The organism is Pseudomonas sp. MF08831 (assembly GCF_059862645.1).
Map to the genome: position 1 here is coordinate 115,343 of NZ_JCBCUX010000018.1, position 43,261 is coordinate 158,603.

The 43,261-nt window shown below is 59.7% G+C and carries 56 protein-coding genes and 1 tRNA gene (1 of these 57 only partly in view); 36 read left to right on the top strand and 21 right to left on the bottom strand.

What is annotated here, in order from left to right; translation table 11 throughout:
• Positions 1 to 378, bottom strand: the beginning of a protein-coding gene (locus tag AC19YS_RS28555) for a DMT family transporter (RefSeq protein WP_500603190.1). 546 nt of this gene lie to the left of the window's left edge; 378 of the gene's 924 nt are visible here — the first part of the coding sequence; its start codon is at positions 376 to 378; its stop codon lies beyond the left edge, outside the window.
• Between the two features lie 76 nt (positions 379 to 454).
• On the opposite strand from AC19YS_RS28555, the gene AC19YS_RS28560 reads away from it, so the two are divergent.
• From AC19YS_RS28560 to AC19YS_RS28570, 3 genes are all read left to right on the top strand, one after another.
• On the top strand, positions 455 to 1,333 hold the full coding sequence (locus tag AC19YS_RS28560; RefSeq protein ID WP_500603191.1) for a LysR family transcriptional regulator: 879 nt from the start codon (positions 455 to 457) through the stop codon (positions 1,331 to 1,333).
• Positions 1,334 to 1,443: 110 nt separating this feature from the next.
• Positions 1,444 to 2,985: an EAL domain-containing protein gene (locus tag AC19YS_RS28565; RefSeq protein ID WP_124417520.1), complete on the top strand. Its 1,542-nt coding sequence runs from the start codon at positions 1,444 to 1,446 to the stop codon at positions 2,983 to 2,985.
• Positions 2,986 to 3,185: 200 nt separating this feature from the next.
• The gene (locus AC19YS_RS28570) at positions 3,186 to 3,551 is read left to right on the top strand and encodes a histone-like nucleoid-structuring protein, MvaT/MvaU family (RefSeq protein ID WP_106579162.1); all 366 of its coding nucleotides are present in this window, start codon (positions 3,186 to 3,188) and stop codon (positions 3,549 to 3,551) included.
• Positions 3,552 to 3,663: 112 nt separating this feature from the next.
• Here the strand turns inward: AC19YS_RS28570 and AC19YS_RS28575 are convergent, their stop codons facing one another.
• Entirely contained in the window at positions 3,664 to 4,200 is a 537-nt protein-coding gene (locus tag AC19YS_RS28575; protein ID WP_500603214.1) for a DUF4946 domain-containing protein, read from the bottom strand.
• Between the two features lie 199 nt (positions 4,201 to 4,399).
• On the opposite strand from AC19YS_RS28575, the gene gloA reads away from it, so the two are divergent.
• The gene (gene gloA, locus AC19YS_RS28580) at positions 4,400 to 4,921 is read left to right on the top strand and encodes a lactoylglutathione lyase (protein ID WP_106579161.1); all 522 of its coding nucleotides are present in this window, start codon (positions 4,400 to 4,402) and stop codon (positions 4,919 to 4,921) included.
• A gap of 63 nt (positions 4,922 to 4,984) precedes the next feature.
• On the opposite strand, the gene ahpF is transcribed toward gloA, so the two are convergent.
• From ahpF to AC19YS_RS28595, 3 genes are all read right to left on the bottom strand, one after another.
• Positions 4,985 to 6,550, bottom strand: a complete 1,566-nt coding sequence (ahpF, locus tag AC19YS_RS28585; RefSeq protein ID WP_200625251.1) for an alkyl hydroperoxide reductase subunit F — start codon at positions 6,548 to 6,550, stop codon at positions 4,985 to 4,987.
• Positions 6,551 to 6,677: 127 nt separating this feature from the next.
• Entirely contained in the window at positions 6,678 to 7,241 is a 564-nt protein-coding gene (gene ahpC, locus AC19YS_RS28590) for an alkyl hydroperoxide reductase subunit C (RefSeq protein ID WP_053255965.1), read from the bottom strand.
• Positions 7,242 to 7,374: 133 nt separating this feature from the next.
• Positions 7,375 to 8,307, bottom strand: a complete 933-nt coding sequence (locus AC19YS_RS28595; protein ID WP_200625252.1) for a site-specific integrase — start codon at positions 8,305 to 8,307, stop codon at positions 7,375 to 7,377.
• Positions 8,308 to 8,477: 170 nt separating this feature from the next.
• Here AC19YS_RS28595 and AC19YS_RS28600 point away from each other — a divergent pair, with 170 nt between their 5' ends.
• Entirely contained in the window at positions 8,478 to 9,485 is a 1,008-nt protein-coding gene (locus tag AC19YS_RS28600) for a DNA-binding protein (RefSeq protein ID WP_500603192.1), read from the top strand.
• Here AC19YS_RS28600 and gorA read toward each other — a convergent pair whose 3' ends face one another.
• Together gorA and galU are read right to left on the bottom strand one after the other, a co-directional pair.
• Positions 9,486 to 10,844 (bottom strand): glutathione-disulfide reductase, encoded by a 1,359-nt coding sequence (gorA, locus tag AC19YS_RS28605; RefSeq protein WP_500603193.1) that lies wholly within the window; start codon positions 10,842 to 10,844, stop codon positions 9,486 to 9,488.
• 104 nt (positions 10,845 to 10,948) lie between these two features.
• Positions 10,949 to 11,788, bottom strand: coding sequence for a UTP--glucose-1-phosphate uridylyltransferase GalU (galU, locus tag AC19YS_RS28610; protein ID WP_003230743.1), 840 nt, complete (start codon positions 11,786 to 11,788; stop codon positions 10,949 to 10,951).
• 310 nt (positions 11,789 to 12,098) lie between these two features.
• Between galU and AC19YS_RS28615 the strand changes: the two genes are divergently transcribed.
• Complete coding sequence (locus tag AC19YS_RS28615) at positions 12,099 to 12,284, top strand: hypothetical protein (RefSeq protein ID WP_028616218.1); 186 nt, start codon at positions 12,099 to 12,101, stop codon at positions 12,282 to 12,284.
• A 145-nt stretch (positions 12,285 to 12,429) separates the two neighbouring features.
• Positions 12,430 to 12,714 (top strand): hypothetical protein, encoded by a 285-nt coding sequence (locus AC19YS_RS28620; RefSeq protein WP_106579156.1) that lies wholly within the window; start codon positions 12,430 to 12,432, stop codon positions 12,712 to 12,714.
• 7 nt (positions 12,715 to 12,721) lie between these two features.
• Here AC19YS_RS28620 and AC19YS_RS28625 read toward each other — a convergent pair whose 3' ends face one another.
• Together AC19YS_RS28625 and AC19YS_RS28630 are read right to left on the bottom strand one after the other, a co-directional pair.
• Positions 12,722 to 12,952, bottom strand: coding sequence for a hypothetical protein (locus AC19YS_RS28625; RefSeq protein WP_106579155.1), 231 nt, complete (start codon positions 12,950 to 12,952; stop codon positions 12,722 to 12,724).
• Between the two features lie 279 nt (positions 12,953 to 13,231).
• Positions 13,232 to 13,582: a hypothetical protein gene (locus tag AC19YS_RS28630; protein ID WP_106579154.1), complete on the bottom strand. Its 351-nt coding sequence runs from the start codon at positions 13,580 to 13,582 to the stop codon at positions 13,232 to 13,234.
• Positions 13,583 to 13,794: 212 nt separating this feature from the next.
• Between AC19YS_RS28630 and AC19YS_RS28635 the strand changes: the two genes are divergently transcribed.
• The 4 genes from AC19YS_RS28635 (at position 13,795) to ada (ending at position 16,078) form a co-directional block, all read left to right on the top strand.
• The gene (locus AC19YS_RS28635) at positions 13,795 to 14,097 is read left to right on the top strand and encodes a DUF1883 domain-containing protein (protein WP_003173824.1); all 303 of its coding nucleotides are present in this window, start codon (positions 13,795 to 13,797) and stop codon (positions 14,095 to 14,097) included.
• Between the two features lie 25 nt (positions 14,098 to 14,122).
• Positions 14,123 to 14,290 carry a hypothetical protein gene (locus AC19YS_RS28640; RefSeq protein ID WP_164487941.1) on the top strand — a complete coding sequence of 56 codons (168 nt, stop codon included), beginning with the start codon at positions 14,123 to 14,125 and terminating at the stop codon, positions 14,288 to 14,290.
• 3 nt (positions 14,291 to 14,293) lie between these two features.
• Positions 14,294 to 14,959 carry a DNA oxidative demethylase AlkB gene (gene alkB, locus AC19YS_RS28645; RefSeq protein ID WP_106579153.1) on the top strand — a complete coding sequence of 222 codons (666 nt, stop codon included), beginning with the start codon at positions 14,294 to 14,296 and terminating at the stop codon, positions 14,957 to 14,959.
• 75 nt (positions 14,960 to 15,034) lie between these two features.
• The gene (gene ada, locus AC19YS_RS28650; protein WP_500603194.1) at positions 15,035 to 16,078 is read left to right on the top strand and encodes a bifunctional DNA-binding transcriptional regulator/O6-methylguanine-DNA methyltransferase Ada; all 1,044 of its coding nucleotides are present in this window, start codon (positions 15,035 to 15,037) and stop codon (positions 16,076 to 16,078) included.
• A 145-nt stretch (positions 16,079 to 16,223) separates the two neighbouring features.
• On the opposite strand, the gene AC19YS_RS28655 is transcribed toward ada, so the two are convergent.
• The gene (locus AC19YS_RS28655) at positions 16,224 to 16,814 is read right to left on the bottom strand and encodes a CGNR zinc finger domain-containing protein (protein WP_124417526.1); all 591 of its coding nucleotides are present in this window, start codon (positions 16,812 to 16,814) and stop codon (positions 16,224 to 16,226) included.
• Positions 16,815 to 16,986: 172 nt separating this feature from the next.
• On the opposite strand from AC19YS_RS28655, the gene AC19YS_RS28660 reads away from it, so the two are divergent.
• From AC19YS_RS28660 to AC19YS_RS28695, 8 genes are all read left to right on the top strand, one after another.
• On the top strand, positions 16,987 to 17,865 hold the full coding sequence (locus AC19YS_RS28660) for an alpha/beta fold hydrolase (RefSeq protein ID WP_179677409.1): 879 nt from the start codon (positions 16,987 to 16,989) through the stop codon (positions 17,863 to 17,865).
• Between the two features lie 109 nt (positions 17,866 to 17,974).
• The gene (locus AC19YS_RS28665) at positions 17,975 to 19,039 is read left to right on the top strand and encodes an NAD(P)H-dependent flavin oxidoreductase (protein ID WP_500603195.1); all 1,065 of its coding nucleotides are present in this window, start codon (positions 17,975 to 17,977) and stop codon (positions 19,037 to 19,039) included.
• A 113-nt stretch (positions 19,040 to 19,152) separates the two neighbouring features.
• A complete protein-coding gene (gene modA, locus AC19YS_RS28670) occupies positions 19,153 to 19,926 on the top strand; it encodes a molybdate ABC transporter substrate-binding protein (protein WP_500603197.1) in 774 nt (257 codons plus the stop codon).
• On the top strand, positions 19,927 to 20,607 hold the full coding sequence (gene modB / locus AC19YS_RS28675; RefSeq protein ID WP_106579147.1) for a molybdate ABC transporter permease subunit: 681 nt from the start codon (positions 19,927 to 19,929) through the stop codon (positions 20,605 to 20,607). It abuts the gene before it with no gap.
• A gap of 5 nt (positions 20,608 to 20,612) precedes the next feature.
• Complete coding sequence (gene modC, locus AC19YS_RS28680; RefSeq protein ID WP_500603198.1) at positions 20,613 to 21,692, top strand: molybdenum ABC transporter ATP-binding protein; 1,080 nt, start codon at positions 20,613 to 20,615, stop codon at positions 21,690 to 21,692.
• A gap of 73 nt (positions 21,693 to 21,765) precedes the next feature.
• On the top strand, positions 21,766 to 22,815 hold the full coding sequence (locus tag AC19YS_RS28685) for a DNA topoisomerase IB (protein ID WP_124417531.1): 1,050 nt from the start codon (positions 21,766 to 21,768) through the stop codon (positions 22,813 to 22,815).
• Between the two features lie 124 nt (positions 22,816 to 22,939).
• Positions 22,940 to 24,574, top strand: a complete 1,635-nt coding sequence (locus AC19YS_RS28690; protein WP_500603199.1) for an ABC-F family ATP-binding cassette domain-containing protein — start codon at positions 22,940 to 22,942, stop codon at positions 24,572 to 24,574.
• 69 nt (positions 24,575 to 24,643) lie between these two features.
• On the top strand, positions 24,644 to 25,348 hold the full coding sequence (locus AC19YS_RS28695) for a YoaK family protein (RefSeq protein ID WP_500603200.1): 705 nt from the start codon (positions 24,644 to 24,646) through the stop codon (positions 25,346 to 25,348).
• Positions 25,349 to 25,490: 142 nt separating this feature from the next.
• Here the strand turns inward: AC19YS_RS28695 and AC19YS_RS28700 are convergent, their stop codons facing one another.
• Positions 25,491 to 25,844: a lipoprotein gene (locus tag AC19YS_RS28700; protein WP_106579142.1), complete on the bottom strand. Its 354-nt coding sequence runs from the start codon at positions 25,842 to 25,844 to the stop codon at positions 25,491 to 25,493.
• Between the two features lie 109 nt (positions 25,845 to 25,953).
• Between AC19YS_RS28700 and AC19YS_RS28705 the strand changes: the two genes are divergently transcribed.
• Positions 25,954 to 26,211 carry a hypothetical protein gene (locus AC19YS_RS28705; protein ID WP_500603201.1) on the top strand — a complete coding sequence of 86 codons (258 nt, stop codon included), beginning with the start codon at positions 25,954 to 25,956 and terminating at the stop codon, positions 26,209 to 26,211.
• A 140-nt stretch (positions 26,212 to 26,351) separates the two neighbouring features.
• On the opposite strand, the gene AC19YS_RS28710 is transcribed toward AC19YS_RS28705, so the two are convergent.
• The 3 genes from AC19YS_RS28710 to AC19YS_RS28720 form a co-directional block, all read right to left on the bottom strand.
• Positions 26,352 to 26,663 (bottom strand): AzlD domain-containing protein, encoded by a 312-nt coding sequence (locus AC19YS_RS28710; protein ID WP_106579140.1) that lies wholly within the window; start codon positions 26,661 to 26,663, stop codon positions 26,352 to 26,354.
• Positions 26,660 to 27,355: an AzlC family ABC transporter permease gene (locus tag AC19YS_RS28715; RefSeq protein ID WP_106579139.1), complete on the bottom strand. Its 696-nt coding sequence runs from the start codon at positions 27,353 to 27,355 to the stop codon at positions 26,660 to 26,662. Before AC19YS_RS28715 ends, AC19YS_RS28710 begins: the two co-directional genes overlap by 4 nt.
• A 71-nt stretch (positions 27,356 to 27,426) precedes the next feature.
• Entirely contained in the window at positions 27,427 to 27,642 is a 216-nt protein-coding gene (locus AC19YS_RS28720; RefSeq protein ID WP_017138831.1) for a hypothetical protein, read from the bottom strand.
• 178 nt (positions 27,643 to 27,820) lie between these two features.
• Here AC19YS_RS28720 and AC19YS_RS28725 point away from each other — a divergent pair, with 178 nt between their 5' ends.
• From AC19YS_RS28725 to AC19YS_RS28765, 9 genes are all read left to right on the top strand, one after another.
• Positions 27,821 to 28,177, top strand: coding sequence for a metalloregulator ArsR/SmtB family transcription factor (locus AC19YS_RS28725; protein WP_106579137.1), 357 nt, complete (start codon positions 27,821 to 27,823; stop codon positions 28,175 to 28,177).
• A gap of 19 nt (positions 28,178 to 28,196) precedes the next feature.
• The gene (locus AC19YS_RS28730) at positions 28,197 to 29,480 is read left to right on the top strand and encodes an arsenic transporter (RefSeq protein ID WP_106579136.1); all 1,284 of its coding nucleotides are present in this window, start codon (positions 28,197 to 28,199) and stop codon (positions 29,478 to 29,480) included.
• 126 nt (positions 29,481 to 29,606) lie between these two features.
• Positions 29,607 to 30,146 (top strand): hypothetical protein, encoded by a 540-nt coding sequence (locus AC19YS_RS28735; protein ID WP_124417534.1) that lies wholly within the window; start codon positions 29,607 to 29,609, stop codon positions 30,144 to 30,146.
• Positions 30,147 to 30,319: 173 nt separating this feature from the next.
• The gene (locus AC19YS_RS28740) at positions 30,320 to 31,111 is read left to right on the top strand and encodes a helix-turn-helix transcriptional regulator (RefSeq protein WP_500603202.1); all 792 of its coding nucleotides are present in this window, start codon (positions 30,320 to 30,322) and stop codon (positions 31,109 to 31,111) included.
• A gap of 72 nt (positions 31,112 to 31,183) precedes the next feature.
• On the top strand, positions 31,184 to 31,795 hold the full coding sequence (locus AC19YS_RS28745; protein ID WP_124417536.1) for a LysE family transporter: 612 nt from the start codon (positions 31,184 to 31,186) through the stop codon (positions 31,793 to 31,795).
• A 317-nt stretch (positions 31,796 to 32,112) separates the two neighbouring features.
• On the top strand, positions 32,113 to 32,421 hold the full coding sequence (locus AC19YS_RS28750; protein ID WP_124417537.1) for a hypothetical protein: 309 nt from the start codon (positions 32,113 to 32,115) through the stop codon (positions 32,419 to 32,421).
• Positions 32,422 to 32,656: 235 nt separating this feature from the next.
• A complete protein-coding gene (gene mgtA, locus AC19YS_RS28755) occupies positions 32,657 to 35,371 on the top strand; it encodes a magnesium-translocating P-type ATPase (RefSeq protein ID WP_124417538.1) in 2,715 nt (904 codons plus the stop codon).
• 64 nt (positions 35,372 to 35,435) lie between these two features.
• Positions 35,436 to 35,783 carry a DUF2493 domain-containing protein gene (locus tag AC19YS_RS28760; protein ID WP_106579131.1) on the top strand — a complete coding sequence of 116 codons (348 nt, stop codon included), beginning with the start codon at positions 35,436 to 35,438 and terminating at the stop codon, positions 35,781 to 35,783.
• Between the two features lie 18 nt (positions 35,784 to 35,801).
• Complete coding sequence (locus tag AC19YS_RS28765) at positions 35,802 to 36,623, top strand: PA4824 family protein (protein WP_500603203.1); 822 nt, start codon at positions 35,802 to 35,804, stop codon at positions 36,621 to 36,623.
• Here the strand turns inward: AC19YS_RS28765 and AC19YS_RS28770 are convergent.
• Complete coding sequence (locus tag AC19YS_RS28770; RefSeq protein ID WP_106579129.1) at positions 36,620 to 37,309, bottom strand: tellurite resistance TerB family protein; 690 nt, start codon at positions 37,307 to 37,309, stop codon at positions 36,620 to 36,622. The genes AC19YS_RS28765 and AC19YS_RS28770 overlap by 4 nt on opposite strands.
• Before the next feature lie 125 nt (positions 37,310 to 37,434).
• On the opposite strand from AC19YS_RS28770, the gene AC19YS_RS28775 reads away from it, so the two are divergent.
• Positions 37,435 to 37,962 (top strand): DinB family protein, encoded by a 528-nt coding sequence (locus AC19YS_RS28775; protein WP_500603204.1) that lies wholly within the window; start codon positions 37,435 to 37,437, stop codon positions 37,960 to 37,962.
• A gap of 2 nt (positions 37,963 to 37,964) precedes the next feature.
• Here the strand turns inward: AC19YS_RS28775 and AC19YS_RS28780 are convergent, their stop codons facing one another.
• Entirely contained in the window at positions 37,965 to 38,423 is a 459-nt protein-coding gene (locus AC19YS_RS28780; protein ID WP_106579127.1) for a GFA family protein, read from the bottom strand.
• A gap of 182 nt (positions 38,424 to 38,605) precedes the next feature.
• Here AC19YS_RS28780 and AC19YS_RS28785 point away from each other — a divergent pair, with 182 nt between their 5' ends.
• The 5 genes from AC19YS_RS28785 to AC19YS_RS28805 all read left to right on the top strand — a co-directional run bounded on the left by AC19YS_RS28785 (position 38,606) and on the right by AC19YS_RS28805 (position 40,406).
• Positions 38,606 to 38,887 carry a hypothetical protein gene (locus tag AC19YS_RS28785; protein ID WP_106579126.1) on the top strand — a complete coding sequence of 94 codons (282 nt, stop codon included), beginning with the start codon at positions 38,606 to 38,608 and terminating at the stop codon, positions 38,885 to 38,887.
• Positions 38,888 to 38,986: 99 nt separating this feature from the next.
• On the top strand, positions 38,987 to 39,226 hold the full coding sequence (locus AC19YS_RS28790; protein WP_500603205.1) for a hypothetical protein: 240 nt from the start codon (positions 38,987 to 38,989) through the stop codon (positions 39,224 to 39,226).
• A gap of 255 nt (positions 39,227 to 39,481) precedes the next feature.
• Positions 39,482 to 39,568: transfer RNA gene (locus tag AC19YS_RS28795), tRNA-Leu, on the top strand.
• Between the two features lie 168 nt (positions 39,569 to 39,736).
• Positions 39,737 to 39,946 carry a hypothetical protein gene (locus AC19YS_RS28800; RefSeq protein WP_500603206.1) on the top strand — a complete coding sequence of 70 codons (210 nt, stop codon included), beginning with the start codon at positions 39,737 to 39,739 and terminating at the stop codon, positions 39,944 to 39,946.
• Between the two features lie 79 nt (positions 39,947 to 40,025).
• Complete coding sequence (locus tag AC19YS_RS28805; protein WP_179608777.1) at positions 40,026 to 40,406, top strand: hypothetical protein; 381 nt, start codon at positions 40,026 to 40,028, stop codon at positions 40,404 to 40,406.
• Here the strand turns inward: AC19YS_RS28805 and AC19YS_RS28810 are convergent.
• Positions 40,387 to 40,614, bottom strand: coding sequence for a hypothetical protein (locus AC19YS_RS28810; protein WP_169366766.1), 228 nt, complete (start codon positions 40,612 to 40,614; stop codon positions 40,387 to 40,389). The genes AC19YS_RS28805 and AC19YS_RS28810 overlap by 20 nt on opposite strands.
• Before the next feature lie 36 nt (positions 40,615 to 40,650).
• Entirely contained in the window at positions 40,651 to 40,860 is a 210-nt protein-coding gene (locus AC19YS_RS28815; protein WP_179608780.1) for a hypothetical protein, read from the bottom strand.
• A gap of 83 nt (positions 40,861 to 40,943) precedes the next feature.
• Between AC19YS_RS28815 and AC19YS_RS28820 the strand changes: the two genes are divergently transcribed.
• Positions 40,944 to 41,624, top strand: coding sequence for an SOS response-associated peptidase (locus tag AC19YS_RS28820; RefSeq protein WP_500603207.1), 681 nt, complete (start codon positions 40,944 to 40,946; stop codon positions 41,622 to 41,624).
• Positions 41,625 to 41,950: 326 nt separating this feature from the next.
• Here the strand turns inward: AC19YS_RS28820 and AC19YS_RS28825 are convergent, their stop codons facing one another.
• Genes AC19YS_RS28825 through AC19YS_RS28835 form a run of 3 tightly spaced genes read right to left on the bottom strand, consistent with a single transcriptional unit; the run spans position 41,951 to position 43,188 of the window.
• Positions 41,951 to 42,454, bottom strand: coding sequence for a lysis system i-spanin subunit Rz (locus tag AC19YS_RS28825; RefSeq protein WP_500603208.1), 504 nt, complete (start codon positions 42,452 to 42,454; stop codon positions 41,951 to 41,953).
• Positions 42,451 to 42,876: a structural protein gene (locus AC19YS_RS28830; RefSeq protein ID WP_500603209.1), complete on the bottom strand. Its 426-nt coding sequence runs from the start codon at positions 42,874 to 42,876 to the stop codon at positions 42,451 to 42,453. Before AC19YS_RS28830 ends, AC19YS_RS28825 begins: the two co-directional genes overlap by 4 nt.
• 57 nt (positions 42,877 to 42,933) lie before the next feature.
• The gene (locus AC19YS_RS28835; protein WP_500603211.1) at positions 42,934 to 43,188 is read right to left on the bottom strand and encodes a hypothetical protein; all 255 of its coding nucleotides are present in this window, start codon (positions 43,186 to 43,188) and stop codon (positions 42,934 to 42,936) included.
• Between the last annotated feature and the right edge of the window lie 73 nt (positions 43,189 to 43,261).

Sequence of the window (43,261 nt, forward strand, 5' to 3'; positions counted from 1 at the left end):
GGCCGTGCCTAGCCGCTCCTTGAACAGCCACCACGAACCCAGGCCGATCACCGCCGGGTTCAAGGCCACGATCAGCGACGCCCGCGACGCATTGATGTAATGCAGACCGTAGAAGAAACACAGGTTGTAGAAAAAGATTCCGCAGAACCCCAGCATTGCCAACTGCGCGAGTTGCCTGGCGCTGGGCCGCGCCAGGCGCACGCGTGCCAGGGCCATGAAGCCCAGCAGCGCTGCGCTGGCCAACACAAAACGCAGCGTGGCTGCCAGCAGTGGCTCCACGTCGGCTGCCAGGTAGCGGCCGGCCACAAAGGTCGCGCCCCAGATCATGGTGACAGCAGCAAGTTTGAGGTAAGTCAGGCGATCGGGAGAGGACGTCATCGGTGAGGCTCAGTGGATGTCAGGATTGGGATATCCTGCGGCTAATGACTGATCATCGTAAAATGAGTAATTGCTCATGACCCTTACGCAGCTGCAAATTTTCTCGCGCGTGGCCGAGTTGCAAAGCTTCACCCACACCGCCCACCGCCTGGGCATCAGCCAGTCAGCCGTGTCGCATGCCATCAAGGCCCTTGAGCAGGAACTGGGCGTCGAGCTGTTCCGGCGCCATCAGTCCCAGGTCGAACTCAGTGATATCGGCCAGCAATTGCTGATGCGTGCGCGCACCTTGCTGGGCGTGGCCGACACCCTGCAACAGGAAGCCTCGGATGCGCGGGGCATGAAGCGCGGCACGCTGCGCATCGGCTCCTTTGGCCCGACTTCGTCCAATCGTCTGCTGCCGCGCATTCTTGAGCCATTCAGGCGTCAGCACCCGGGCATTGAGGTGCACGTGGACGAAGGCCCGGACCGCCAAGTGATCCAGTGGCTGGACGAGCGGCGTATCGACGTGGGATTTGTGGTGCTGGAGCAGGAGCGCTTCGATACGTTTGCGCTGTTCAACGACCAGATGGTCGCCCTGCTGCCCGCTGCGCACCCGCTGGCTGCGCAGCCTTGTGTGACCTTGAAGACGCTGTGTGACGACCCGTTCATCCTCACCGACGCCGGCTCGCAGGAGCTGGTCTCGCGGTTGTTCAGCAGCGCGCGACTAACCCCGAATGTGCGTTACCGCTGCTCGCAACTGCTCAGTACGCTTGCGGCAGTAAGCCGCGGCGACGGCGTGAGTGTGGTGGCGCAGGCGTCCTTGCCGCAGACGCCAGACGCACGTTACCAGGTGCGCCCGCTGTCGCCACGGGTGGGCCGCGACATTGGCCTGGCGGTGCTGGACCAACGTCAGTCGACACCTGCGACCCTGGCGTTTATCCAATTGGCGCAGACGCTGAACTTCCAGCGGGGCTGACTCAACTGACCGCCAGGTACAGCGAGCTTATTTCGCACGCGCCATCTATCATTTGATGTATCTGATTAGCCCTTCGGGGCTTTTCCCATCCTGCGACAGGCCGTCTCTCCATGCCCCTGACCGTAAACGGCCCGCGAAAACGCGCCACCCGCTATTTGCTTACCACCCTCAGTGGCCTGCTGCCAATCGCGCTGGGGATGGTCATTCTGCACTGGCAAGCCGAACGCACCCTGCAACAAAGTACTGCGCAAACCGCCCGTGAAGCCGTGCGCCAGTTTGACCTGATGCTCGATAACACCACCCTCGCCGCCCAGGCCTTGCTGCCACTGGCGGGTCAGCCGTGCGACAACGGCGCGCAGCTGGCGCTGCGTGAACAAGTCACGCGCCGGCCCTTTGTGCGCGCAACAACGTTGTCCTGGCAGAAAAACATCTATTGCAGCTCGCTGTTCGGCGATCACTACCAGTCGGCGGTCAACCCGGATGATTACGTGGACGGGAGTCTGTGGTTGATGAATGGCAATCCGGTCACACCCGATACCGCGCTGCTGGTTAACCGGCTGGTCGAAGGCGACAAGGCGGCGTTCGCCTCGATTGATGGTTATCACCTGACCAACGCCTTGCGCTTGATCAGCCGTTACGCACACCTGGTGTTGCAAGTGGGCCCCAACTGGCTGGATGCCGACGGCAAGGTGCACAACACGCCCGTGCCGGTGTTCGAGGTGGCCCATCACCACCTGGCCTCGCAGCGCTATCACTACAGTGTCGACGCCGGCATGCCGGCCGGTGAAGTGTGGCGGTACATGGAAGCGCGCTATCCGGCACTGTTCAGCCTGCTGGTGTTTTTTGGCGTACTGTCGGGCGTGCTTGCGCACTGGCTGCAAAAGCGCTCGTCTGCGCCCACCCATGAACTGCAACGCGCCTTGGGTGCCAATGAGTTCATTCCGTACTTTCAACCGGTGGTCCGCGGCGACACGCGTGAATGGGCCGGCTGTGAAGTGCTGATGCGTTGGCAGCACCCGAAAGAAGGCCTGGTGCGTCCCGACCTGTTTATCCCGTTGGCGGAGCATTCCGGCCTGATCGTGCCGATGACCCGCGCCTTGCTGCACCAGACGGCGGCGCAGCTGGCCCCGCATGCCGCGCGCTGGCGTCCGGGCTTTCATATTGGCGTGAATATCACGGCACGCCACTGTGAGGATCTGGACCTGGTGGAAGATTGTCGAACGTTTCTCGCCGCGTTCGCCCCAGGCCAAGTGACGCTGGTGCTGGAGTTGACCGAGCGTGAACTGATCAAACCTACGGATATCACGCGTCAGCTGTTCGACGCCCTGCATCAACTGGGCGTGATGATTGCCATTGATGACTTCGGTACCGGGCACTCCAGCCTCGGTTACTTGCGCAACTTCAATGTCGATTACTTGAAAATCGATCAAAGCTTTGTCGCCATGATTGGCGCTGATGCACTTTCACGGCATATCCTCGACAGCATCATCGAACTCTCCGGCAAGCTGGACCTTGGCATCGTGGCCGAGGGCGTGGAAACAGCAGAGCAATGTGAATATCTGGCGGCGCACGGTGTGGATTTTCTGCAGGGTTACCTGTTTGGCCGACCACTCCCCGGTGACGAATTCATTAAGTCGCTGGCCAGCCATTGAATAGCCACTCATTACGCTTGATGAAATAATCTTATTTAGGTAAACGACGTGATTTACTCGTGGGGCATTAACTACTACAATTTTTCCTGCCTGTGCTGAACTCGCAGAAAGGCCTCTTTCTTTGAGTCACCTTATAAGCGCTTGGCTTAGAGCTTTGTCTGCAGTTGATATCAGCAAACTACATTATTGGAGTACAGATTTTGTCCAGACTCGCCGAATTTCGCGCAGCAGAAAAAGCCCTTCAAGAGCAGCTGGCCCAGCTGGAATCCCTGAAGAACGACGCCGGCCTGAAGAAAGAAATCGAATTCGAAGAAAAGCTGCAAGGCTTGATGAAGCACTACGGCAAAGGCCTGCGCGACATCATCGCGATCCTTGACCCTCACCCTGCCAAGGCCGGTGCTGCAACGGCCGCCGCCCCTAAACAGCGCCGCGCACGCGTGGTCAAGGTGTACCATAACCCGCACACCGGCGAGCTGATCGAGACCAAGGGCGGCAACCACCGCGGCCTCAAAGCCTGGAAAGAACAGTATGGCGCCGCCACTGTAGATTCCTGGCTTCGCGGCTGATCGCACTGCACTAACAAAAAGCCCCGCTGATGCGGGGCTTTTTTTGTTTAAGGATTCGAAAACGAACTTAACTAACATTTCACTTTGTTCAAATCCGATCAACCTGGCACATTCAAAGTTTCAGGCTGTCGCGTACCGATCCGACTTCGCCCTGGCTGGCCTCATAGGCTTCGGCTTGGCCGGCGTATGAAAAAACATAGGCTTTGTCAGTATCTACCGCACCGACTAATGTTTGCGACAACACGTGCCGCCCATTCTCGGTAATCACGCAAGTTGTTTCCAATGCATCAAGACGGCTCAATGTGGTTGGGTGCATCTTGGTGCACACGCTTTGATAACCGCTGCCGGCAAAGTCTTTCTGGATGGATTTACGCATTTCCAGCAACACGCCTTGAAGATTAACTTTATGACCCGCCTCGATCGGCGTGCCGGTCAACTCCATGACCATCAAGGTATTGCCATTTTCGTCATTTTTGATCGCGCGCTGGCGAGACACGGCCTGGGGTTTTACCGGGGCTTCGCCGTCCGGCTCCACTTCCTCGACCTGCCAGCCACTGGGCCAGTGAATTTCCGGGGCGGCCGCCAGTACGAACGGGCTGCCCAGCAGTAGACACAACGAGCTCAACAGCGATTTACGAAATTCGATCATTGCAAAAAACGCCCAAGGTTCAAGCGTCAAAGTTTGAGCCCCGGCACCCGCTGGTCGCAAGCGCTGCGTGACCTTTTTCATTTGGCGCAGTGGGCGGCCCTTGCGTATCATGGCTCGGCTGCATGGACGCTTGCCGCAAGCCAACGGACCGCGCCGATCATTTCAAGTCGCGTTTGCCCCATTTTTTTCTGGAGGGCCCATGAGCCTGCACGAACTGAACACTTTCCCGGGCGTCACCGCCCAGCCTGACACCGCCACCACGAACTTCGTGTTCAACCACACCATGCTGCGGGTCAAGGACATCACCAAGTCGCTGGATTTCTACACCCGCGTCCTGGGTTTTTCCCTGGTTGAAAAGCGCGACTTCCCGGAAGCCGAATTCAGCCTGTACTTCCTGGCCCTGGTGGACAAGGCTCAGATCCCGGCCGACGCCGCTGAACGCACCCAGTGGATGAAGTCGATCCCGGGCATCCTGGAACTGACCCACAACCACGGCACCGAAAACGATGCCGACTTCGCGTACCACAACGGCAACACCGACCCGCGTGGCTTTGGCCACATCTGCATTTCGGTGCCGGACATTGTCGCTGCGTGCGAACGCTTCGAAGCCCTGGGCTGTGACTTCCAGAAGCGCCTGACCGACGGCCGCATGAAAAGCCTGGCCTTCATCAAGGACCCGGATGCGTACTGGGTCGAGATTATTCAGCCAGCGCCGATGTAAAAGCCTCGCGCAATAAAAAAACCCCATGATCACTCATGGGGTTTTTCATTTCCGGGTCCGACTTTACGCAGGTGCGGAAGTGCGGATCAGGTGATCAAACGCGCTCAGGGAAGCCTTGGCGCCCTCGCCTACCGCAATCACGATTTGCTTGTACGGTACGGTGGTGACGTCACCGGCGGCGAATACACCTGGCAGCGAAGTTTCACCACGCGCATCGACAATGATCTCGCCACGTGGGGTCAGCTCCACTGTGCCTTTGAGCCAGTCAGTGTTGGGCAACAAGCCGATCTGGACAAAGATGCCTTCCAGGTCGAGGGTCTTGAACTCGCCACTGTCGCGGTCTTTGTACGCCAGGCCAGTGACTTTCTGACCATCACCTTTTACTTCACTGGTCAGCGCACTGGTGATTACGTCGACGTTCGGCAGGCTGTAGAGCTTGCGCTGCAACACGGCATCGGCGCGCAGCTTGCTGTCGAATTCAAGCAAGGTCACGTGGCTGACGATACCCGCCAGGTCGATAGCCGCTTCCACGCCAGAGTTACCACCGCCGATCACGGCCACGCGCTTGCCTTTGAACAGCGGACCATCGCAGTGCGGGCAGAAGCACACGCCTTTGGCTTTGTATTCCTGCTCGCCCGGCACACCCATTTCCCGCCAGCGGGCGCCAGTGGCCAGGATCACGGTCTTGGACTTGAGGGTCGCACCACTTTCGAAGCGAATCTCGTGCAAGTCACCGGCGTTTTTTGCAGGGATCAAGCTGCTGGCACGCTGCAGGTTCATGATGTCCACGTCGTACTGACGCACGTGGGCTTCCAGGGCGCTGGCCAGCTTAGGCCCTTCGGTCTCCTGCACCGAGATGAAGTTCTCGATGGACATGGTGTCCAGCACTTGCCCGCCGAAGCGTTCAGCCGCCACACCCGTGCGGATGCCCTTACGTGCGGCGTAGATAGCGGCCGCCGAACCGGCTGGCCCACCGCCGACTACCAGAACATCAAAGGCGTCTTTGGCGCTGATTTTTTCTGCTGCTTTTTCGATGCCGCTGGTGTCGAGCTTGGCGAGGATTTCTTCCAGGCCCATGCGGCCCTGACCAAAGTTAACGCCATTGAGGTACACGCTCGGTACCGCCATGATCTGGCGCTCATCGACTTCAGCCTGGAACAGCGCACCGTCGATGGCGACGTGGCGGATGTTCGGGTTGAGCACGGCCATCAGGTTCAGTGCCTGGACCACGTCGGGGCAGTTCTGGCAGGACAGCGAGAAGTACGTCTCGAAGCTGAACTCGCCTTTGAGGGCGCGAATCTGTTCAATCACTTCGACACTCGCCTTCGACGGGTGGCCACCGACTTGCAGCAGGGCCAGCACCAGCGAAGTGAATTCATGGCCCATGGGGATGCCGGCGAAACGCAGGCTGATATCGGCACCCGGGCGATTGATGGAGAACGACGGCTTGCGCGCATCATCGCCATCGGTTTTCAGAGTAATCAGCATGGTGAGGCTGGTTACGTCTTGCAAAAGGGCAAGCATTTCCTGGGATTTCGCACCGTCGTCGAGGGAGGCGACGATCTCGATCGGCTGGGTGACCCGTTCCAGGTATGACTTCAACTGAGCTTTAAGATTGGCGTCCAACATACGGGCGATTTCCTATTAATTCGGTTTATTGCAGACAAAAAAACGCCCGAGCGAATCTCGCCCGGGCGTTTTGAGGGCGGTTGCGGCTTACTTAAGTGCGGAGTTCCGCCCTTGGTGCTTCACAGACTTAGATCTTGCCGACCAGGTCCAGGGACGGAGCCAACGTCGCTTCGCCTTCTTTCCACTTGGCTGGGCATACTTCGCCTGGGTGGGCAGCTACGTATTGAGCAGCTTTGATTTTGCGCAGCAGCTCGGAAGCGTCACGGCCAACACCACCGTCGTTCAATTCAACGATCTTGATCTTGCCTTCTGGGTCGATCACGAAGGTGCCGCGGTCTGCCAGGCCAGCTTCTTCGATCAGTACGTCGAAGTTGCGGGAGATGGTCAGGGTTGGGTCGCCGATCATGGTGTACTGGATTTTGCCGATGGCTGGCGAAGTGTTGTGCCAGGCAGCGTGGGCAAAGTGGGTGTCGGTGGAAACGCTGTAGATTTCGACGCCCAGTTTCTGGAATTCGGCGTAGTTGTCAGCCAGATCTTCCAGCTCGGTTGGGCAAACGAAGGTGAAGTCGGCTGGGTAGAAGAACACTACGGACCATTTGCCTTTCAGGTCAGCGTCCGACACGTCTACGAAGTTGCCGTTTTTGTAAGCAGTTGCTTTGAACGGTTTTACTTGGCTGTTGATGATAGGCATCGTTGACTCTCCGTCAGGGGTTAAGAAGTTGATGGGGTGAATCCTACCCACTCTCCTGGCCGTTGGCTCATTGGCAAACCTGATGCCGACGATTGGTTTTGCCTATCAGGTAACCGTATTAATAGAAGAAATCTCAAATCAACGGTTGAGTCGCCAAGGTCATGCCAAGAAAGGGCGTCGCTTCAACATAGCGCATGGCGGATTTCATGTCGTTCCAACCGACATAACTCATCAGCGACTTCAAGTCCCAGCCACTGCGATGAGCCCAGGTGGCGAAGCCTCGGCGCAGGGAGTGGCTGGTGTATTGATCAGCCGGGATACCCGCGCGCTCCAGCGCCTGGCGCAGCAGCGGGATCACGCTGTTGGGGTGCAAGCCCTCCTCGCCCAGGTTGCCCCAGCGATCAATCCCACGAAACACCGGGCCACGCACCAACCCCGAAGCACTGAGCCAGTCGCTGTAGGCCTGTACCGGGCACAGACGCAGTAGTGCCGGGGTCTGGTAGGTTTTGCCGAGGTTGTCTCGATCACTTTTGCTGCGTGGCAGGTACAGGCTGATGCCAGCACCGGGCACGGCCTGCACGTGTTCGATGTGCAGGCGGCACAACTCGTCGCTGCGAAACCCTCTCCAGAAGCCCAGCAGGATCAGCGCAGTGTCGCGCTTGGCGCGCAGCAAGCGAGGCATGTCCTCGTCGCTGCTCGCCTGCCGCGCTTCTGCCTCCAGCGATGCAACCACCTGCTCAAGATGCTTGAGTTGCAGGGGCTCGGCCTGTTTCTCCTGCGCCGGGTGCACCGCGCGAATGCCTTTGAGCACCTTGCGCACCACCGGCGCCTTGGTCGGGTCGGGAAACCCCTGGCTGCTATGCCATTGCGCCAGTGCCGAAAGCCGCAACTTCAAGGTGTTCACCGCCAGCACGCCGGCATGCGCCACCAGGTAGCGCGCGACGCTGTCGCTGGTCGCCGGCAGGAAACCGCCCCAACTCACCTCGAAGTGCTCAATGGCCGCCCGGTAACTACGGCGCGTGTTATCGCGCGTGGCGGCGTTGAGGTATCGATCCAGTTCGCTCATGAAAGGCCTATTCGTACTGCTGCAAGGTGGATCCGCGTTTAAAACCGTTATGACACGGGATAATACGCCAATATCCCATCTGTTAAATCATGAATTTAAACGTGTTTTTATTTATGCTACAGTATGTATATACATACTCTGTACCACAGTACGAAATCGACGGAGACTCCATGGCTCGCGGCGGCATAAACAAAGCAGTAGTTCAAACGGCACGCTTGGCGATCCTTGCCCGCGGCGAAAACCCCAGCATCGACGCGGTGCGCATCGAGATGGGAAACACCGGCTCGAAAACCACAATTCATCGCTACTTGAAGGAATTGGACGATAGCGAAAGCCGGCTGACGATCACTGAGGCGCCAATCGACGACGAGCTTGGCGAACTGGTTGCACGGCTGGCTTTGCGTTTGAAAGAGAAGGCTCAGGAACCTATCGACCTGGCCTTGGCGCAGTTCGAACAGCACAAAGCCGCCCTGCTCGCCCAGGTAGAGACGCTGGAGGCGGCTCACGCCGAGCTCAAGCAACAATTTGATATCCAGGCCGCCGCATTGGCAGACGAAAGCGCCGCCCTGCAGACCGCCAATACCAGTCTGCAGACCGAGCAAACCCGCAACGCCGGGCTCAGCCAGGCGTGCAGCGATTACGAGCTGAGGATTACCGACAAGGACGAACAGATTCGATCACTGGAAGAAAAGCACCTGCACGCGCGCGAGGCGTTGGAGCATTACCGCAATGCAATCAAGGAGCAGCGCGAGCAGGAACAGCGACGCCATGAAGGCCAACTGCAACAAGTGCAGGCGGAACTGCGTCAGGCCCAGCAAAGCGCCATGGTGCGCCAGGATGAAATCACGCAGTTGCATCGCGACAATGAGCGGTTATTGATTGAACACCGTGTAACCCTGAAGGAACTGACCGCGCTGCAGGCGCAAACCCGCAAAGACCAGACCCTGCAGCAAAAACTTGGCGAACAGTTAAACCTGATTGAAAGCGAACGCACCCTGCTTCAGGAACGCCTGCGGGTGGCGGTACTGGAGAGCCAATCGCGCCAGGAAGCGCTGACCGAACACCAGCTTGCCAACAAAAATCTGGAACTGGACCTTATCAAGGCCCAGGCCAGTATCGAGGCATTGCGCCTGGCGGCCGTCGTTGCAACGGCGCCAGAGGCAACACCGCAAGCCTGATCAGTCAGCCACAGGCGTGCGCATGGTGACGAACTCTTCCGCCGCCGTAGGGTGCACGCCGATGGTCTCATCGAAATGCTGCTTGGTCGCGCCCGCCTTGAGCGCGATCGCCAGGCCTTGCACGATCTCGCCGGCATCCGGGCCGACCATGTGGCAACCCAATACCTTGTCGGTGTCGGCGTCGACCACCAGCTTCATCAAGGTTTTTTCCTGGCAATCGGTCAACGTCAGCTTCATGGGTCGGAAGCGGCTTTCGAAAATCTGCACCTTGTGGCCGTTCTTCTTCGCTTCTTCTTCAGTCAGGCCGACAGTGCCAATGTTTGGGAGGCTGAACACCGCTGTCGGGATCATCGCGTAATCCACCGGGCGGTATTGCTCGGGCTTGAACAGACGACGTGCCACCGCCATGCCTTCAGCCAGAGCCACCGGCGTCAATTGCACGCGACCGATCACATCGCCGATCGCCAGGATCGACGACTCAGCGGTCTGGTACAGGTCATCCACCTCAACGAAGCCGCGCTCGTCCAGCTTGACGCCGGTATTTTCAAGGCCCAGGTTGTCCAGCATCGGGCGGCGGCCAGTGGCGTAGAACACGCAATCGGCCTCCAGCACGCGGCCGTCTTTGAGGGTGGCCTTGAGGCTGCCATCGGCTTGCTTGTCGATACGCTCGATGTCAGCGTTGAACTGCAGGTCGAGGCCGCGCTTGGCCAGCTCTTCCTTCAGATGGGTACGCACTGAACCGTCGAAACCGCGCAGGAACAGATCGCCGCGATACAGCAGCGTAGTCTGCGCGCCCAAACCATGGAAAATGCCCGCGAACTCAACGGCAATATAACCACCGCCGACCACCAGTACACGCTTGGGGAGCGCCTTAAGGAAGAATGCTTCATTGGAACCAATGGCGTGTTCGCGCCCTGGAATCTCTGGAATCTGTGGCCACCCACCTGTCGCGATCAGGATGTGCTTGGCGGTGAAACGTTCGCCGTTGATCTCTACCTGGTGCGGGTCCACCAGACGCGCATGCCCTTCATGCAGGGTCACACCGCTGTTGACCAGCAGGTTGCGATAGATGCCATTGAGGCGGTTGATTTCGCGATCCTTGTTGGCGATCAGGGTCGCCCAATCAAAGTCAGCCTCCCCCAGCGACCAGCCGAAACCGCTCGCTTGCTCGAAGTCTTCGGCGAAATGCGCACCGTACACCAACAGTTTTTTGGGCACGCAACCGACGTTAACGCACGTGCCGCCCAGGTAGCGGCTTTCCGCCACGGCCACCTTGGCGCCAAAGCCAGCGGCAAAACGCGCCGCGCGAACACCGCCAGAACCGGCGCCAATTACATACAGGTCAAAATCGTAGGCCATTTCACTCTCCTCGGCAGGTCATCAGCATACCGATTTAGATGGGGCTGAAAAACGAAAAAGCCACCCGAGGGTGGCTTTCTCTTAAAACACTCAGCAAGCGTGAATCAGTAAGCCTTGCCAGTCTTGTAGAAGTGCTCGTAGCAGAAGTTGGTCGCCTCGATGTAGCCTTCAGCGCCACCGCAGTCAAAACGCTGACCTTTGAACTTGTAGGCAATCACGCAGCCGTCTTTGGCTTGCTTCAACAGGGCGTCGGTGATCTGGATCTCGCCACCCTTGCCCGGCTCGGTTTCTTCGATCAGCTTGAAGATGTCCGGCGTCAGGATGTAACGGCCGATGATCGCGAGGTTCGACGGCGCGTCTTCCGGCGCTGGCTTCTCGACCATGTCGCGTACGCGGATCAGGCCATCACCAATGTCGTCACCGGCGATCACGCCGTACTTGTTGGTTTCGGCCGGATTGACTTCCATCACCGCAACGATGGTGCAGCGGTATTTCTGGTACAGCTTGACCATTTGGGTCAGTACGCCGTCGCCTTCCAGGTTGACGCACAGGTCGTCCGCCAGTACCACGGCGAACGGTTCGTCACCGATCAGCGGGCGGCCGGTGAGGATCGCATGGCCGAGGCCTTTCATCTGGGTTTGGCGGGTGTAGGAGAACGAGCACTCGTCGAGCAATTTGCGGATACCGACCAGGTATTTTTCCTTGTCGGTGCCCTTGATCTGGTTTTCCAGCTCGTAGCTGATGTCGAAGTGGTCTTCGAGTGCGCGCTTACCACGGCCGGTAACGATGGAGATTTCGTTCAAACCGGCATCCAATGCCTCTTCGACGCCGTACTGAATCAGTGGCTTGTTCACCACCGGCAGCATCTCTTTGGGCATGGCTTTGGTCGCTGGCAAGAAGCGAGTGCCGTAACCGGCTGCTGGGAACAAGCATTTCTTGATCATATGAGTCCTTACAAAGGGCTGTGCGTACGGAATTCGGCGCAGTCTAATGAGGCCGCAGTCACCTTACAATGGGGTCCTGCTGGCGTTGCGATGTCATCATAGAGAAAAAATGTCGGCGTAAGTTCCGCTGATCCTGCCAAGAGCGTGCCCAGCGGTTCGGCAAAACATGCCATCCCCCAATGATTAAAAGGGGTGCAACTGTTTTAGCACGCTTTGCCACGCGTCACACTGACCTGCAACAACTTGCGCTTTCCCCCGGCATTTGGCGCTATCATGAGCCGCTTGAACCAGACCACGAGATTGTTAATAGATGTCAGAACCAAAAGGCGTAAACGGCTACCTGATCACACAGCGAGCAGACGGCTGGCACTTGATCAACTTTCACGGTGACAGCGTTGCCGGGGTATTCCCGACTGAAAGTCAGGCTATTGCGGTAGCCGAAGTGTTTGTGGACGAAGCCGGCCACGCATCGAGCAAAAGACCCAAAGGCAAGTAAGCCAGAGCGACTTGCGCAAAAAGCCCCGTTTGACGGGGCTTTTTTGTGTTTGTCTGTACCTAGGTGGCAGTTCGCTATAATCTGCTGCGAACGCCCCACGACAGTGTCAGCGCTCCCTCCAACACCCTCGACGACGACTCAACTCATGAACAAGATTCTGGCACTGACTGCGGCCCTGGCGCTGATGACCGGCTGCACCACCACCTCCGACACCTTTCTGAAAAATGGCGAGCAAGGCCTGACCATCGACTGCTCGGGCGAAGCCAACTCGTGGGCCAGCTGCTACGAGAAAGCCGACGCCTCCTGCGCGGGCACCGGCTACCGTATCGTCGGCACCGAAGGCACACCCTCGCTCAAGGAAGACGACAAGACCCTGGGCAAAGACGTAGGCAACTTCAAGAGCCGAAGCGTAGTGGTCGTGTGCAAATAGCCAACGGCTACAGGTGAATTTCGGCGAACTTGATGCCCAGCCCGCGCAGAAGCTCGATGAGGTCATCCAGGCGCGCGAATGACTCGACTTCGTCCTGCTCGTCCACCAGAAAAAAACTGCGTCCGCCGCTTTTCTTGAAAAACACGATCCACTCGCCAAGATCGGCAGGGTTCTGAATGACATGGGTGGCCGAAATCTGACCCTCGGCCTGGCGGGCTTTGACGTGTTCACGCTTCATGACGGTTTTCCAGAAAAAGACAAATGCCACGCATCCATGAGGTTGCGCGGCATTTTTTGCATTGAATGCCCAACAGTTTAACGGATGCCTTGCCCGATCAACACGCTCATCACGGCTCCATTTTTAGAGGTATAGGTTTAGATCACGAGCGCATAAGCTTAAAAACGGTCGAGGACTGGACCTTTTGCGAAAACACCCAAAGTGACTGCAAAAAAAACCTGACGCTGCAGTGCAGCGTCAGGCTTTTTATCGGATTCAAGCGTCCAATGAGGCTGGGGCTCAGCCGGAGATGCAATCCTCTGCGGCTTTTTTCACATCACCAGGTCGAATGGGCACGTTCGACATGCTTTCGTAAAGTTTGATACTGCTGCCGCTGGAGCGCTCTTCAATCTCGAAGATCGCCGACGGGTCAGCCGAGAATTTCTGCGGCACAATCACCTGTACACCGTCCTTGTGAGGCTCGATCTGCGGCGGTCTGCGGGTGGCGGCGAGCTTGCGCACGACACACGCGGCGTATTCCGGCGGTTTTTTACCTGAAATGACCACCAATGTTGGCGGGGTCTGCTTGATATCTGCAACCGAAGCACACCCACCTAAGGCCAAGGCCAGAACCAACACACTCCACTTCATACTTAAACCTCCGATAAAGATCCTACGACAGCGTAGAGAGTAAATTTCTCCCGCCAATGTAGGATTTATCTCTAAAAACTCGGGAAATAACTGTTTTAAATTGTCGAAGTCGTCGACGACGACCCGATAATAAACGCGCTGGGGCTGATAAACTCTATCTTAACCTACGTATCATTCTGATTTTTCAGAAAAAGCCCTTCTGGAGACACCCCATGAAATTCATCCACCAGCGCGAGCACCTCAACGAGGGCGACATCGTTGTCATTGAATGCTCACAGACGTGCAACATTCGCCTGATGAGCGACGCCAATTTTCGCAGCTTCAAGAACGGCGGCCGCCACACCTATCACGGCGGCGCGTTCGACAAGTTCCCGGCAAAAATCACCGCCCCCAGCACCGGTTTCTGGAACATCACCTTGGATGTAGTGACACGCCGCGCCATCAGCGTTACGCGCAAGCCCGCGTTGTCGCACAAAATTCGCATCGTTCGCCGCACCAGTACCAAACTGAGCTGACCCGAACACTCGACAGGAAAACACTGTGACTACCACAACCAAATACGTCATCAAGTACAAACTCAACGGCGAACGTCGCTTTGAGTTCGCGCAATTGCACACCAACAGTGTCGAAGAAGCCCAGCAGGCGCTGGCGAAAATCCACGATGCCAGTGACGAAATCACCGACATCACTGTGAGCAAGGCGCTGTAAGCCATGTCCGGCCCCACGGCGGATCTGTTCGCCGACGATGCGCTGCAACAACCGGCCGGGCGCGAGCAGATCGGCGAAGAGTCTTACGTGCTGAGGGGCTACGCCCTGCCCTGGATTGATCGCCTGCTACCTGAGCTGCGGCGCGTATTGGCTCAATCCCCGTTTCGGCAGATGGTCACACCCGGCGGATTTACCATGTCAGCGGCCCTGAGCAGTTGCGGCGCACTGGGCTGGACCACCGACAGCTCTGGCTATCGATACAGCCCGGTTGATCCGCGCAGCCGGCAACCCTGGCCGGCAATGCCGGACGCTTTGCGCGAGCTTGCCAAGCTGGCGGCCGCAGAGGCCGGCTTCAATGACTTTTCCCCGGATGCCTGCCTGATCAACCGTTATGTGCCCGGGGCCAAAATGTCGCTGCACCAGGACAAAAACGAACGTTGCTATAGCGCCCCGGTGGTGTCCGTGTCTCTCGGGCTGCCGGCTGTTTTCCTGTTCGGTGGGCATGAGCGTGGCAACCGCACGCAGAAAATCTCGCTGTTTCACGGCGATGTCGTGGTCTGGGGTGGCGTCGATCGCTTGCGTTTTCATGGGGTGATGCCGATCAAGGAAGGTGTGCATCCGGTGATGGGACCACAACGTATCAACCTGACTTTCCGCACGGCCGGTTGATTTGACCGCAAGCTTCGGAGTGTCGAGCGCAACCCGCGCGGTTAATCTGCCCGTGACCCATCAAGAGTGCAGGCCATGAACAACCAACAAGACCCTCGCTGGGCCGCCATCGTTGCCCGCGACGCCAAGGCCGACGCGCTGTTTGTCTACGGCGTAAAGACCACCGGCGTTTATTGCCGCCCCAGCAGCGCCTCGCGCTTGCCACGGCCGGAGAACGTCGAATTTTTTGACTCCCCCGCCCAGGCCGAAGCGGCGGGTTATAGGCCGAGTAAACGCGCCGCGGGCGACCAGACCCAATTGGCCGCGCACCACGCGCAAATAGTCGCCGATGCTTGCAGGCATATAGAGCAGGCCGAAACACCGCCCAGCCTGGACGTACTTGCGCGCCTGGCCGGCTTGAGTTCGTTCCATTTCCATCGTGTCTTCAAAGCCATCACCGGCCTGACGCCCAAGGGCTACGCCAGCGCCCTTCGCTCACGCAAAGTACGCGTTGGCCTCAAGGGCGAGCATTCCGTGACGGACGCGGTGTACGGCGCAGGCTTTAATTCAAACAGCCGCTTTTATGAATCCGCCGATCAGTTACTCGGCATGAAACCCAGCGATTACAAGGCCGGCGGCACTAACAGCGAGATCCATTTTGCCGTGGGCCAGTGCTCGCTGGGGGCCATTCTGGTGGCGCAGAGCCAACGGGGCGTGTGTGCGATTTTGCTGGGAGACGATCCGGACACGCTGGTGCGCGACCTGCAGGATCAATTTCCCAAGGCCGATTTGGTCGGCGCGGATCGGCATTTCGAGCAATTGATCGCCCAGGTCGTGGGCTTTGTCGAAGCACCGGCGCTGGGCCTGAATTTGCCCCTGGACTTGCGCGGCACCGCCTTTCAGGAGCGTGTGTGGCAGGCACTGCGCGACATTCCGGTGGGCAGCACGGCCAGCTACGCGCAGATCGCCCAGCGTATCGGCGCGCCTACGTCCTTTCGCGCGGTGGCCCAGGCTTGTGGCGCCAATCACCTGGCAGTGGCGATCCCCTGCCATCGCGTCGTACGCAGCAATGGCGAGCTCTCCGGGTACCGTTGGGGGGTTGAGCGCAAACGGCAGCTGCTGGAGCGGGAGAGTCAGTAAAGACTCAGCGCACAAAACAGCAGCACACCGGTCCGACGTTGTGCGCCGGAGGCCGGACCTTCATCCGCATTACGTGCGCGCAGGTTGAGACCGGTCACCCGAAAATGCCTGCACCGCCCTCTCCTTTTATAGCGCCAGTGTGCGTTTACAAGGCCTTGCGTTTACGAAACTGCGCGACCTTATGCCGGTTGCCACACAACGCCATGCTGCACCAACGGCGCTTGTGCGCTTTGGTCCGGTCATAAAACCACAGGACGCATTCGGGATGCTCGCAGCGGCGAATCAAGCTGAAATCGCCGGCCACCAATAACTGAGCCGCTGCTTCGGCAATCGGCGACAAAAACTGCTCCGCCGTCTGTTGCTTGCGCTGGCGCTCCAGTTGAGGCTGCCCGCACGCAGGCCAGACCAACTGCGGATAGCTGACCGCTTTGCGTAAAAAACCGTTGAGCACCGCAGGGTCGCCCGTCTCACCGTTCTTGCGCGCAGCCACCAGTTCACGGACTACCTCGCGCAGTTGGCGTGCAGCCCCCAGCAAAGCACCTTCTTCGAATGTGGGAATGCTCGCTTGCGCTACCCACTCCAGGCGCACCAGCCAATGCGCAACGTCGGCGTCGGTATGCCAGAAATCCACCGGCTGGCCGTCGATATTCGCCAGGGTATTGAGCATGTCCAGCACCGGCTCATCGGCCAGTACATAGGGTTGTGATGGTGGCGCATGGGGCGTAAGGGTGGCCATGATTTGTCCTCTCGAGCACCGCGCAATCGTAACCGCTATTTTTACCCCTGGATAGTTACAGCATGAAAAAAGATAACCGTAATAATTGGTTTGACAGGTTACATATTTGGGCGCAACTTTTAAATCAGTAACCTGTATTACCAACCAATCCAGTTACATAGGTGTCCTCATCATGTCTATCGCAACCCCCGTCGTTCGCTACCAGCACGTTGATGTCGATGGTGTGCGCATGTTCTACCGTGAAGCCGGCGATCCTTCGGCGCCGGTCATGTTGCTGTTGCACGGGTTCCCCAGCTCGTCGCACATGTACCGCGACCTCATTCCGCTGCTCGCTACGCGCTTTCGGGTCATCGCCCCCGATTTGCCCGGTTTCGGCTTCACCGAGGTGCCCGTCGAGCGCGATTACCAGTACAGCTTCGATAACCTGGCGATCAGCGTCGGGCATTTCGTCGATGCGCTGAAACTGAGCCGCTACGCCCTGTACGTATTCGATTACGGTGCACCCGTGGGCCTGCGACTGGCGGTGGCGCATCCGGAACGGGTCAGCGCGCTGGTCTCGCAAAACGGCAACGCGTATCTGGAAGGGCTGGGCGATGCCTGGGCGCCGATTCGCGCCTACTGGGCGGACGCGAGCGCAGCCAATCGCGAGGTGATCCGCAACGCGGTCATCAGCCTGGAAGGCACGCGCTACCAGTACTTGCATGGGGTAAGTCAGCCGGAGTTGGTCGCACCGGAGTCCTACATGCTGGACGTGCTGTTGATGCAACGCCCGGGTAACGACGAAATCCAGCTGGACCTGTTTCTCGACTACCGCAATAACCTCACGCTGTACCCGGCGTTCCAGGCATTTTTCAAAGCCAGCCAAGTGCCGACGCTGGTGATCTGGGGCCAGAACGATCCGTTTTTCATCCCGCCTGGCGCCCATGCCTACAAGGGCGACAACGCCAACGCGGTGGTTGAACTACTGGACACCGGCCACTTTGCCCTGGAAACCCATGCGGCCCATATTGCCGAGCGCATTCACGCGGTGCTGGGGCATGCCATCGACTGATGGCGCTGCACGAAACCCTGCCCTCGTCCAGTGAATAATACGGACTGGCCGGGTGCCAATGGCCCTGTTAAAACAGCGCAAAGTCCTACTCACGCTGGAGACGCATCCCATGAGCACCTGGCCAGACTCGCGCATCATCGACCTGCTGGGCATTCAATTGCCCATCATCCAGGCCCCCATGGCCGGCGCTACGACCGCCGCCATGGTGATTGCCGCCAATGAAGCGGGTGCGCTGGGCTCGATGCCCGCCGCAGCGCTGACCATCGAGCAACTGCGCGAAGCCTTGAGCACGATCCGCCAGGCTGGTACGCGCCCCATCAACGTGAATTTCTTCTGCCATCGACCGCCCGACGCCGACGAGGCCGGCGACCGTCGCTGGAAGGACTTGTTGCAACCCTTCTACCGCGAACTGGGCGCCGATTTCGATGCGCCAACACCCGTTTCCAACCGCGCGCCCTTTAACGAGGCCGCCTGCCAGGTGGTCGAGGCGTTTCGCCCCGAGGTGGTGAGCTTTCACTTTGGCCTGCCGGAAAAAACCTTGCTCGACCGGGTAAAAGCCACCGGCGCCAAGGTGCTGTCATCCGCCACCACCGTGGAAGAAGCGGTCTGGCTGGAACAGCATGGGTGCGATGCAATCATCGCGATGGGGATTGAGGCCGGCGGGCATCGCGGCTTGTTTCTCAGCGACGATCTCAATACCCAGATCGGCTTGATGGCGCTGGTACCGCAGATCGTCGACGCCGTCAGCGTGCCCGTGATTGCGGCCGGCGGTATTGCTGATGCGCGCGGCATTGTCGCGGCCCTTGCTCTGGGCGCATCAGCCGTACAAATCGGCACCGCCTACCTGTTTACACCCGAAGCCAACGTCAGCGCCTCCCACTACTCTGCGTTGCGTCAAGCCCAGGCCAGCGAAACCGCACTGACCAACCTGTTCACCGGCCGCCCGGCGCGCGGCATCGTCAACCGCGTGATGCGTGAACTGGGTGCGATCAATCCGGCGGCGTCTGCCTTCCCCACGTCCGGTGGTGCCCTGATGCCGCTCAAGGCCAAGGACGAGGCGGGTTTCAGCAACCTGTGGTCGGGCCAGGCACTGCGCTTGTGCAAAGATGCATCTACTTACGACCTGACTCGCGAGCTGGCCGCGCAGGCGCTGGCAAAGCTCAAGCACAACTGATGCCGCGGGCAACTTTGCGCTGTACCGGCGATGGCTAACCGCTATATATTCCTCTACATAGCGATAAAGCCTTCTATCTATAACAAGCCGTACATCCTCAAAGGAGCTGCTTCATGATGATCCGCACCTCACGTCTGGCCCCCACAGCCCTCGCCACCCTGATCGCGGCCTTTGCCCTGGGCTCGGCGCAGGCCGACGAAGTGCAGGTGGCCGTGGCCGCCAACTTCACCGCGCCGATCCAGGCGATCGCCGCCGACTTCGAGAAAGACACTGGCCACAAACTGGTTGCGGCCTATGGCGCCACCGGCCAGTTCTATACGCAGATCAAGAACGGCGCGCCGTTCGAAGTGTTCCTCAGCGCAGATGACACCACGCCTAAAAAGCTCGATGACGAAGGCGCGACCGTCAAAGGTTCGCGCTTCACCTACGCGGTCGGCACCCTGGCGCTGTGGTCGGCCAAGGAAGGCTACGTCGATGCCAAAGGCGAGGTGCTGAAGAAAAACCAGTACCAGCACTTGTCCATCGCCGACCCCAAAACTGCACCCTACGGCCTCGCCGCCACTCAAGTGCTGGCCAAGGAAGGTCTGAGCGAGCAGGTCGCAGACAAGCTGGTCACCGGGCAGAACATCACCCAAGCCTTCCAGTTCGTTTCCACCGGCAACGCTGAACTGGGCTTCGTCGCCCTGTCGCAGATCTACAAGGACGGCAAGGTCACCAGCGGTTCGGCGTGGATCGTGCCCGCCTCGCTGCACGATCCGATCAAGCAAGACGCGGTGATCCTCGCCAAAGGCAAGGACAGTGCCGCGGCCAAGGCCCTGGTCGACTACCTCAAAGGCCCGAAAGCCGCTGCGGTGATCAAGTCCTACGGTTATGAGCTGGCCCAGTAAATGCCGCTGTCGAGTGCCGATTTTTCCGCGATCTGGTTGACGGTCAAACTGGCGTCACTGACCACTGTGATCCTGCTGGTCATCGGCACTCCGATTGCCCTGTGGCTGTCGCGCACCCGTTCCTGGTGGCGCGGCCCCATCGGCGCAATCGTCGCCCTGCCGTTGGTATTACCGCCAACGGTCATCGGGTTTTACCTGCTGTTGACCATGGGGCCCAATGGGTATTTCGGCCAATTCACCCAATGGCTGGGCCTGGGCACCCTGACCTTCAGCTTCACAGGGCTGGTACTGGGCTCGGTGATCTACTCCATGCCGTTTGTGGTGCAGCCGTTGCAAAACGCCTTCGGCGCCATCGGCACCCGCCCACTGGAAGTGGCCGCGACCTTGCGCGCCAATCCGTGGGACACCTTTTTCACGGTGATCCTGCCCTTGGCCCGCCCGGGGTTTATCACCGCGTCGATTCTCGGCTTTGCGCACACCGTCGGTGAATTCGGCGTGGTGCTGATGATCGGCGGCAATATCCCCAACAAAACCCGCGTGGTCTCGGTGCAGATCTACGACCACGTCGAAGCCATGGAATACGCCCAGGCGCACTGGCTGGCCGGCTCCATGGTGGTGTTCGCCTTCCTCGTGTTGCTGGCGCTTTACTCCAGCCGTAAAACCAAGATGGGCTGGAGCTGATCGCGATGATTGAGGTACGCCTGAAACTGAACTACCCAGGCTTTGCGCTGGAAGTGGATTTGAAATTGCCAGGCCGCGGCGTCACCGCGTTGTACGGGCATTCCGGCTCGGGCAAGACCACCTGCCTGCGCTGTATCGCCGGGCTGGAGCGTGCCGAAGACGGCTTTGTGCAGATCAACGATCAAGTCTGGCAAGACAGCCGCAACGGGCTGTTTGTGGCACCGCACAAACGTGCCTTGGGTTATGTGTTCCAGGAGGCGAGCCTGTTTCCACATCTGTCGGTGCGGGCCAACCTGGAATTCGGCTTCAAGCGTATCGCTCGTCAGCAGCGACGCGTGGACCTGGCTCACGCCACCGAACTGCTGGGCATTGCCCATTTGCTCGACCGCCACCCGCAGCATTTGTCCGGGGGTGAACGCCAACGCATCGGCATCGCCCGCGCGCTGCTCACCAGTCCCCAATTGCTGTTGATGGATGAACCCTTGGCGGCGCTGGACAGCAAACGCAAAAGTGAAATTTTGCCGTACCTCGAACGCCTGCACGATGAGCTCGATATCCCCGTGCTGTACGTCAGCCATGCCCAGGACGAAGTGGCGCGGCTGGCTGATCACATCGTGTTACTCAGTGACGGCCAGGTGCTGGCCAGCGGCCCCATCGGTGAAACCCTGGCGCGGCTCGATTTGCCCATGGCCCTGGGTGACGATGCCGGGGTAGTGATCAATGGCAGCGTCAGTGCCTACGACGCACACTATCAACTGCTGACGCTGCAATTGCCCGACAGTGCGTTATCGATGCGCGTTGCCCATGCGCCGTTGGCACTGGGCAAACAGTTGCGCATCAAGGTACAGGCACGGGATGTCAGCCTCAGCCTGCAGGCGCAGGAACCCAGCAGTATCCTCAATCGCTTGCCGGTGACGGTGACCGGGGAGATCTCTGCCGACAACAACGCCCATGTGCTGGTGCGCCTCGACGCCGGCGGCACGCCGTTGCTGGCGCGCATCACGCGGTTTTCCCGCGACCAGTTGCAGCTGCATCCCGGCCAGGCGCTGTGGGCGCAAATCAAGGCGGTGGCGGTGCTGGCTTAAGAATTTGGCACGAGCGCAAAACCCTGCGGTCAATCAGACATACCGGCCTGATTACTGCCAAGGAATTTGCACCATGCCCGACTCCGCGTTGCTTGCCGACCTGCCCCGCGACCTGCATTACGTTGACGACACCCAACCGGGTATCCGCCGCAAGAAGCTGCGCGGCAAGTTTCAGTATTTCGACGCCAACGGTGAGCGCATCACCGATGCCGACGAAATCAAACGCTTGAACTCATTGGCTGTGCCACCCGCCTACACCGACGTGTGGATCTGCGCCGACCCGCGCGGCCACTTACAAGCCACCGGCCGCGATGCCCGTGGCCGCAAGCAATACCGCTACCACCCGCGCTGGCGTGAGGTGCGTGACACCGACAAATATTCGCGCCTGCAACAGTTCGGCAATGCATTGCCGAAACTGCGCGCGCAACTGGAAGCACAAATTGCCGCGCCCGGTTTCACCCGCGAAAAAGTCCTGGCCACCGTGGTGATGCTGCTCGATGCCACGCTGATTCGCGTGGGCAACACTCAATACGCGCGGGACAATAAATCCTACGGACTGACCACGCTGCGCACCCGCCATGTCGACATCAAGGGCAGCGAGATACTGTTCCAGTTTCGCGGCAAGAGCGGCGTCGAGCATCAGGTCAGCGTCAAGGACCGGCGCCTGGCCACGGTGGTCAAGCGTTGCCTGGAATTGCCAGGGCAAAATCTGTTTCAGTACCTGGATGAAGACGGTGAGCGGCATACCGTCAGCTCCCATGACGTCAACGCCTACCTGCACAGCCTCACCGGTGCCGACTTCACAGCCAAGGATTACCGCACCTGGGCAGGCACCGCCCTGGCCCTGGCGGTATTGCGCGAACTGGAGTGGCAACCGGAGTCGGATGCCAAGCGGCATGTGGTCGCCATGGTCAAGGACGTCGCCAAACAACTGGGCAATACCCCGGCGGTGTGCCGCAAGTGCTATATCCACCCTGCTGTGCTGGAGCATTTCAGCCTGGGCGAATTGTCCAAGCTGCCCAAGCCCCGGGTGCGCAAAGGCTTGAAAGCCGAAGAAGTTGCGCTGGCAATGTTCCTCGAGCAATTGGCCGCGGACTTGCCGAAAAACGCCAAGGTGGGTTAGCCTTTGCGCCTCTTCTGAATCACGGGATGCACGCCGACGTGAACAACTAAGCCTTCCAAAATGTATCTGCAACGAGCCGCCTGGCGCGCTTGTTGGCCTGTCCGACATTTTTTTGGAGGTGCTGATGACTGACGTCAAACGGCCGCCCGTACTCGTTTCATTGCAACACGTGTCCTTGCAGTTCGCCGATGGCGAAACCCTGCTGAACGACCTCAACCTGTCGATCGATCACACACCCACCGGGATTGTCGGGCGTAATGGCCGGGGCAAAAGCCTGCTCGCCAAGCTGCTCGCCGGTTTGCTGACGCCCACTGCCGGCACGTTGAAAAGCTCGGCCAGCGTGGCATATGTGCCGCAGGCGCTGGCGGTTCAACCGGGCGAAACCGTCGCCGATGTCACCGGCACCGCGAAGGTGTTGGCCGCCCTTGAGCGACTGGCCCACGGTGAGGCCCGCGCGGATGATCTGGCGCTGGTCGATGATCGGTGGGACCTTGCCGAACGCCTGCGCACCGCGCTGGGTGCAGCCGGGTTGCATCGACTCGACGCTGCCACGCCAGCCGATCAACTCAGTGGCGGCCAACTGGCCAGGGTTGCGGTGATCGGTGCGCTGCTGGCCGCGCCGCAGTTGCTGATTCTCGATGAGCCAACCAACCACCTCGACAGCGCCGGCCGTGACTGGCTGCTGCGCACGCTGGCAGCCTGGCCCGGCGGCCTGGTGGTGGTCAACCATGACCGGCAACTGCTCAATGCAATGGCGCGCATCATCGAGCTGTCGCCGCTTGGCGCGCAGGTGTATGGCGGCAACTACGATGCCTATCGCTTGCAACGCGACAGCGAACAGCACGCGGCCGTGGCCGCCCTGGAACACGCCCGCCTGGCGCGCAGCCGCGAACGCAAACGTCTGCAGAAAGATCATGACAACCTGCAGCGCAACGCCGCCCGCGCACGTAAGCACGCAGAAACCGCGAATGTCACTGGGTTCACCAAAGCCCGCTGGAAGGGCGCTGCCAAGGAGATCGTCAGCAGCGTGCGCAGCGCGCATCACGCGTATAAACACGCGCTCGATGCGCAGGTACGCCAAGCCCATGAACGTGTGGAGGATCAATCGCCCACACTGCTGGCCCTGCCCGGTTCAGTGTTGCCCAATGGCCGCCAGGTTCTGAGCGCGGAAAACGCTCAACTGCCATGGCTTGATCCGCACCATGCCTGCAGCTACGTCACGCTCAACCTGGCGGGCCCGGTGCGCATGGCCGTGCGCGGGCCGAACGGGTGCGGCAAATCCACATTGCTCAAGGTGCTTGCGGGCCAATGGCCGGTGGTCAGTGGCGAATGCACCGTGCATGTGGCCAGTGTCTATATCGATCAGCACCTGGCACTGCTGGATGGCAACCGTAGCATCGTCGAACAGCTCAACCTGCTCGACACCCCTCTGGCCGAAGCCGAGCTGCGCACGCGTTTGGCGTTGCTGCAACTGGATGCCTTGCGGGTGACTCAACCCACCCGCCAATTGAGCGGCGGCGAACGCTTAAAGGCGGCGATGGCGATTGCCTTGTGGCGCGAGGTGCCGGCGCAACTGCTGTTGCTGGACGAGCCGACCAACCATCTGGACCTTGAATCCGTGCTGGCCTTTGAGCAGGCGTTGCAAGGTTTTACTGGGGCCATGGTGGTGGTGTCCCATGACGAGACGTTCGTGCAAGCCGTCAGACCGACGCACCTTTTGACCTGGCAGCGTCAGGGCTGGCGACTGGAGTGTGTCTGAGGTCATTGCGCGCGCAACCAAAGCGTCCTACGGTGGTGGCCGAATAATCTCACCGAGGAACATGGGGCCATGCTGCCTTCATCGCGCAAACCCTACGCCAACGCCGCACTCGCCCACCGCCAACGCTGGCGTGGGCGGGTCGGCTTGATGCTGGTGGCCAGCCTATCCGTGCTGGCCGGCATGACCGATGCGATAGGCTTTATGGCCAGCGGTGATTTTGTTTCGTTCATGAGCGGTAACACCACGCGCCTGGCCGTGGCGATCAGCGCAGGCGACCAGGGCCTCACCGGACGGTTGTTGCTGCTGGTCGCAACATTTGTCGTCGGCAACGCCCTGGGTGTGGTGATCAGCCGCCTCAGCCGTCGGCACGCGCTGCCCTTGCTGCTGTGCATTGCGGCTTTGCTGTGCGGCGGCGCGATGTGGCCCTTCGACGACACCTTGCCTGCACTGCTGGCAGCGATTGTGGCGATGGGTATGCTCAATGCCGCTGTGGAAGAGGTAAACGGTTTGCCGGTGGGCCTGACTTATGTGACGGGCGCCCTCTCGCGCTTCGGCCGCGGGCTGGGCCGCTGGATGCTGGGAGAACGGCGCAATGGCTGGAGGGTGCAACTGATTCCGTGGGTCGGCATGTTCGTGGGCGCGGTGATCGGCGCGGTGCTGGAGCACCAGCTCGGCCTGAAGGCGCTGCTGGTCAGTGGCGCGCTCGCCGCGTTGCTGGGCGTCGTGTCGCTGAAGATTCCGCGGCGCTGGCACTTGGGCTACATGCCACGCTAGGAGAAACGAGGCCCGCCCGACGTTGCGGCCTCGACGTCCGTGTACTGGTAAAGAGCCATCACGTCGAGCGAGCGGGGGAATGATAAGCCAATGTCCGTCGGCTGTCCCGCCAGGCTTTTCCGAATATCACTTAGGCAAAGGATTACAGGCAGGTCGCGAGCGCGGCCAGTCGGCGCTTGGCAGGCATCGTGTCGGCAACGGCAAAGTAATTGACGCTGGAACCGGCGCCGGCACTGCGCACGTCGACAAAATAATCGCCGCCGGTGGTGTACACGGTAAAACCGCCTGCTTCGATCGGCTCCTTGAAGCCTCCGGCGTCAACGCCAAATACCGCCTCGTCCTGCCAGCCGAACTGAATGCATTGGGCGACCACCAATGGCGTCTTGTCTGAAGCCAGCGTTTTGTACGGCACGCCGGTGCGCGCGTCGTTCATTTTCGAGCCCGCGCAACCGGACAGTACTGCCAGTGCCAATGCGCCAATTACCAGCTTTCGCATGCCATCGCCTCCTTGGAAAAAACGCGACTCTACCATTAGCAGGCGACACTCAAGGATTATTACGTCACGCTGTCGCCTACTTATGCCCCCGCTTGCCCCTGGAACCCCGATGACGCCCAACGCCGAACGCTATAACCCGTCCACCGACTACGCCGATAAGCTGATCAGTCGCATCGGCCAGACGCCGACGTGGATCGCCAAGCGCATCGGCGTCACCGACAAGCGCATCCGCTACATCCTTGATGGCGAACGCACGGTAAAAGGTGAAAGCACGCCGATCCACATGACCTATACCGAGCAGTTCGCCCTGGAATGCCTGGCGGCGGAGGCCAAGACCAAGAAGCCGCCAAAACCTGCGGCCGAATGAATTTAGTTTCACTGTGAAGGGCGCTCGCGCTGCCTATAGTTGGCAGGCTCATTTTTAAGAAGTCTCCCTTCTGCCCGCCCTCCCGCGGGCTTTTTTTTGCCTGGCTGTCGGTGGATGACCTCCAGCAACTCACCTGCGCATCAGAGCCACCAACGAAACACATAAAACAGCCCCATGCTCAACAGCACCGTGATCAACACGCTACGCGTCCAGAACATCAACGCCACCGCACAGATCCCCGCCAGCAAGTAAGGATTGGCCGGACTCAGGTTGAGCTTATGCTCGGCGAGAAAAATGATCGGCCCGCAAATCGCCGTCAGCATTCCCGGCACCGCAAACCCGAGAAACTCGCGCGCGCCGCGATTGAGGCGCACCGGCAGACGCGGCTCGATAAACAAGTAGCGGTTGAGAAATACCACCAGGCCCATGGCCACAATCATGATGTAGATCATCGCTGCCCTACTCCCAGCCGCTTGCAGGCAAACCCTGCGCCCATCCCCAGCACGCCCGACACCACCACCGCCGACTCCCAGTGCAAGTAACTCAGCCATACCGAACACAGCAGCGAGACCGCCACGCAGACCACCGTGGGCACATCGCGCACCACCGGCGTGATCAAGGCGATAAAAGTCGCAGCGATGGAAAACTCCAGCCCCAGCTGATCAAGCCCCGGAATGCTTTTGCCAAGCACGATGCCCGCCAGGGTGAAGAGGTTCCAGATGATGTAGAACGTCAGGCCGACGCCCAGCGCATACCAGCGATTGAAGGTCTGACGGTCATAGTGGTTGACCAGCGCGAAAAACTCGTCAGTCAGCAAAAAGCCCAGGCTCATGCGCCACCGTACATTGAGCGACGAGAGCGTCGGGCGCATGTGCATGCCGTAAAGCAAATGCTGGGATGTGAGCAGCAAGGTGGTCAGCACAATCGAGATCAGGCTGGCACCGCTCTTGACCATGCCGATCGCCACCAACTGCGCGGCACCGGCGAACACAATGGCGGACAAACCCTGAGCTTGCAGCGGAGTAAATTGCGCATCAATCGCCATGGAACCGGCCAACAATCCCCAGGGGGCACAGGCCAGAGACAGTGGAATAACGGCAAGGGCGCCGCGACCGAAGGCGTAATGAGGTAAGGCTGTAGGCATGGAGACGGCTCATCGACAGACAGTCGACAAGCATGCCAGCGTGATACGGGGCTTGTCTTGAACGATCGTGCTCAGGCGAGCTTGACCGAGACCTGCTCCACCGAGTCACGCGCTTCGCGCAACTCATGGGCATCCTGGTTGAGCCGGTGGATGGTATTGAGCAGGCGTTGGCGCAGCACTTCATCGCCGAGTTTTTCGACGGCGCGCATCAGGTCAAACGCCGCAGTTTCATTATTGTCCGCGACAGAATCGAGGGTTTTGCGCAGGTTGCGAGTGGCACGGGTCACGCGAGTTCTTCCTTCATCAGCAATGGGCAGGCACTTTAGGACATTCGTGTTTCATTTTAATTTCAGTCACTTGTGGCGGATTGTCGGGCATTTGATCCACGTCAATGGAATTCAGGATTTGACCTACATATATGGCTATCCATATATTCACCCGGCCATCCATACGAAGACCTCGATCATGTCCGCTCCCCTCTCTGCGCCCGAGCTGTTCAAATGCCTGGCCGATGCCACCCGCGTACGGTTGACGTTATTGATCCTGCGCGAGGGCGAACTTTGCGTGTGCGAACTGATCCATGCTCTTGGCGACAGTCAACCGAAAGTCTCCCGCCATCTGGCGCAACTGCGCAGTGGCGGGCTGTTGCTGGACCGTCGCCAGGGTCAATGGATCTACTACCGCATCAATCCGGCACTGCCCGAGTGGGTGACCCAAGTGCTGGACATTACCTTGCAAGCTAACCAGCCATGGTTGCAAAACGACGCGCAGCGTCTTGATGCAATGGGCGACAGACCACAACGGGCCAGCACCTGCTGCTGAGCCATCGGAGCGTTTATTCATGCTTGTCGCAATTGCGATTTTTATCTTCACCATCGTTCTGGTCATCTGGCAGCCCAAGGGCCTTGGGGTCGGCTGGAGCGCAACCATGGGCGCGATTCTGGCCCTGGCGTGCGGGGTCATCAGCCTGGCTGACATCCCGGTGGTGTGGCACATCATCTGGAACGCCACCGGCACTTTTGTCGCGCTGATTATCATCAGCCTGCTGCTCGATGAAGCCGGGTTCTTTGCCTGGACCGCGCTGCATGTTGCGCGCTGGGGCCGTGGGCGTGGTCGGCGCCTGTTCGCCTATATGGTGCTGCTCGGCGCCCTGGTGTCGGCATTGTTTGCCAATGACGGCGCGGCGTTGATCCTCACACCCATCGTGATGTCGATGCTGCTGGCGTTGCGCTTTTCCCCGGCGGCCACCCTGGCCTTCGTGATGGGCGCCGGGTTTATCGCAGACACGGCGAGCTTGCCGTTGGTGGTGTCGAACCTGGTGAACATTGTTTCTGCAGATTATTTCAAGATCGGCTTCAACGAATACGCAGCAGTCATGGTGCCGGTCAACTTCGTCAGCGTTGCAGCGACACTGGCGGTGCTGCTGTGGTTTTTTCGCCGCGATATTCCGCAGGCCTACGACCCCGCCGACCTTGACGACCCGGCCAGCGCCGTCCACGACCGTGCGACCTTTCGTGCCGGGTGGTGGGTACTCGGTATTTTGTTGGTCGGCTGTTTTGCCCTGGAGCCGCTGGGTATTCCGATCAGTGCGATCTCCGCCGTGTGCGCCGTGTTACTGCTGGTGATCGCCGCCAAAGGCCACAAAATTTCTACGCGCAAAGTGCTGAAAGAAGCCCCGTGGCAGATCGTGGTGTTTTCCCTGGGCATGTACCTGGTGGTCTACGGCTTGCGCAACGCGGGTTTGACCACCTACCTGGCAACCTGGCTCGACACCTTCGCCACGTATGGCGTATGGGGCGCGGCGATGGGCACCGGGGTGCTGACGGCACTGCTCTCGTCGGCGATGAACAACCTGCCGACGGTGTTGATCGGCGCGCTGTCCATCGAATCCAGCCATGCCGTGGGCGTGGTCAAGGACGCGATGGTTTACGCCAACGTGATCGGCAGCGACCTGGGCCCGAAAATCACTCCGATCGGCAGCCTGGCCACGTTGTTGTGGCTGCATATTCTTGCGCGCAAAGGCATCACCATCACGTGGGGCTATTATTTCAAGGTCGGAATTGTGCTGACCTTGCCGGTGCTGTTGATCACTCTGGCGGCGCTCGCCTTGCGCCTGAGTCTCTGAAGACCTGCGCCGTGAACCGTCACTGGATGAGTAAACACCTGTCAACTCTCACAGTAGACGCTTAAAGGACAGGTGCCTAAATTCAATTGCCAGAGGGACTTCGCACTGAACAAAAGGGACACCGACATGAAACACAAACAGCTCTACGAATTCAGAGACACCGACGGCGCAGGCAATCCTGAAGTGGTGATGTCTCGCTTTGACGAAGGCAACAGTGATTTAAGCAACCCCAATAGCCGCATCACCCTGTATTCAACGAATGACAATTGGACGTACGACGCCTCGTCACCCACCAATGACGCAGATGGGGATGGCGACCATGACGAGGAGGATGCCTCCTACTACCTGGCTGCCGCGAACCTCATCACTGCCATGGCCACCTTGAGCCCTAGGGATGAGAGCAAGAGGCTCTATGACCGTATTTTGATGGGCTTCAGCGACAGCCCGGCAACCGATGTCAGCATCCTGCATTACCGAAAAGGCAATCGCGACCTTAACCGTCCCGACGTCATTGTCGTCGCCAGCAACCCTGACTACCTGGGCAGTTACCGCACCATCAAGGGTGCACTGGATGCCGACGGGGATGGCGATATCGATAGTGATGACGAGCGTATTTATAAAAAGCTCGCTTCCACGTTTGCGTCAATGAAGTATTTAAAACCCTGAACCTGTTTTTGGAAGGTGCAGAGCTTACTGAACCGTCATCCTGGCCAGTGAGCTCAGCCCCCGAATAGCGACCGGCTCACAGTGCGCATCTTAGGCGCGCGTCGCAGCCAATGGTCGATCTGAACACCTTTGTCAGCGTATGCTCACGGCTGATTTTCTATCGAGCCGACCCGATGAGCGCCATGCAACACGCCTGGCTGGGCAACTACGAAGTCACCCATACACGCTGCACCGGCCTGACCTTTGCCCGCCATAGCCATGATGAATGCGTGATCGGCGTGAACCTGGCCGGCGAGGAAAGCGTTTGGCTCGACCGCCGCGAGTTCCAGGCCGGGCCCGGCAGCATTACGTTGTACAACCCTGGGCAGATTCAAGGTGGCGGCGCAGCTGATGGTGCGCCCTGGCATTTTGTCAGCCTGTACGTCGCGGCCGACGCGCTGGCAGCTGACCTGGGGCTGGCCCAGTTGGAGTTTGATCGCTCGCTGTGCTTCCAGCCAGACTTGGCACAGCGCCTGGCTGCGGCGGTCAAGGGTGCCTTGAACGACGACCCATTGCTCCGCGAGATTAACGAAGACGCCTTGGTTCTGCTGCTGGGTGAAGTGGTCGGTGCCAGCGGTGTGCGCCTGCCCGGCACTGCGACGGGCGGCAAAGGCATGATCCGCCGGGCCCAGGAGCTGCTCGCCGAGCAACTGAGCCAAGCGCTGCCGCTGGACCAGTTGGGCGATGAGCTGGGCCTGTCCAAATTCCACCTGTTGCGCACCTTCCAGAAAGAAACCGGGCTGAGCCCCAGGCAGTGGGCGATGCAATTGCGTACCTGTCGTGCCAAGGGACTCTTGCGCCGCGGCGCCTCGGCCAGCGACGTCGCGCATGAGCTGGGGTTTGCTGATCAAAGCCATCTCAACCGGCATTTTCGCGCCGCCTATGGCATCACCCCAGGCCGCTACCAAAGCCTGTTGAAACGCTGAAAGCGCAATCTGGTTCAAGACGCCTGCGCCACACAGCCGCACACTGCGCGCCTCTGTTGAAGGAAAGCGGGCATGGTGACGATCTTTTTTTACGCGCTGGTATTCGGTTTTGTGTTTTGCCTCTCGCCCGGCGCGGTGCTGGCAGAAACCCTGCGCCGTGGCTTGCTCCATGGGTTCACCTCTGCCTTGCTGGTGCAAATCGGTTCACTGGTGGGCGACGCCGCCTGGGCGGTGATCGGCCTCACCGGCATCGCCCTGCTGATTGAACACGAAGCCGTGCGCGTTCCGCTGACGATAGTGTGCGCGGTTTACCTGGCGTGGCTCGGCGTGCGCAGTCTGATCGACGCCTGGCACCTGCCCGCAGCAGACAGCGGGCCGGCCCACTCCGGTCGGAACGCACTGGCGGTTGGCGCGGCCATGTCCCTGGCTAACCCGAAGAACATTGTGTACTGGGGCGCGTTGGGCAGCGCCTTGTCCGGGATCGTCGGCGCTACGCCCAGCGCTGGGCAAACCCTGATGTTTTTTGCAGGTTTCATGCTGGCGTCAGTGCTGTCGTGTTTTCTGATTGCGGCGCTGGTCCATCTGTTACGCAAAAATGCCTCGCCGCTGTGGCAGCGCGTCAGTTACGGCGCGTGTGGTTTAGTGTTGATCTATCTGGCGGTTCTGGCTGCACGGGGTGTATGAAGTTATATAGCCCACAACTAACCGTGCCCCTTGTCTGAATAAACTCTGAACACGGGCGCATTTAATTAATCATGCGTTGACATTTTGTAACCGTCTGAGTAGATTGCCCGTGCCCGCAACTGGGGCCTTTTTTAAACCTCACAAAAGAAGCCAATGGACACAGTATCTAGTCGCTGTCCGAGCACCGCTTTAGCGGGCATCGGGCGCCAAACCCAGAATATGACAGGACTCGCCTTCCAGGTCCGGTAAGCTGCGCTAGAGCTTGATGCTCCACCGTAACTGCCTCACCGGTCGCCCGTCCGGTCCCGAGGTGTGTTATGACCTTCCAACTCATTGCTTTGCCCGATGTACGTACGCTGGCCGCCGCTCTGCGCGCCAAGCTGTGCCGCGAGCCCGTAGGCTTTTCGCCTACCCGGGCCACGTTTGCTGCACCCTCCCCTCAAGCCAGCAAAGACCAAGCGCGTCCGGCCCCTGTGTTGGCGCACTGGCATCTGTGCCCTGCCAGCGGCCAACTGCTGCAGCATTGGGACCATGCCGACCCTCAAGACCCGCAGAGACCCCAGGTTTCCATGCTGGCTCAAGCGCGCCTGATGTTCGGACTTTACCTGAGCACTCGCAGCGCTTAACCCGGCTGGAAACAGCAACTTTCTAATTGATGTTCTGGAGTTCTTTATGAACACGTCCAGTAGTAGCCCGCTGCGCGTTAGTTAACTAACGCGCGTCTGGCGGGCGCTGTAGAAGTTATGTGAACACCTTATTTAAACCGATCGCGAAGTTTGCGGCTCGGCATGCTTTCGCTCGCCTGTCTTCAGGTAAGTACCGGGTATGTTTTGTCGAGAATTGGCGACAGGAGTACAGACAATGAGCGCCGTAAAAAACACGCCTCTGCACAAGAAAAATGGCACCGACACCGACACCAAACTGTCGATGCGCGCCGCCCGCGAAGCCCAGAACGGCCTGCAGGCCACCCTCGCCAACGTGCGAGCCACCCAGGATGGCCTGACCGAACTGGACGCCTCGGCGCGTCTGCAACGCGAAGGCTACAACGAAGTGGCCCACGACAAGCCGCCTCACGCCATCGTCCAGTTCCTGCAGGCGCTGAACAATCCCTTCATCTACGTGTTGCTGACCCTGGCGGGCATCAGCTTTGTCACCGACTATTGGCTGCCGTTACAGGCGGGTGAAGAAGTCGACCTGACCAAAGTCATCATCATCATGACCATGGTGCTGCTCAGCAGCCTGCTGCGCTTCTGGCAGGAACACCGCTCGGCCAAATCCGCCGAAGCACTCAAGGCCATGGTGCGCACCACTGCCACTGTGCTGCGGCGTGAACAAGTCGGCGCCCAGCCGACGCTGCGCGAAGTGCCGATGCGCGACCTGGTCGCCGGCGATATCGTGCAACTGTCGGCCGGCGACATGATCCCTGCCGATGTGCGCCTGATCGAATCCCGCGATCTGTTTATCAGCCAGGCCGTGCTGACCGGTGAAGCCTTGCCGGTCGAAAAGTACGACACGCTCGGTGACGTCACGCAAAAATCCGCCTCTTCGCTGGCGGCCGACCAGGGCAACCTGCTGGACCTGCCCAACATCTGCTTCATGGGCACCAACGTGGTCAGCGGACGCGCCAAGGCCGTGGTGGTTGCTACCGGGCCGCGCACTTATTTTGGCTCGCTGGCCAAGGCGATTGTCGGCTCGCGGGTGCAAACCGCGTTCGACCGTGGGGTCAACAGCGTCAGCTGGCTGTTGATTCGCTTCATGCTGGTGATGGTGCCGATCGTGTTCCTGCTTAATGGCTTCTCCAAAGGCGACTGGGGCGACGCGTTCCTGTTTGCTCTGGCGGTAGCCGTGGGCCTGACCCCGGAAATGCTGCCGATGATCGTCAGCGCCAACCTGGCCAAGGGCGCGACCGCCATGGCCAAGCGCAAAGTGGTGGTCAAGCGCCTGAATGCGATCCAGAACTTCGGCTCGATGGATGTGCTGTGCACCGACAAGACCGGCACCCTGACCCAGGACAAGATCATCCTCGAACACCACGTCAACGCCTTTGGCCAACGTGATGATGCGGTGCTGTCCCTGGCCTGGCTGAACAGCTACCACCAAAGCGGCATGAAAAACCTGATGGACCAGGCCGTGGTGCAGTTCTCGGAACACAATCCCAAGTTCCAGCGGCCATTTGCCTACAGCAAGGTCGATGAGTTGCCGTTCGACTTCGTGCGCCGTCGCCTGTCGATCGTGGTCAAGGACGCTGCCGGCGACCAGTTGCTGGTGTGCAAAGGCGCGGTGGAAGAGATGCTGAGCATTTCCACCCACGTTATGGAAGATGGCGCTGCAGTACCGCTGGATGATCGTCGCCGTGACGAGCTGCTGGCACTGGCCAATGACTACAACGAGGATGGCTTTCGCGTACTGGTGGTCGCCACCCGCAACATCCCTAAATCGCTGGCTCGCCAGCAGTACACCACGATTGATGAGCGCAACCTGGTGATCCAGGGCTTCCTGACTTTCCTGGACCCACCGAAGGAAACTGCGGGCCCGGCGATTGCAGCGCTGCAGCAAATTGGCGTGGCGGTAAAGGTGCTGACCGGCGACAACGCGGTGGTCACCAGCAAGATCTGCCGCCAGGTCGGCCTGGAACCTGGTCAACCACTGTTGGGCGTGGAAATTGAAGCGATGGACGACGCGACGCTGCTGCGCCGCGTGGAAGAACGCACCGTGTTTGCCAAGCTGACGCCGCTGCAGAAATCGCGGGTGCTCAAAGCGCTGCAAGCCAACGGCCACACTGTGGGCTTCCTCGGCGACGGCATCAACGATGCACCAGCGCTGCGCGATGCCGACGTGGGCATCTCGGTGGACAGCGGCACCGACATCGCCAAGGAATCGGCCGACATCATCCTGCTGGAAAAGAGCCTGATGGTGCTGGAAGAAGGCGTGCTCAAGGGCCGCGAAACCTTCGGCAACATCATGAAGTACCTGAACATGACCGCCAGTTCCAACTTCGGCAACGTGTTCTCGGTGCTGGTGGCCAGTGCGTTCATTCCGTTCATGCCGATGCTGGCGATCCACCTGCTGCTGCAAAACCTGATGTACGACATCTCCCAGCTGGCCCTGCCGTGGGACAAGATGGACAAGGAATACCTGGCCAAACCGCGCAAGTGGGATGCGAAAAACATCGGCCGCTTCATGATCTGGATCGGGCCAACCTCGTCGATCTTCGACATCACCACCTTTGCGCTGATGTGGTACGTGTTCAGCGCCAACAGCGTGGAAATGCAGACCCTGTTCCAGTCCGGCTGGTTTATCGAGGGGCTGCTCTCGCAAACCCTGGTCGTGCACATGTTGCGGACTCGCAAGATCCCGTTCTTCCAGAGCACGGCCGCCTGGCCGGTGTTGATGATGACCGCCATCGTCATCGGCCTGGGGATCTACGTGCCGTTCTCGCCGCTGGGCACACTGGTCGGCCTGCAGCCGCTGCCGCTGGCGTACTTCCCATGGCTGGTCGGCACGCTGTTGGCCTACTGCTGCGTGGCTCAACTGATGAAAACGATCTACATCCGCCGCTTCAAGCAGTGGTACTGATCCCCCGCCTCTGAAAACGGTGGCCGTCGCCCGGCGGCCACCGTGCAACACAAGGATTCTCACCATGCGCGTCTTGATCTGTGCAGGTCGTCATTACGCCGACACCAAAAAGTCCCGCCAAGTGCTGGACGCTTACCACCGCCTGCGCCCGGTGCAGGTATTGATTCACGGCGGCAACCAATTTCTGGGCAGTGACGTTGAGGAATGGGCGCGGGAAATCGGCATCGACGTGGTGCGATACCCGCCCAATTGGCAACGCCATGGCAAGCAGGCGGAACGCCAACGCAACCATTTCATGCTGACCGACAGCCGCCCCGACGTGGTCATCGCCCTGCCGGGTGGTGACGACACCTCGGAGCTGGTCTGCCAGGCCAAAGCCAGCGGCATTTCGGTGCTGACCGTAGAAAGCTGAATTCAAGCGAGGTGCATCATGCACAAAAAACACACCCCTCATCGCCAAGACGGGTTTGCCAAATATCGCGCACGTCACTATCGCGGCGCTCGCCATACCCTGTTGCTGCTGCCGCCGGCCAAGCGGCGTGCACTGCAACGTAACCTGACGTTTATCGGCGTGACCCTGGGCCTTGTCCTGCTCATCGCGCTGCTTTCCAAAGCTCACGCGGCCGGTGGTGCCTATGTGGTTGATGACGGCGCGGTCAACGCCCCGGGCGAATGCAATGTGGACGCCTGGTACACCGCCAATCGGCACCAAGGCAACAGCCACAGCGAAACCTTGAACCCGGCCTGTACCTTCAACGCACTGCCCTCGGTGCAATGGAGCGCCGCACTGTCGCGCGCCAGCGAGGCCGGTGATGCCCAAACGCAGGTCAGCCCGCAAGTGAAGGCGCAGGTGTGGTCACGCGAGAACCTTGGGCTACAGCTGGCAGTTTCGGCAACGTCGCATTTTGCCTTGGACCGCCAGCACGCGTTCGACGGCGCGGACCTGAATGTGCCATTGACCTGGCAACCTGTCGAAGCGCTGCGCCTGAACCTCAATGGCGGCTGGACACATGCCTACAACGGCGGCGAACAAACCCACCGCCTGACCTGGGGCACGGGGTTCGAATATGAGCTTGCGCATGCTTTGACACTGATCGGTGAGCGCTACGGCCAGGAAGGCGGCGACCAGGCGTGGCAGGCCGGGCCCCGCTTCCATCTCGGCGCGTTGGTGGATGTGGATGTCGTCGTCGGGCAGAGCCTGAGCGGCGCGCGCGATCAGTGGTTGACGACCGGTGCCACCCTACGTTTCTAAGCCTTGGCCTGCTGTTCCAGGTGCAGTTGCAGATCAGGATCGATCTGCAACTGCCCTGCCAGTTCATCCAGGTAGCTACGCTCTTCCTGCTGCTGATCATTGACCAGCATCACGCTGGCCAGGTAGATCTCCGAAGCCACCGCCGGGTCACGCGCATACTCGGCAAAATCCGCAGCATTCAGCGGCTTGGCCACTTCGGCGTCGAGCCATTGCTGCAGTTGCGGGTCGTCGGTGTGGCGGCCAATCTCGGTGCTGATCATCTGTTGCTCCTGCGCATCGATCTTGCCATCCGCCTTGGCGGCCGCAATCAATGCACGCAACAGTGCATGGCTGTGGGCCTCGGCCTCAGGGCCGTCGAGCTGGTCAACCGTCTGAATGGCTTGCTGGGGTGCAGACGCCTGCTGTCGTTGCCAGGCCTGATACGCCTGAAACGCGGCCATCCCGAGAGACGCCAATGCCGCGTAATTCATCCCGCCGGAACGCGCCTGCGTCGTACCGCTGGCGGGCGCGCCGCGCAGCAGCCCACCGAGGCCACCCAACAATCCACCCAACCCACCGCCTCCCGAGGCATTGCCGGCGCTGGTGTTTTTGAGCAAACCGCCCAACAGGCCGCCCAGGCCACCGCCCGAGGAGGCGCTGCCTGACTGCCCGCGCAGCAATTGTTCCAATAGATCGCTGGTGTTCATGGTCTTACCCTCCCAGGGCGCAGTGTTGGCATTCAACAACCATAGCCCGCCGCTGCTGGAACACCATGACCGCCGGGCAGGCACGCTCTATGATGACGCCACTGCGCCGTTGAGAGAGAACACCCGTGAACCGTATCGAGCACATCGTGTTGATGGCCAACTACAACCAGTGGATGAACCGCAAACTCTACGACGCCGCCAGCACGCTGACGGACGCGGAGCTGGCGGCGGATCGACAGGCGTTTTTTCGCTCAATCCTCGGCACGCTGAATCACCTCGCGCTGGGGGATACCGTCTGGCTCAAACGTTTTGCCCAGCATCCCGCGGGCTTTTCGGCGCTGGCCCCTTTAAGTGCGATTGCCACACCCACCGACCTCAAGCAACTGGCCTTTGCCGATCTGCGCGTGCTGTCAGCCCATCGCGCCTGGCTGGATCAGCTCATCATCGAGTGGGCGCACAGCCTGCGCGATTCCGACCTGGACCAGCACCTGCGTTATCACAACATGCGCGGCGCCGCGAACCACAAGCCGTTCTTTGGCTTGCTGGTGCATTTTTTCAATCACCAGACCCACCACCGAGGCCAGGCAACCACACTGCTGACCCAAGCGGGCGTGGATGTAGGCGACACAGACCTGCTGGCACTGATTGACTGAACTCAGCGTGCGCTGAACGCGGCGTAGGCCTGCATCAAGCGTGGAAAGTCCTGCGGCGCTGGCAATTGCGCAAAGCTTTCGACGGCAGGCGTGGAGGCCCAGGGCAGCTTTTCGCTGGTCCAGGTTTCCATGAACGGCACGTAGTCGTGGGCGTCATCCAACAACGTCGCGCGCACATTGACGAATTCGTCGATGCCATGGGGACGGGTAAACAGCCAGCTCATGCAATGCGGGCAGCAATAGTGACGGTCCACACCGTGCAAGCCGCCGATGACTGGGCAACCCTGGGTCACGGTAAAGCCACTGGCAGGGATCAAAGCGCTGAGGGAGAACGCGCTTGAGGTCATTTTCCGGCAGCCGCTGCAATGGCAAGCCATGGTAATCACTGGGGGCAGGCTCACGCTGAAGCGCACCCGGTTACACCGGCAACTGCCTTCCAGCGGCAACACGTCGACAGTCATCATCCATTCCTTTTTATGATTGTTGGCCTCACAGGGTAACGCGAACCCGCCGCGGAACAAAACCGAACGCCGCGCCGCGCCTGGAGTCAAAACCCTGAGGTGCCGGGGTTAATTGCCCCGCCCTGCTCACGTGCACCTGCTGGTCTGGGATGCGCGTACCCCCATAAGAAGGAGACGCTTACATGGTCACTCACTTCAAGGTCGCCGGGCATCTAGCCTGCGGCCATCACGGCAGCAACCTTACGTCCAGCACCGAGCTGAACCGAGTCAAATGCCGCACCTGCCGCAATACTGAAGCCTACAAAGAAGCGCGCCGCACACAACGCAATGCCGCCCGCCGCTCCGCGCGCAAAACCCAGACCCACGCTGCCAGCGACTGGCGCAGTGCGTGGACGCAACGCCTGACCGACCTGCCCGGGTTGCAGCGCTTGCCACGCGGGTTCAGCGGGCAGCACTTTGTCTGAGCTGTTCGGGCATTGAGAAGATATTCACCAGGTGCCCGTCGGGTTCCTGCAGCAGTGCGCAAGTATTGCCCATGGCATGATTGTCACGGGCATGGCCACTTGCGTGCTGCTGACCCGCAGCAGGACAGCTTCGACCTCCTCCACTTGAAACGCCAGGATCGCCGAGCAGTTATTCGCAGTGACGGCCAATCCGTTGTGATGCAAGCGGACCAAGCGCTCGTCGCTTATCGCCAGAACGACACCCTCGAAATCCATCTCGGCAAAACCGTCAGCACGATGCCGCAGCTCGATAGTCGACCGGTTTTAATAACCGTATGCGTTGCTCAAACTGTTGAGTGACGATGGGATCAGATGCAAATTTCATGAGCCGACCTGACAGGAATGCGCAGGCGCACTCTAATTCAGGGCTGCGTCAGCTGGTGACAGGAGCATGTCGTGGCGTGTCAAAACCCTCGCCTCGACGGCAGGTTTCTCGTGTAGGGCACTGATCTGGCAAGCTTTTTCAACTTTGCGCGAATGCAACAAACACAACGTTCGACCTTGCATCCAAGCGCCTGGGTCTATATATTCCCAACCCTGCTGCACCGCGCTACCGCCCGAATGGCGAAACTGGTAGACGCATGGGACTTAAAATCCCCCGCTCGTAAGGGCGTCCCGGTTCGATTCCGGGTTCGGGCACCATAGATATCAAGGGCTTGCATGATGAACTTCATGCAGGCCCTTATCATTTATGCTCCGCAATTTGATACATTGCACCGCAATACAATTCCACCGGCGTCCTGCCGACAGAACAAAACTACCTAAAAGACACGCCCACTACTACGCTGTGCCCTCCTTCGAGTAACACCGATGCCCAACTCAGACCTGATACCGCCCCTTCTCTCGAAGCTCTACGAAAACCAGATGGCCCTTGAGGCTTCCATCATGGAGATATCGAACTGGGTCGAGCAGCGTGGCTCCGCTGAAGTGGCTGAAAACGTACGCGGCGCCTTATACACCCTTGATCACAACCAAGACTTTATAAAGATGACCTTGGCAGTCCTCCTGGCTCCGGACTGAACACCTCTCGTCGCCTGAAATCGCGTCGTGCTTAGATCTCGATTACTGTATGAACATACAGCATTCGGATTTACTCACCATGCACTCTATCGACGAAGACACCTCAACGTGGCTCGGCTGCCCTACGCCCCTGGAAATGTACAAGCATCAGTGCGCCCTGCTCGAGGACGAGCTGAACGAAACCTTAAAGCGGTTAAGTGGCGCTCGTCGGAATATTGCTGGGCTGGTTCAGATGAGCGACGGACTTGCCACGCGTTTAGCTGAAGCACTGGCATGCCTCAACGTTGCCCGCATCGAAATTGATGATCTCAAAGAACGATGCTCAGAGCCCTCAATCCTCGGCATCAAGCTGGTAACCGAACAGCGCGACTATTTGCTGAGGGAGAATCAGCGGCTGCTGGCGGAACTGAAGGCGCCTCAAGAGCGCCCAGCTATGGACCTTACTTCGAAAGCGCTTTAAGGCGTTCTTCAGTTGCGGTGTCGAAGATGACGTAGAGCTGTTCAATGGTTTCATCTGCCACCGCGCGCGCCGACTCCAAACCCAATACGAACCCGTCGGCCCGAGCACCTGCTTTGGCCGCCACAATCATTGAGCCCGCCCTTGCAATCTGTGCCAACAGCTTATCCGCGTCTCGTTCGATCCTGGCGCTCAGAATTACACCATCCATATCAAATCCTCTGAGAAATATCTGGCAGCAGGCGCGTCAGCCCAGCTCGTCTATATACGCGGCCTGCGCTTGCTCTACCAGCTCACGCCACTCGCCGCTGTCGATAAGGCCTTTCTGTTGCAGATCATCAGCCAGTGAGAGCCGCGTGTCGTAGCGATGCTCTGGAGTGGCTGAGATGAATTCAGGATCAGTGCGCAAGGCGAACCACGCCTCCATCGCGTTGACTTGCTCAATGTTGATCGTCATGACGAATACTCGAGGTCAGTGTCTACAGTGTAGAGATTGGCCAGCGCGCAGCTGTTCAGCAGGTCCGACAAGCGGAGAGCATCATGTGCGGAAGACTTACACAGTACCGGGGGATTCACGACTTCGTGGCAGCGTTGAACATGCCTAATGCCCTGGCGAACTCCGTCGGCGAATTGCCGCTCGAACGCTACAACGTCGCCCCGACAACCCAAGTCGCCCTACTCCACCTGCAGGGCGACCTGCTGCACGCCGACCTGGTGCGCTGGGGATGGCGGCCACACTGGGCAAAGGACCGTGCAGCGCCGATTAATGCCCGCGTTGAGAAGGTGGCCCACGGCCCATTCTTCCGCGCAATCTGGCCGCACCGGGCAATCACGCCCATCGACAACTGGTTTGAGTGGGTGGACGAAGGCGGACCGAAGAAGCAGCCCTACCTGATCCGCCGGCGGGATGGTGCACCCGTGCTGTGCGCCGCCATTGGCCAACTGCCCAATAGTGATGAAGGCCCGGGCGAGCATGACGGCTTCGTGATCATCACCGCCGACAGCGCCGGCGGAATGGTGGACATCCACGACCGGCGCCCGGTGGTGCTGACGCCGGACCTAGCCCGGGAATGGTTGGACCCGGCCACGCCCAAGGAGCGCGCCGAACAGATGGTGCTGCACCAGGGCGAACCGGCCGAGGCCTTCGAGTGGTTCAAGGTCGACACGGCCGTGGGCAATGTGCGGAACAAAGGCCCTGAATTGATAAGACCCGCAGTTTAGGAAGCGCCTACTTGTCCCTCTGTACCCTGCAATTGATGTATGCGTCTGTCCCTGGCTTGGCTCCATAGGACTGGCATAGGGCATCGTCAGTTGCGCTCTTTTCCGCTCGGGCTGCTGAGAGATTCTTCAGGCTCTGCTGCCGCACCTCATATCCTTTGGTCCCCGGCAAACAGTCATCCCAGGCGATGATGCCAATTGCGCAATCCAATGGATGGTTTGCGCACCCGCCAAGGGCGAGCAGAACAGCGACGCCGAATAGTTTTTTCATAGGTGCGGCCCTCCCCGGCCGCGGCCGAGTCTGCCATCTTTTCGATGCTAAGCGAAGTTCAGTCCGTGATAGCCCTGACGTACGCCTGGCACGCCCGCAGCGCAATCACGGCGTTATCCCCATCGTCGGTGATGGCGATAATTCGTTGAGCATGCGCTGGGTCAAGTTGGGCTCGACGGGCTGCATGAACCACGCCGACGGCGCCGGCGGCGGTAGGCACGTTGCAGCCACTGGCTGGGTCGTCGGCAAGGAGGACTGACAGCCGCACATCAGCAGTGGCAAGGCGATCGCGCAGAAGAGCCTGATTGCGTTGAGCATCGGATAGTTCTCGAGTGTGTTGTTGATCCTGGGCCGCGAGATCCTGCTCGATGGCCATGCGTTTGTCCTGTTCGGCCGTCTGCTGACGCCAAGCCTCGCCGGTGATTGCGTCGAGGTCTTTCTGGTGCGCGGCACTTTGCTCGGTGAGCTGCTTGCCCAGGCGCCAGTCCTGAACCTTCCAGGTGCCGCCTGCGCTGATGGCCATGGCCAGCAGTATCGCCGCCAGGATCTGCCCGGGCGTCATGCCAGCGCCCGCCGCACGCCTTCCGCCAGCACCGCGTCAGGGTAGGTATACCCCGCGTTCTCGTGATGGATGATCGCCTTGACGAAGCCAGCCATCACCGCCGGCTGGGTTAGGTCGACCTCGGCACCTGGCCGGGTACCAGTGTTCGCTTCGACAGCGCGTACGTAGGCAGCGGTGTCGTTCTCCACCGACGGCGCCCAGCGGCTGATGATGGCCTTCACCGTCTTCAGTCCATGCTTACGCTGGTAGGTCAGCAGCACCTTGCCCAGGGCGCGGATACCGTTCTCGGCAGTGTCGAACCGAGCGAAGCGCTTTTCGATGGCTGGGTCTGGCTTGAGCTGGCCTTGCCACTGGTTGGCTGGGTTGTAGTCGATGTTCCCGGGGTTTCGATTGCGCACCCCGCGGGTTTCGGTGATCGGCATGTGTTTTCTCCAGGCGAAAAAAAACCGCTCAAGGCGGCATCAGGGCTAGATCGCGGATCAGTTCGCGACCGGATCGACAGTGCTGGGCAGTGGGAACCGGGCCTTGATGGCGGCGACGGAGGCAAGCCACGTGGCATAGTTTGGTTCGAGACCTTGGCTCAGTGCGTCGTAGTCAGCCTCCAGGCGAAGCGGATCAGACTCGGCCAGGTATGCGGCCCGGCGAGAAGCCAGGACAGCCTCAAGCGTTGCCCGGCGGTATTCTTTCTGACGCTGCTCGACAGTCACCATCTTGCTGAAATCAATGTTTTTCATTGGGGAAGACTCACGTTCCCGTCAGGCGGACTGACGATATCGGCGGGGAAGTTTGCAGCGGCCGTAGCGTCCT

Coding starts and splice junctions, on each gene's coding strand:
- AC19YS_RS28560 (WP_500603191.1), top strand. CDS start 455: ATGACCCTTACGCAGCTGCAAATTTTCTCGCGCGTGGCCGAGTTGCAA.
- AC19YS_RS28565 (WP_124417520.1), top strand. CDS start 1,444: ATGCCCCTGACCGTAAACGGCCCGCGAAAACGCGCCACCCGCTATTTG.
- AC19YS_RS28575 (WP_500603214.1), bottom strand. CDS start 4,200: ATGATCGAATTTCGTAAATCGCTGTTGAGCTCGTTGTGTCTACTGCTG.
- gloA (WP_106579161.1), top strand. CDS start 4,400: ATGAGCCTGCACGAACTGAACACTTTCCCGGGCGTCACCGCCCAGCCT.
- ahpF (WP_200625251.1), bottom strand. CDS start 6,550: ATGTTGGACGCCAATCTTAAAGCTCAGTTGAAGTCATACCTGGAACGG.
- ahpC (WP_053255965.1), bottom strand. CDS start 7,241: ATGCCTATCATCAACAGCCAAGTAAAACCGTTCAAAGCAACTGCTTAC.
- AC19YS_RS28595 (WP_200625252.1), bottom strand. CDS start 8,307: ATGAGCGAACTGGATCGATACCTCAACGCCGCCACGCGCGATAACACG.
- AC19YS_RS28600 (WP_500603192.1), top strand. CDS start 8,478: ATGGCTCGCGGCGGCATAAACAAAGCAGTAGTTCAAACGGCACGCTTG.
- gorA (WP_500603193.1), bottom strand. CDS start 10,844: ATGGCCTACGATTTTGACCTGTATGTAATTGGCGCCGGTTCTGGCGGT.
- galU (WP_003230743.1), bottom strand. CDS start 11,788: ATGATCAAGAAATGCTTGTTCCCAGCAGCCGGTTACGGCACTCGCTTC.
- AC19YS_RS28615 (WP_028616218.1), top strand. CDS start 12,099: ATGTCAGAACCAAAAGGCGTAAACGGCTACCTGATCACACAGCGAGCA.
- AC19YS_RS28620 (WP_106579156.1), top strand. CDS start 12,430: ATGAACAAGATTCTGGCACTGACTGCGGCCCTGGCGCTGATGACCGGC.
- AC19YS_RS28625 (WP_106579155.1), bottom strand. CDS start 12,952: ATGAAGCGTGAACACGTCAAAGCCCGCCAGGCCGAGGGTCAGATTTCG.
- AC19YS_RS28630 (WP_106579154.1), bottom strand. CDS start 13,582: ATGAAGTGGAGTGTGTTGGTTCTGGCCTTGGCCTTAGGTGGGTGTGCT.
- AC19YS_RS28635 (WP_003173824.1), top strand. CDS start 13,795: ATGAAATTCATCCACCAGCGCGAGCACCTCAACGAGGGCGACATCGTT.
- alkB (WP_106579153.1), top strand. CDS start 14,294: ATGTCCGGCCCCACGGCGGATCTGTTCGCCGACGATGCGCTGCAACAA.
- ada (WP_500603194.1), top strand. CDS start 15,035: ATGAACAACCAACAAGACCCTCGCTGGGCCGCCATCGTTGCCCGCGAC.
- AC19YS_RS28655 (WP_124417526.1), bottom strand. CDS start 16,814: ATGGCCACCCTTACGCCCCATGCGCCACCATCACAACCCTATGTACTG.
- AC19YS_RS28660 (WP_179677409.1), top strand. CDS start 16,987: ATGTCTATCGCAACCCCCGTCGTTCGCTACCAGCACGTTGATGTCGAT.
- AC19YS_RS28665 (WP_500603195.1), top strand. CDS start 17,975: ATGAGCACCTGGCCAGACTCGCGCATCATCGACCTGCTGGGCATTCAA.
- modA (WP_500603197.1), top strand. CDS start 19,153: ATGATGATCCGCACCTCACGTCTGGCCCCCACAGCCCTCGCCACCCTG.
- modB (WP_106579147.1), top strand. CDS start 19,927: ATGCCGCTGTCGAGTGCCGATTTTTCCGCGATCTGGTTGACGGTCAAA.
- modC (WP_500603198.1), top strand. CDS start 20,613: ATGATTGAGGTACGCCTGAAACTGAACTACCCAGGCTTTGCGCTGGAA.
- AC19YS_RS28685 (WP_124417531.1), top strand. CDS start 21,766: ATGCCCGACTCCGCGTTGCTTGCCGACCTGCCCCGCGACCTGCATTAC.
- AC19YS_RS28690 (WP_500603199.1), top strand. CDS start 22,940: ATGACTGACGTCAAACGGCCGCCCGTACTCGTTTCATTGCAACACGTG.
- AC19YS_RS28695 (WP_500603200.1), top strand. CDS start 24,644: ATGCTGCCTTCATCGCGCAAACCCTACGCCAACGCCGCACTCGCCCAC.
- AC19YS_RS28700 (WP_106579142.1), bottom strand. CDS start 25,844: ATGCGAAAGCTGGTAATTGGCGCATTGGCACTGGCAGTACTGTCCGGT.
- AC19YS_RS28705 (WP_500603201.1), top strand. CDS start 25,954: ATGACGCCCAACGCCGAACGCTATAACCCGTCCACCGACTACGCCGAT.
- AC19YS_RS28710 (WP_106579140.1), bottom strand. CDS start 26,663: ATGATCTACATCATGATTGTGGCCATGGGCCTGGTGGTATTTCTCAAC.
- AC19YS_RS28715 (WP_106579139.1), bottom strand. CDS start 27,355: ATGCCTACAGCCTTACCTCATTACGCCTTCGGTCGCGGCGCCCTTGCC.
- AC19YS_RS28725 (WP_106579137.1), top strand. CDS start 27,821: ATGTCCGCTCCCCTCTCTGCGCCCGAGCTGTTCAAATGCCTGGCCGAT.
- AC19YS_RS28730 (WP_106579136.1), top strand. CDS start 28,197: ATGCTTGTCGCAATTGCGATTTTTATCTTCACCATCGTTCTGGTCATC.
- AC19YS_RS28735 (WP_124417534.1), top strand. CDS start 29,607: ATGAAACACAAACAGCTCTACGAATTCAGAGACACCGACGGCGCAGGC.
- AC19YS_RS28740 (WP_500603202.1), top strand. CDS start 30,320: ATGAGCGCCATGCAACACGCCTGGCTGGGCAACTACGAAGTCACCCAT.
- AC19YS_RS28745 (WP_124417536.1), top strand. CDS start 31,184: ATGGTGACGATCTTTTTTTACGCGCTGGTATTCGGTTTTGTGTTTTGC.
- AC19YS_RS28750 (WP_124417537.1), top strand. CDS start 32,113: ATGACCTTCCAACTCATTGCTTTGCCCGATGTACGTACGCTGGCCGCC.
- mgtA (WP_124417538.1), top strand. CDS start 32,657: ATGAGCGCCGTAAAAAACACGCCTCTGCACAAGAAAAATGGCACCGAC.
- AC19YS_RS28760 (WP_106579131.1), top strand. CDS start 35,436: ATGCGCGTCTTGATCTGTGCAGGTCGTCATTACGCCGACACCAAAAAG.
- AC19YS_RS28765 (WP_500603203.1), top strand. CDS start 35,802: ATGCACAAAAAACACACCCCTCATCGCCAAGACGGGTTTGCCAAATAT.
- AC19YS_RS28770 (WP_106579129.1), bottom strand. CDS start 37,309: ATGAACACCAGCGATCTATTGGAACAATTGCTGCGCGGGCAGTCAGGC.
- AC19YS_RS28780 (WP_106579127.1), bottom strand. CDS start 38,423: ATGACTGTCGACGTGTTGCCGCTGGAAGGCAGTTGCCGGTGTAACCGG.
- AC19YS_RS28785 (WP_106579126.1), top strand. CDS start 38,606: ATGGTCACTCACTTCAAGGTCGCCGGGCATCTAGCCTGCGGCCATCAC.
- AC19YS_RS28800 (WP_500603206.1), top strand. CDS start 39,737: ATGCCCAACTCAGACCTGATACCGCCCCTTCTCTCGAAGCTCTACGAA.
- AC19YS_RS28805 (WP_179608777.1), top strand. CDS start 40,026: ATGCACTCTATCGACGAAGACACCTCAACGTGGCTCGGCTGCCCTACG.
- AC19YS_RS28810 (WP_169366766.1), bottom strand. CDS start 40,614: ATGGATGGTGTAATTCTGAGCGCCAGGATCGAACGAGACGCGGATAAG.
- AC19YS_RS28815 (WP_179608780.1), bottom strand. CDS start 40,860: ATGACGATCAACATTGAGCAAGTCAACGCGATGGAGGCGTGGTTCGCC.
- AC19YS_RS28820 (WP_500603207.1), top strand. CDS start 40,944: ATGTGCGGAAGACTTACACAGTACCGGGGGATTCACGACTTCGTGGCA.
- AC19YS_RS28825 (WP_500603208.1), bottom strand. CDS start 42,454: ATGACGCCCGGGCAGATCCTGGCGGCGATACTGCTGGCCATGGCCATC.
- AC19YS_RS28830 (WP_500603209.1), bottom strand. CDS start 42,876: ATGCCGATCACCGAAACCCGCGGGGTGCGCAATCGAAACCCCGGGAAC.
- AC19YS_RS28835 (WP_500603211.1), bottom strand. CDS start 43,188: ATGAAAAACATTGATTTCAGCAAGATGGTGACTGTCGAGCAGCGTCAG.